This is a genomic window from Serratia sp. DD3 (genome assembly GCF_000496755.2).
The window spans coordinates 173,015-230,685 of sequence record NZ_AYKS02000047.1; the positions used below are offsets into that span (position 1 = coordinate 173,015).

35 protein-coding genes and 8 pseudogenes (1 of these 43 cut by a window edge) are annotated in these 57,671 nt (G+C 46.7%); 28 read left to right on the top strand and 15 right to left on the bottom strand.

Annotated features, from left to right (window positions below):
* Positions 1-196 precede the first annotated feature (196 nt).
* The 3 genes from IO95_RS08355 (at position 197) to IO95_RS08365 (ending at position 9,343) form a co-directional block, all read left to right on the top strand.
* Positions 197-6,211: an alpha-2-macroglobulin gene (locus tag IO95_RS08355; RefSeq protein WP_023491884.1), complete on the top strand. Its 6,015-nt coding sequence runs from the start codon at positions 197-199 to the stop codon at positions 6,209-6,211.
* Positions 6,212-6,268: 57 nt separating this feature from the next.
* The gene (gene pbpC / locus IO95_RS08360) at positions 6,269-8,638 is read left to right on the top strand and encodes a penicillin-binding protein 1C (protein ID WP_023491885.1); all 2,370 of its coding nucleotides are present in this window, start codon (positions 6,269-6,271) and stop codon (positions 8,636-8,638) included.
* A 510-nt stretch (positions 8,639-9,148) separates the two neighbouring features.
* Positions 9,149-9,343: a hypothetical protein gene (locus tag IO95_RS08365; RefSeq protein WP_235186751.1), complete on the top strand. Its 195-nt coding sequence runs from the start codon at positions 9,149-9,151 to the stop codon at positions 9,341-9,343.
* 453 nt (positions 9,344-9,796) lie between these two features.
* On the opposite strand, the pseudogene IO95_RS08370 reads toward IO95_RS08365, so the two are convergent.
* Positions 9,797-10,837 (bottom strand): annotated as a pseudogene (locus tag IO95_RS08370) (IS630 family transposase).
* A gap of 838 nt (positions 10,838-11,675) precedes the next feature.
* Here IO95_RS08370 and IO95_RS08375 point away from each other — a divergent pair.
* Together IO95_RS08375 and IO95_RS08385 are read left to right on the top strand one after the other, a co-directional pair.
* On the top strand, positions 11,676-13,124 hold the full coding sequence (locus IO95_RS08375) for a radical SAM protein (RefSeq protein WP_037384771.1): 1,449 nt from the start codon (positions 11,676-11,678) through the stop codon (positions 13,122-13,124).
* 717 nt (positions 13,125-13,841) lie between these two features.
* Positions 13,842-17,099, top strand: coding sequence for a P-loop NTPase fold protein (locus IO95_RS08385; RefSeq protein WP_023492439.1), 3,258 nt, complete (start codon positions 13,842-13,844; stop codon positions 17,097-17,099).
* A gap of 182 nt (positions 17,100-17,281) precedes the next feature.
* Here the strand turns inward: IO95_RS08385 and IO95_RS23980 are convergent, their stop codons facing one another.
* Complete coding sequence (locus tag IO95_RS23980; protein ID WP_072011655.1) at positions 17,282-17,737, bottom strand: tyrosine-type recombinase/integrase; 456 nt, start codon at positions 17,735-17,737, stop codon at positions 17,282-17,284.
* 69 nt (positions 17,738-17,806) lie between these two features.
* Here IO95_RS23980 and IO95_RS08395 point away from each other — a divergent pair, with 69 nt between their 5' ends.
* The 5 genes and pseudogenes from IO95_RS08395 (at position 17,807) to IO95_RS08415 (ending at position 21,917) form a co-directional block, all read left to right on the top strand.
* Positions 17,807-18,088, top strand: a complete 282-nt coding sequence (locus IO95_RS08395) for a hypothetical protein (RefSeq protein ID WP_023492905.1) — start codon at positions 17,807-17,809, stop codon at positions 18,086-18,088.
* Positions 18,082-18,417 carry an IS66 family insertion sequence element accessory protein TnpB gene (tnpB, locus tag IO95_RS08400; protein WP_023492906.1) on the top strand — a complete coding sequence of 112 codons (336 nt, stop codon included), beginning with the start codon at positions 18,082-18,084 and terminating at the stop codon, positions 18,415-18,417. Before IO95_RS08395 ends, tnpB begins: the two co-directional genes overlap by 7 nt.
* Before the next feature lie 54 nt (positions 18,418-18,471).
* Positions 18,472-19,965, top strand: a complete 1,494-nt coding sequence (locus IO95_RS08405) for an IS66 family transposase (RefSeq protein ID WP_051791153.1) — start codon at positions 18,472-18,474, stop codon at positions 19,963-19,965.
* Positions 19,966-20,027: 62 nt separating this feature from the next.
* A pseudogene (locus tag IO95_RS08410) lies at positions 20,028-20,654 on the top strand (phospholipase D-like domain-containing protein); the annotation flags it as partial.
* A 282-nt stretch (positions 20,655-20,936) separates the two neighbouring features.
* Complete coding sequence (locus tag IO95_RS08415) at positions 20,937-21,917, top strand: toll/interleukin-1 receptor domain-containing protein (protein WP_023492581.1); 981 nt, start codon at positions 20,937-20,939, stop codon at positions 21,915-21,917.
* Between the two features lie 254 nt (positions 21,918-22,171).
* On the opposite strand, the gene IO95_RS08420 is transcribed toward IO95_RS08415, so the two are convergent.
* Complete coding sequence (locus IO95_RS08420) at positions 22,172-22,669, bottom strand: hypothetical protein (RefSeq protein WP_037384781.1); 498 nt, start codon at positions 22,667-22,669, stop codon at positions 22,172-22,174.
* 9 nt (positions 22,670-22,678) lie between these two features.
* Here IO95_RS08420 and IO95_RS23985 point away from each other — a divergent pair.
* The 3 genes and pseudogenes from IO95_RS23985 to IO95_RS08430 all read left to right on the top strand — a co-directional run.
* A pseudogene (locus IO95_RS23985) lies at positions 22,679-22,825 on the top strand (TA system toxin CbtA family protein); the annotation flags it as partial.
* Entirely contained in the window at positions 22,822-23,187 is a 366-nt protein-coding gene (locus tag IO95_RS26310) for a DUF5983 family protein (protein ID WP_037384783.1), read from the top strand. The pseudogene IO95_RS23985 and the gene IO95_RS26310, both read left to right, overlap by 4 nt.
* A gap of 83 nt (positions 23,188-23,270) precedes the next feature.
* Positions 23,271-24,122, top strand: a pseudogene (locus IO95_RS08430) (DUF4942 domain-containing protein).
* A gap of 157 nt (positions 24,123-24,279) precedes the next feature.
* Here IO95_RS08430 and IO95_RS25115 read toward each other — a convergent pair.
* From IO95_RS25115 to IO95_RS08460, 7 genes and pseudogenes are all read right to left on the bottom strand, one after another.
* Positions 24,280-24,408, bottom strand: a pseudogene (locus tag IO95_RS25115) (IS630 family transposase); the annotation flags it as partial.
* Between the two features lie 62 nt (positions 24,409-24,470).
* Positions 24,471-25,118, bottom strand: coding sequence for a metal-binding protein ZinT (gene zinT, locus IO95_RS08440; protein ID WP_037384785.1), 648 nt, complete (start codon positions 25,116-25,118; stop codon positions 24,471-24,473).
* Positions 25,119-25,322: 204 nt separating this feature from the next.
* Positions 25,323-26,546 carry a zinc metallochaperone GTPase ZigA gene (gene zigA, locus IO95_RS08445; RefSeq protein WP_023492827.1) on the bottom strand — a complete coding sequence of 408 codons (1,224 nt, stop codon included), beginning with the start codon at positions 26,544-26,546 and terminating at the stop codon, positions 25,323-25,325.
* A gap of 266 nt (positions 26,547-26,812) precedes the next feature.
* Positions 26,813-27,033: pseudogene (locus IO95_RS23995) on the bottom strand (transposase); the annotation flags it as partial.
* Positions 27,034-27,328: 295 nt separating this feature from the next.
* Positions 27,329-28,045, bottom strand: a complete 717-nt coding sequence (locus tag IO95_RS08450; protein WP_037384788.1) for a hypothetical protein — start codon at positions 28,043-28,045, stop codon at positions 27,329-27,331.
* Between the two features lie 240 nt (positions 28,046-28,285).
* Positions 28,286-30,280, bottom strand: a complete 1,995-nt coding sequence (locus IO95_RS08455; RefSeq protein ID WP_369794339.1) for a TonB-dependent receptor domain-containing protein — start codon at positions 30,278-30,280, stop codon at positions 28,286-28,288.
* A gap of 290 nt (positions 30,281-30,570) precedes the next feature.
* Positions 30,571-31,059 carry a DUF2946 domain-containing protein gene (locus IO95_RS08460; RefSeq protein WP_152554915.1) on the bottom strand — a complete coding sequence of 163 codons (489 nt, stop codon included), beginning with the start codon at positions 31,057-31,059 and terminating at the stop codon, positions 30,571-30,573.
* A 270-nt stretch (positions 31,060-31,329) separates the two neighbouring features.
* On the opposite strand from IO95_RS08460, the gene IO95_RS08465 reads away from it, so the two are divergent.
* Entirely contained in the window at positions 31,330-32,346 is a 1,017-nt protein-coding gene (locus tag IO95_RS08465) for a nickel/cobalt transporter (RefSeq protein WP_037384791.1), read from the top strand.
* Between the two features lie 63 nt (positions 32,347-32,409).
* Here the strand turns inward: IO95_RS08465 and IO95_RS26440 are convergent.
* A pseudogene (locus IO95_RS26440) lies at positions 32,410-32,571 on the bottom strand (transposase domain-containing protein); the annotation flags it as partial.
* Between the two features lie 414 nt (positions 32,572-32,985).
* On the opposite strand from IO95_RS26440, the gene IO95_RS08475 reads away from it, so the two are divergent.
* The 3 genes from IO95_RS08475 (at position 32,986) to IO95_RS08485 (ending at position 35,017) form a co-directional block, all read left to right on the top strand.
* Positions 32,986-33,234, top strand: a complete 249-nt coding sequence (locus IO95_RS08475; RefSeq protein WP_023492664.1) for an AbrB/MazE/SpoVT family DNA-binding domain-containing protein — start codon at positions 32,986-32,988, stop codon at positions 33,232-33,234.
* Positions 33,235-33,567, top strand: coding sequence for an endoribonuclease MazF (gene mazF, locus IO95_RS08480; protein ID WP_023492663.1), 333 nt, complete (start codon positions 33,235-33,237; stop codon positions 33,565-33,567). It begins immediately after the preceding gene.
* Between the two features lie 415 nt (positions 33,568-33,982).
* Positions 33,983-35,017 carry a virulence RhuM family protein gene (locus IO95_RS08485; RefSeq protein ID WP_023492662.1) on the top strand — a complete coding sequence of 345 codons (1,035 nt, stop codon included), beginning with the start codon at positions 33,983-33,985 and terminating at the stop codon, positions 35,015-35,017.
* A gap of 442 nt (positions 35,018-35,459) precedes the next feature.
* Here IO95_RS08485 and IO95_RS08490 read toward each other — a convergent pair whose 3' ends face one another.
* Positions 35,460-35,927, bottom strand: a complete 468-nt coding sequence (locus IO95_RS08490; protein WP_023492661.1) for a DUF6795 domain-containing protein — start codon at positions 35,925-35,927, stop codon at positions 35,460-35,462.
* Positions 35,928-35,992: 65 nt separating this feature from the next.
* Here IO95_RS08490 and IO95_RS26445 point away from each other — a divergent pair, with 65 nt between their 5' ends.
* The 6 genes from IO95_RS26445 (at position 35,993) to IO95_RS08520 (ending at position 50,018) form a co-directional block, all read left to right on the top strand.
* Entirely contained in the window at positions 35,993-36,172 is a 180-nt protein-coding gene (locus IO95_RS26445; protein ID WP_037384798.1) for a hypothetical protein, read from the top strand.
* Positions 36,173-36,325: 153 nt separating this feature from the next.
* Complete coding sequence (locus tag IO95_RS08500; RefSeq protein WP_037384801.1) at positions 36,326-45,682, top strand: autotransporter outer membrane beta-barrel domain-containing protein; 9,357 nt, start codon at positions 36,326-36,328, stop codon at positions 45,680-45,682.
* Between the two features lie 491 nt (positions 45,683-46,173).
* Positions 46,174-47,106: an ABC transporter substrate-binding protein gene (locus IO95_RS08505; protein ID WP_023491190.1), complete on the top strand. Its 933-nt coding sequence runs from the start codon at positions 46,174-46,176 to the stop codon at positions 47,104-47,106.
* Between the two features lie 46 nt (positions 47,107-47,152).
* A complete protein-coding gene (locus tag IO95_RS08510; RefSeq protein ID WP_023491191.1) occupies positions 47,153-48,313 on the top strand; it encodes an ABC transporter permease in 1,161 nt (386 codons plus the stop codon).
* Entirely contained in the window at positions 48,310-49,245 is a 936-nt protein-coding gene (locus tag IO95_RS08515; protein ID WP_037384803.1) for an ABC transporter ATP-binding protein, read from the top strand. Before IO95_RS08510 ends, IO95_RS08515 begins: the two co-directional genes overlap by 4 nt.
* The gene (locus IO95_RS08520; RefSeq protein ID WP_023491890.1) at positions 49,242-50,018 is read left to right on the top strand and encodes an ABC transporter permease; all 777 of its coding nucleotides are present in this window, start codon (positions 49,242-49,244) and stop codon (positions 50,016-50,018) included. Before IO95_RS08515 ends, IO95_RS08520 begins: the two co-directional genes overlap by 4 nt.
* 129 nt (positions 50,019-50,147) lie before the next feature.
* Here the strand turns inward: IO95_RS08520 and IO95_RS08525 are convergent, their stop codons facing one another.
* Complete coding sequence (locus IO95_RS08525) at positions 50,148-51,593, bottom strand: DASS family sodium-coupled anion symporter (protein ID WP_037384806.1); 1,446 nt, start codon at positions 51,591-51,593, stop codon at positions 50,148-50,150.
* Between the two features lie 574 nt (positions 51,594-52,167).
* On the opposite strand from IO95_RS08525, the gene IO95_RS08530 reads away from it, so the two are divergent.
* The 5 genes and pseudogenes from IO95_RS08530 (at position 52,168) to IO95_RS08545 (ending at position 56,036) form a co-directional block, all read left to right on the top strand.
* Positions 52,168-52,707 (top strand): DUF2058 domain-containing protein, encoded by a 540-nt coding sequence (locus IO95_RS08530; protein WP_023492844.1) that lies wholly within the window; start codon positions 52,168-52,170, stop codon positions 52,705-52,707.
* Between the two features lie 594 nt (positions 52,708-53,301).
* Positions 53,302-53,478: a hypothetical protein gene (locus IO95_RS25560; protein ID WP_023492934.1), complete on the top strand. Its 177-nt coding sequence runs from the start codon at positions 53,302-53,304 to the stop codon at positions 53,476-53,478.
* A gap of 138 nt (positions 53,479-53,616) precedes the next feature.
* The gene (locus tag IO95_RS08535; RefSeq protein WP_023492933.1) at positions 53,617-55,122 is read left to right on the top strand and encodes an anti-phage dCTP deaminase; all 1,506 of its coding nucleotides are present in this window, start codon (positions 53,617-53,619) and stop codon (positions 55,120-55,122) included.
* 362 nt (positions 55,123-55,484) lie between these two features.
* A pseudogene (locus tag IO95_RS08540) lies at positions 55,485-55,740 on the top strand (type II toxin-antitoxin system RelB/DinJ family antitoxin).
* A 38-nt stretch (positions 55,741-55,778) separates the two neighbouring features.
* Positions 55,779-56,036: an antitoxin gene (locus tag IO95_RS08545; protein ID WP_037384810.1), complete on the top strand. Its 258-nt coding sequence runs from the start codon at positions 55,779-55,781 to the stop codon at positions 56,034-56,036.
* A 124-nt stretch (positions 56,037-56,160) separates the two neighbouring features.
* On the opposite strand, the gene phnX is transcribed toward IO95_RS08545, so the two are convergent.
* A complete protein-coding gene (gene phnX / locus IO95_RS08550) occupies positions 56,161-56,970 on the bottom strand; it encodes a phosphonoacetaldehyde hydrolase (protein ID WP_023492341.1) in 810 nt (269 codons plus the stop codon).
* A protein-coding gene (locus IO95_RS08555; protein ID WP_023492342.1) for an aspartate aminotransferase family protein crosses the window boundary here: on the bottom strand, positions 56,963-57,671 show its 3' portion. Its footprint extends 686 nt past the window's final position; 709 of the gene's 1,395 nt are visible here — the last part of the coding sequence; the start codon falls outside the window, past its right edge; the stop codon is at positions 56,963-56,965. Before IO95_RS08555 ends, phnX begins: the two co-directional genes overlap by 8 nt.

Sequence of the window (57,671 nt, forward strand, 5' to 3'; positions counted from 1 at the left end):
GCACGCAATTTATGCGATATTAATGTTATTGAGTCTCCATCTTTCAATAAAAATGATGGATAATCCATCGCTTAGCAGTGTCGCTATGAGTGGTCAGGGAAAGAGCGTTATGAACAAAAAAGACCTTTTCCCTCGCTTGAAGTGCGATGGGTAATAACATAACCGCAGGTATCAAGGATTCTAAGGTGCTGAGATAATGGATTTACTAAAGTTTCTCCTCCGTTTGCCTTTTACGTTGATAAAAGGCGTGTTTCGCTTGTTGGCGATAATCCTTGGCCTGTTGGGGCGGTTGTTCAAGCCGTTGGTGGGTAACCTGGCCTGGAGTGCACCTGGCTGGTGGACGGTATTTTCAGGTTGGGTTAAACGTGTTTTTTTGCGCCTGGAAACTGGGGTGGATAAACATCCGGGAACAATCAGCCTGATACTACTGGTTTTATTATGTATCGCCGGTGGGGGTTACTACGGTTGGCACTGGTGGCAAAACCGGCCGCAGCCCATAGAGCCAGCCCCAATGGTCTATCAGGAAACCAGTGTCAGGGTTTCCGACCCTCAACCGATCAACTTTACGGTGCAGAAAGCCGCACCACAGCAAGTAACGCTCACCTTTAAAAACTCAGCGGCTCCGTTAACTGATGCCGGTAAAGTGATCGATAAAGGGGTGAAAATCACGCCCGCTATTGAAGGGCAGTGGAAATGGGACAATGCCTGGACATTGGTTTTTACCTCCCAAAAACCATTACCAATGGGGGGCAGCTACGAAATCAAACTTGACCCATCGGTGCTGTTGGCACCACAAATCAAGCTGGCTAATACGCGTTATACCTTTAATGTCCCTGCCTTTGATTATCAACTTGGTCAAGCAGAGTACTATCAGGATCCGCAAGATCCGCAAAAGCGTAGTGCAATCTTTAACGTCAAATTCAATGCCCCCGTCGATGTGGCCAGCTTTGAGAAACAGATAGCCATGGGGTTGGTTGAAGCTAACACCAAGTCTGAAAAACCGCTCAATTTCTCCGTGATCTACGATGAGAAGAAACTCAATGCCTGGATCCATTCGCAGCCTTTGATGGCACTGGATCATGGTGGCAAGGTGCATCTGGTATTAGGGTCAGGCATCAAGTCAGTGGTAGCGGCCAATAGTATTACAAAAACCAAGGAAAACTGGGTTGCTATCCCGACACTGTATAGTCTTGCGGTGAAAGAAGTCAGTGCTCAAGTGGTGAATAGTGATAATACCAATAGCCAGCGTGCGTTGGTGGTTGCCTTTAGCGATGCCGTAAAAGACCAGGATGTTGGGCAAGCGGTTAAAGCCTGGTTACTGCCACAACATCACCCTGATGATTCCGAGGCCAGTCAAGATCCTGACGATTTTTACCATTGGTCTGAGGTCGGCGACATTGATAAGCGCATTCTGGCGCAATCGACAGCATTGGTTTTGACCTTGAATGAGGCGGAAGAGGTTTATCAACCGCAGTTTAGCTTCAAATTCGATGCTCCAGCTCACCGCTTTATGTTGATAGAGGTCACGAACCTGATGACCTCATCCGGTGGTTACAAAATGCCGGACAGGGTTTATCGCATTGTAGAGGTGCCGGATTACCCTAAGACCTTGCAGTTTATGTCCCAAGGTTCGCTGTTATCGGTTAATGGCGATAAACAAATCAGCGTAGCAGCGCGTAATGTGCAAGGTTTACGTCTGGATATTAAACGAGTGATCCCAAGTCAATTACAGCACATTGTCTCGTTTAAGAGCAGTGAGTACTCTTCGGCGCAGTTCAACCAGCTTAATGATGAATACTTTACTGAACATTTCAATTATCAAACCGTTATCAACAATGATAAACCGGGTGAAGTGAGTTATCAGGGGGTCGATCTTTCTCGTTACCTCTCCACCAATTCTGATTCTCACCGTGGGGTGTTCTTGCTGACCCTTTCCGAATGGCAACCAGAGAAGAAAAAAGCGCAGACGGCGGAAGAGGGGAGTGAACAGGATCAACTGGCCGGGGATGACTTGCCGAGTTCAGAGGTTCGGGCACCTGCCGCAGGGGATTCACGCTTTGTGGTGGTGACAGATCTGGGGATTATTGCCAAGCGTTCGCAAGATAAAACCCGTGATGTATTTGTGCAATCCATCAACACTGGGGCACCGGTCAGTCATGCTGAGGTCTCGGTGATTGCCAAGAACGGTGTCACCTTGCTGAGTCAGGTGACTGATGCCAATGGGCATGTCCGTTTCCCAGCATTGGATGTGTATACCAATGAACGCCAACCAGTGATGTTCCTGGTGGAAAAAGAGGGGGATGTGTCGTTTTTACCCACCAGCAGTAATAATGACCGTGGGTTGGACTTTTCCCGTTTTGATATCGAGGGTGAAGAAACACCGGTTGATCCGCGTACGTTGAGCAGCTATCTCTTCTCTGATCGCGGTGTGTACCGGCCAGGGGATACGTTCAATATCGGTTTAATTACCCGAGCGGCAGACTGGAACATTGCCCTGACCGGGGTACCGGTACGGGCCGAGATCCGTGATCCGCGCGATAAACTGATGATGACCGTGCCATTAACCCTGAGCAGCAGTGGTTTCAATGAACTCAGCTATACCACCGATGAAAATGCGCCAACGGGCGAGTGGAATGTTTACTTATATCTGGTTGGTAAAAATAACGAGGCTTCCACTTTCTTGGGTCACACCTTGGTCAATGTGAAAGAGTTTGAGCCTGACCAGTTAAAGGTGAAGCTGACATTAACGCCGAATCGCCAGCAAGGCTGGGTTAAGCCTGCTGAATTACAGGCCAACATTGATGTGCAGAATCTGTTTGGTACCCCGGCCCAGGATCGGCGTGTTACCTCCAAGCTGACCCTGCGGCCAATGTATCCGCGTTTTGATCAGTTCCCAGATTATACCTTCTATGAAAACCGCCAGAATAACGATGGTTTTGAAACCCAGTTGGAAGACCAGACTACCAACGAGCAAGGGGTAGCCACCATCCCATTGGGCTTGAAATCTTATGCGGATGCCACTTATCAACTGCAATTGCTGTCAGAAGCCTTTGTGGCTGGCGGTGGGCGTTCAGTGACTGCCACAGCGCGGGTATTGGTTTCACCGTATGATTATCTGGTCGGTGTGAAAGCTGACGGAGATTTGGGCTATATCAACCGGGGAGCCGCACGCCATCTGAACGTGATTGCCGTTGATCCTGCGCTGAAGCAAGTGGCGCTGCCTGACCTGAAATTAGTGTTGATTGAACAGAGATATATCTCCGTACTGACCAAACAGAACTCCGGTGTTTATAAATATCAGTCGAAGATGAAGGAGGTCCAGCTTTCAGAGCAACCACTGGCGTTGACGGAGCAGGGCAACGATATCACTTTGGCGACCGAGGCACCGGGTGATTTTGTGCTGGTGATTGAGGATGCACAAGGTAAGGTACTTAACCGTATCGCCTACAGTGTGGCGGGGAATGCCAATCTTAGCCGCTCATTGGATCGCAATGCGGAGCTGAAGCTGAAATTGAACCTGGGGGAATATAAACCGGGTGAAGAAGTTGAAGTTTCGATCAACGCACCTTATACCGGTAGTGGCTTGATTACGATTGAAAAAGACCGTGTTTATGCCTGGCAGTGGTTCCATACGGACACCACCAGTTCGGTGCAGAAAATATCTGTGCCGGCCGAGATGGAAGGTAACGGTTATATCAACGTGCAGTTTGTACGTGATGTGAATTCCAGTGAAATCTTTATGAGCCCGCTGAGTTATGGCGTTATGCCATTTAAAATCAGCACCAGTGGCCGTAAGAACAGCCTGCAAGTGTTGGCACCGGAGGTGATTAAACCGGGCGAAGACCTGACCATGACGGTAAAAACTGATGGTCCACAACAGGTAGCCCTGTTCGCTGTTGATGAAGGGATTTTGCAGGTAGCGCGTTATCGCCTGAAAGATCCATTGGAGTTCTTCTTCCGCAAGCGGCAACTGAGTGTTGAAAGCTCTCAGATCCTTGATTTGATCCTGCCGGAATTCAGCAAATTGATGTCGCTGTCGGCGGCTCCTGGTGGTGATGGGGGGGAAGGATTAGATCTCAACCTGAATCCGTTCAAACGTAAACGTGACAAGCCGGTGGCTTATTGGTCTGGTATTACCGAGGTAAATGGCGAGAAACAGTTCCATTACCCGGTACCGGATTACTTTAATGGCAAAATCCGCGTGATGGCGATTTCGGTTACGCCAAGTAAAATCGGTAATACGCAAACGTCCACTACTGTGCGTGATAATTTCATTATGACGCCGAATGTCCCTTCGATGGTGGCACCAGGGGACGAGTTTGATGTCAGCGTCGGGGTGAGCAATAACCTTGAGGGGGGCAATGGCACGCCAGTGGCGATTACGGTGCATTTGACACCGCCACCGCAATTGGAGGTAGTAGGTAATGCTGAGCAGAGCCTTTCTTTGGCAGCCAAGCGTGAGGGGGTAATCAACTTCCGCCTGCGAGCCAAAGCGGCATTGGGGGATGCCCCGTTGACGTTTGAAGCCCGCTATGGCGATAAAACCAGCCGTCGCACTATCAGCACATCAGTCCGCCCAGCGATGCCATACCGTACACAATCGGTGATGGGGCGGATGAATGGCAGTAGCCAGAATATTGATCACTTGCGGCAGATGTTTGATGCTTATGCACAGCGTAGTGCAGCGGTATCCCATTCACCATTGGTATTGAGCCATGGTTTGGCACAGTATTTGGCGGATTATCCTTATTACTGCTCTGAACAGATCGTCAGCCGCTCGATCCCATTGATCATGCAGAGCCAACATCCGGAAATGCAGAGCGGCCTGAGCCATGCTGAAGTCAGCCAACAATTGAAAAACCTGCTGGGTGTATTGCGTTCCCGTCAGAATGACCGGGGCGCCATTGGTGTTTGGCGTTCTTCACCAGAGACTGACCCATTTGTTACACCTTATGTGGTGCAGTATCTATTGGAAGCCAAAGCAGCGGGTTATGCATTGCCAGAAGGGATGCTGGAAGATGCTAATGGTGCATTACGTGAGTTGGCCGCCAGCGGTGATAGCGACCTTTATCACTTGCGTCTGCGTACCTGGGCGATTTATCTGCTGACTTTGCAGGGCGAACTCACTACCAACTCGTTGGCATCGGTACAGGCAACATTGCAGAAAATGTATCCAGATAGCTGGAAAACAGATTTGAGTGCCTTGTATCTGGCCTCCTCTTATCGGCTGTTAAAAATGGATGATGTTGCCAATACCTTGTTACAGCCAAGTTGGAAGCAATTGAGTAAGGCTTACGACAAAGGGTGGTGGACGCAGAATTATTTCGATCCGCTGGTGCAGGATGCTACACGCCTCTACCTTATTACCCGGCATTTCCCAGAAAAAATTTCTGAGATACCGCCGCAGGTACTGGAAAATATGGTCAAGGCGTTGCGAGAAGATCGCTATACCACTTATTCTTCGGCAATGAGTATCCTGGCGTTGGAAAGTTATTCTGCTCAGTTAGCAGCACAGGCAGCTTCTTCAACGGAGACATTAACCATCACCCAGACTGGTAAATCAGGGGCGGTGGATCCGCAAGTGATTTCCTCGGTCGTCGGGCTGTTTGCTAAAGGGCAGTTTAGCGCTGATGCTCAGGCTATCCGCTTCGCCAATGCCAGCGAGGCCCCAGCCTGGTATGTGGTCACTCAGGCCGGCTATGACCTTGCTGCTCCGCAGAAAGCCATTACGCGCGGTTTAGAAATCACCCGTGATTACACCGATGAACAAGGCAAACCGGTTACTCAGGTGACCTTGGGGCAGAAGATTAACGTCCATCTGAAAGTCCGGGCAAACTCGAAACAAGGGCAGAATAACCTGGCAATTGTTGACCTGTTACCCGGTGGATTTGAAGTAGTACAACAAACCGCTCCAGAGCCTGCCGGCGATGAAGGTGAAGAGAGCGAGAGTACGCAAGGCGGCTGGCAGTCGCCGTTGGCAGCCACGGGTTCAACTTGGGCACCTGATTACAGCGATATCCGTGAAGATCGGGTGATTATCTATGGTAGTGCGACGACGGATATCCAAGAGTTTATCTACCAGATTAAAGCGACGAACACCGGTAGCTTTGTCATCCCACCTGCTTATGGTGAAGCGATGTATGACCGTGAAGTACAGGCAATGTCTGTTGGGAGCGGTAAACTGGTGGTAGTGCCTGCGGGAAGTGAGTGACAACCTGAGCCCCGTGGTTAACACCCACCTCGGGGCTCAGCTTTGTATTGAGAATTGATGAAAATCTTCCCTGTTTCTTTTACTGCGGTTAAACGCTGGCTGCAGAATATTTTAATGGCGGTATTTTTGCTGGCGCTGGTGATCTTGGCAGCCAGGTTATGGCCTCATCCGCCACTTTCGCAGGGGCTCCCCCTCTCTGCAGTTTATTATGACCGCCATGGCACACTAATGCGCATCACCTTAGCCAATGATGATCGTTATCGCCTATGGACACCGTTAGAAAAGATATCACCGTTGGTGGTGAGGGGGATTTTGTTACACGAGGATCGCTGGTTTTATTACAACCCCGGTTTTAACCCAGTCAGTCTGTTGCGCGGTTTTTGGCGCAGCTATGTGGCGGGTGGCAAAATGCAAGGTGGGTCGACGATCACCATGCAGTTAGCACGAATGCATTGGCACTTGAATACCCGTACCCCAACAGGAAAATTGATGCAGGTGCTGCGTGCTATCCAATTGGAACTCTATTATTCCAAGGACGATATTCTTGAAGCCTACCTGAATTACGCCCCTTATGGGCGCAATATTGAGAGCATTGGTGCGGCGAGCCTGATTTATTTCGCCAAGACACCAGAAGATCTTACGCTGCCGGAAGCGTTGACACTGGCGGTGTTACCACAATCCCCCAGTTACCGTATTGACCCTAAGACCGGGGTGCTGGGGGCGGCGTTGACCCAGGCACGTAATCGCCTGTTTCAGCGCTGGCAAGGGATTTATGTGACTGACAGCAGCCAGAAAGCCTGGTTCCAGTTGCCTTTGGCACTGCGCCAACCGGAGCAAATGCCCTACATTGCGCCACACTTTATTGAGCAATTGCAGCAGCAGACACAACGGCTGGTGCAGTTAGATACTCGTGTGGAGACAACGCTAGATGCCGGGCTGCAACAGCTGATTGAAAAACAGGTGAATGCATTTATTAACCGTAATCAAAGCCGAGGCATACATAATGCTGCGGTATTACTGGTTGATAGCCGTGATATGGGGGTGCGTGCGCTGGTAGGATCTGCTGATTATTATAACCGAGGGATCCAGGGGCAGGTGAACGGTACCAATGCCAAGCGCTCCCCCGGTTCTACACTGAAGCCCTTCATTTATGCGTTAGGCATGGAGCAGGGGGTATTGCACCCCATGACCATTTTAAAGGATGTATCATCTTCTTTTGGTGCCTATGCGCCAGAGAATTTTGATCGGCGTTTTCTGGGGCCGGTGACGGCAACTGATGCTCTGAATTTCAGCCGTAATATTCCGGCGGTGTATGTGGCTTCGCAACTACGCCAGCCAACGTTTTATCAGTTCTTAAGTTTGTCCGGCATCGCCAATCTGGCCAGTGAGAACCATTATGGACTCTCATTGGTGCTGGGGGGCGGTGAAGTCACGGCACAAGAACTGGCTAAGTTGTACGCCATACTGGCTAATCGAGGTTTGCTGCGTCCATTACGTATGCAGCCAAGTGATGCTTCCCCCCAGCAGCCGATACGGTTACTGAGTGAAGAAGCCAGCTTTATGACGTTGGATATGTTACGCCAGCATCGCCGGCCAGGGGATACCTTGGCACAGCGCTCATCCGCTTTACCGGTCTATTGGAAAACCGGTACCTCCTGGGGGTTCCGCGATGCCTGGAGTGTCGGTATTTTCGGGCCTTATGTGCTGGTGGTGTGGGAAGGCAATTTTGACAGCAAAGGAAATAACGTCTTTGTCGGCGTTGATGCGGCGGCTCCGCTGTTTTTCAACATTATCGACAGTATTAATGCCAGTTACCCGGGGATTGAGGAACCCAAGCATCGGTTCCCGAAGCAGTTGAAACGGCAGGATATTTGCTTGGCTAGTGGTAACCTGCCTACTGAGTGGTGTCAGCAGAAAGGCAAAACCTGGTTTATTCCTGGCAAGTCGCCTATTAAGGTGGATACGGTCTATCGCCCGGTGGTGGTGGAGATTGAAAGTGGTGAAGTAGCTTGCCCACCGTATGATAAATCGCAAACGCGTCTTGAAGTTTTTGAATTCTGGCCTTCGGATTTGGCCAATGTTTTTGCGCAGGCAGGTTTGCCCAAACGGACTCCGCCAGTAAACCATTGCCAAGATGGCACACCGCTGGTGAGTGGTAACCCACCGCGCATAACGTCGCCACTTAAAAATACCACTTATACCCTGAGGCAATCGCAACAGGGGCGTGACAAAATCGCCTTCAATGCCGTGACAGATGCGGACAGTAAAACGGTATACTGGTTTGTCGACGATATTTATCTTGGCAGCAGTAATAGTAAACAAGCCATTGATTGGCGGCCAATCAATAACGGCCAGTATCGTATCAGAGCCGTAGACGACCATGGTCGTGCCGATAGCCGCCTGATTACGATTGAACGGGTTAACTGACATGTTTTAGTGAGCAGGGGTAGCAGCCAGGTAGCTTGAGTGGTGCCAAGTAATCCGTATTATGGCTTCAAGCGGTTTGTTGAAGCAGCGATAAAAACAAGCCAGTAACAGGCATTATAGAAAAGTGTATATATGATTGTTTTATATCAAAATAATCATGTCTATGATTTGTATTATTTTTTTAAGAAAATAAGTTAAAAGTTAAACTTTGGCCTATATTTAATTAAGTACCTGATTTTCATTAGGTTATTAATCATTACAAGTTTAGCAGCTACCAGCAGATGATCCTAGCTAACCCTCACTCATTTGAGATTGCCAGTACCATCATACTTGGATACCATCAGCGCTGACTCTGCTCCTAACTCATGTCTCGTTAGCCGCTTAGTGTAAACTGTCCGACTTTATGGGATTAGCTTATTAGGGGCTTTTATTTTCTCAGAAGAGACTGCTGGCGGTGCAGCCTTGTGCAAGACGTCTTACCGTATAGCCGTCCCTCTATTGAGGCGTTTAATGATGAACAGCAAAAACTATGAGAGCCACCGTAAAGCAATAGTTAGCAAGGGCATCCCGTCCGAACTGCTGGCGCGTATTACTGATTCTGATATTCAGGTGATCAATACATTTCTAACTCGTATTAGAAAACTTGAATTGACGCCACAGGAAAAAAACTGGGTTAACAACACGGTTAATGCAAAAGGGTTGTAAATAGGGCTAGGTTGACCGTATTTCCGCTGACAGCGATCACAGTTGTTTTCAAACCTAATGGCTACAATGTCAAGTTCTTGTTGGACGGGATTCTGGGGCACTGGATGAAACTACTGCTGGGCCTGCGGTGTATGTGGTCGCGCTCATGCCTTAACATAGAAAGTTTCAATGAGGTATTAGCAGAGATTGGCCCGTGATAGCGCCTGTAAGCCACTTAGCCGTGTTAAACCTGCTGGTTGATGGGTGTTAGCAGTACAATGCAGATCAACACTACTCGGTTGCATAAATTCAAATATAACTGGGTTATTAGCAAAAGTGATTGATTTAAGTCCCCAATTCAGCAGAAGTACTTACTGAAAAGACATGGCCTTTGCGTGAGGTAGGCCAAATGTTGGATATTCGTCGCTGGATGCCACATTATTATACAACACAACATGTACTAAATACCTGCGCCTAATACCGCTCCACTTTTGTTAAGCCAGGTTTATTGCCAGGGAACGGTGAGGCGGCTTTCATAAACTGACCCACATTTTTCAGCAATTGCCACATTGTCCGGCAACGGTGATTACGTGTGACTGTCTCATGTAAAGCCAGCCACAGAAGCTCTATTCTGTTTACCCATGGTGAGTATACTGGCTGATAAATAACAATAAACTTCGGGTTCCGTCGCAACCAGTTCAATGTTTCTTTACTCTTGTGAATGATGTAATTATCGACAATCAGCGTAATGGTTTTGGCACTTCGATATGTGCTTCTCAGCTTGCATAACAGGCTAATGAATAAACTCGAGTTTTTATGTGTCCCACTGACATAATCAACCCTACCGGTTCCGGCATGAAGGGCTCCTGCGAGATAATGTTTTTCATTCTTGCCCGGTGTTGCGATGCGTTTCTGTTGACCCTTTTTCTGCCAGTCGGCACCTATTTTAGGATTCAGGTCGATGTCCACCTCATCTTCATAAAAAACGGGATGCTCTGGACTGTTATTGTTCAATGCGGTTTCGATAGTCGCCAGTTTTTCCTCTTTATGAGGATCTCGTATGTGCAACGTTGGGGCCGCTCTACGCCATACAATACCGGCTCTTGGCAACCAGCGCCGAAGTGAGCCAGGATGTAACGTTGAGTTAAATAATTTATTAATTTCAATCGTTAACATCTCTGTATTCCATCGAGAACGCAGATAGCCAAAGTCCTAGGGAGAACGCTGAACGAGCAAATCAAGCATTTTCAACATCGCCTCTGTGGGCCATTTTCTGGGTCGTCCAGGTGAAAGACTTTCCAATCCTTCATAGCCGCATAATGTGAACAAATTCACCCACCGCCCGACAGAGGAACGGGCGGCACATAAGGTCTTAGCTACGTAAGTCAGTGTGTTGCCACGGTGTAACATCAACATGGCGATAAGGCGTCTGGCATAATTTTTATCTGGCGTTTTCTGGACAATTTTTTGCATCTGGCGTCGTTCATGTCGGGGTATGGATGCTATGATCGGCATAACTCAGTCCGGTTGTGAGGATTTGTGATGTTTGGCGATTGATCAGATCGCTCAAACCGGATTGAGTTCCCTTCAGTGATCTACTATTTGGCGCAGGTATTTAGGTTGTTGAGTATGTGGCTCTATCGTGACATACAATTGCGGTATGGAAAGGATTTGTCTTGTATCAGTACTTGGCTAGCATAAGAGACAGTTGCACATATGGGTCGATTACTTGGGTAACCTATTTTGTAGCAACGCTTAAGTGAACCACATGAACACTTCAATAAAACGAAACATTAGATGCATTTTTAAGCATTTAAATTGCCATATTTTGATCCAAAACAATGTATCTCCCATCGTACTTGTCGACAATGAAATGTCAAAAATCGTAGGTCTACAAAAAGGAGATTTATTGAATGATTTACAAAAAACCTGAAGTGCTAGCACAAAGCACTACTCAAATGGCTGAATGTCGTCCAAATAATAAGCCTAGCGGAAGACCTTGTAATCCACCAAAACCAAGTGGACGCTAATTAGTTACTTGTAATCTTCATCTCTACAGGTAAACTGATATATTTGGCATTTTTAAGAAAAAGCCTCTTGATATTAACCGGTTAGACTTCTAATACCAAGAGGCCTCCTCGACCTGAACGAGTGAAAAAGCTTAAATCACAAAAAATAGAGGATATAAATGTCATATGATCTTTATTATTAAAGCTTAAAAAAACGATCCCTTTTAACAATTGCGTTTATATATTTTTCTAGCAACTTCTTTATGTATAGTGTATGGCTGATAATTTACTTATCCAATGGTATTCCCTAACCGTCGTCTCATTACGTATTAAGGTATATTGATATGTTTTTAAAGAAAAAATCCAATATTATATTCAGAGAATATGATTCATTTGGTTATATAACAGATAACAGAAATTTTGGATATAAAAAAACGAATGCCAATGAGCGTTATATTGGAGATAAGATCCTGTCAAAAAGTGGAGCGATTTTTTTCTCTGTTTTAAATATAAAACCTCAACCATTTGACGAAATAGTTGAAAAAATAATAAATAAATTTACAGGTGCTGATGCTGATATAATAAAAAATGACTCTGAGGAATTTTATTCCATGCTGGAAATTGATGGATTTATTGTATCAGGAAAAACCCCACATGAATGTGAAGAAAAAGATAAAGGATTTTCTTATAAAGATGTAGAGCAAGAAAAAGTAGGAAAAATTCTTTCACCGACTATTGCTTATCCAGAGAAATCTACTCAGAATTTTTTAGAAGAACACTTCGGTGGTAAACCTCAGCTTACAAGCTTACATATAGAAATTACGAGCAAATGTAATGAAAGATGCATCCACTGTTATATTCCTCATGAATATAAAATAAACAATATCTCACCTGTACTATTCTATGACATATTAGAACAATGTAAAAAAATGAAGGTGTTACATTTGACATTAAGTGGTGGGGAGCCAATGTTGCACAAAAATTTTTGTGATTTTTTAAAAGCATGCCGAGAAGGTGAATTTTCAGTAAACATCCTTAGCAATTTGACTTTTCTTAATAGTGAAATACTTAAAGAAATGAAATCAAACCCACTCTTGGGCGTGCAAGTATCGTTGTATTCTATGAATCCTGACATCCATGATGAAATTACCAAAAGAAAAGGCAGCTTCGAAAAAACAAAAAGGGCAATTTTAAATCTAATTGAAAATGACATTCCCCTACAAATAAGCTGCCCTATAATGAAGCAGAATAAAAATTATTATAATGATGTTGTGGAGTGGGCTGATAAATATAATATTCATGCGGGGAGTGATTATGTCATTATAGCTAAATATAACAATTCAATAAACAATCTTAATTGTCGATTATCAATTAATGAAGTAAAAGAGGTGATTAGTTATAAACTTAAACACAATCCAGATTATATTAAAAAAACAGAAGCAGAAAATAATATTATGGAAAGCGATTCTGTCTGTAGTGTTTGTAATTCTTCTATTTGTATAGCGGATAATGGAAATGTATATCCTTGCGCTGGCTGGCAGAATTATATTGTAGGCAATGTGAAGGATGATACCCTTAGCGATATTTGGTATAAATCAGATAAAATTAGATATCTAAGGGGAATAAGAAAGCATGACTTCCCGAAATGTGTTCAATGTTCAGATAAAGATTATTGTACCATGTGTATGGTTAGAAATGCGAATGAAAATCCGCATGGAGATCCATTGTCAATTAATGAGTATTATTGTGATATTGCAAAAGCAAATAAAGAAATAGCCCTTAATAAAAAGTGAATACATTATGCACTAACGTTACTAAAATTATCATCGGTCTTTTGAATATGGTATGTGATGGGTATTGAATTAGCTTTCTCTGCATTAGCAAACTTTAAATCGGCAGCGCACTGGTATATATCAAGCTTACTTTGGTGTTCCACCGTTCTGACATTCTCAGCTTGTTGAGATCTATATTGGGCAAGGGGTTAACTGTCCGGGGCGAGGACTAGCAATCCGCAACGCAGTGCGCCAAACATACTTGGTCAATCCCAATAAAATCACCCATAAGGACCGCTGCCGCATCCTCAGCCACATGTTCCAGGGCATTGAAAGCTTGGCAACGTATGAGACGATCTTGTTGAATCGGGGTGTATGTGGCTCAAGTGAACATGATGGGATTGTCAGCAGTGAGCCAGTGGTGTGGGTACACCCTTATCTCAAATTAAAGCTGAAGCATCAGAGTATCCCTGAGGCATATTCGGGCAAACCCAAGAAGCGAGCCAAGCCAATTACTCGTTTTTGACGTTGAGTTGTACTGTACCTCTCTCTACGAGAGAATCTGCTTGGATTTAGCAGGAGATAGTGTGTCACGCTCTTCAAGCAGAGAAAATTGGTTCTGCTTGATGGTCTGTTTTTTATATAGAGTTGCTGGAAAAAATGGAATCATGTGGATACACTCGTTTTTTCACCATAATACAATGAAAACTGATGCATCCCTTGACCTCTGGAGTTGCAATGGAATTGAAATTACAGAAAGAATCGCCCTCTGATAACGATTTATTTGAAGGTCAACAACATCATAATGTTGCTCTGAAAATGTCAGAGGTTATTATTAATGAGGATATCAAGATCATCGGCCTTGAGGGGTGTCTTGGTTCCGGAAAGTCGACCATAATTCATTTTATTAAAAAAAACCTTAAGGAAAGTAATTTTCGATTTATTGAGTTTGATGCGGAGATTTATCACTTTGGCACGACAAAGAAAGCACTGATCGATTTGATTTATCGTGGCTTAAAAGAAACCCCTGGGGTCGATAAAAAAGAACTCCAAGATCATCGGGACAGTGCGTTGGGAAACACCCTACGCTATACTCGGCACCAAAAAAGCAAAATCAGTTTCTGGACCATCGCCTTTTTGCTTTCCAGTATATTGTCCATTCAATCATTACGATACTTCCTCAATGATATCAATAAATTGTTCACTGGTTCTACTATGAGCTTTTGGTTGTTTTTGATCGAGGTAGTTTGCCTGTTATCCCCCTTTATGGTGCTCGGTGCGTTCAAACTCTGTGGTAAACGCTCAGAAGATTTTACGGTCAGCGATATTCTGAAAAAAAATAGTGAAGATACTATCACTGAAAAAATGCTGATAAGTCGTGAGGTCGGCACTCTTGAACTCTACACTGCATTAAATGGTTTTATACAATGTCTGCCGACTGACGTACGCTTCATTCTGATAATTGATAACCTTGATCGTATTAATTCCGGCAAGGTTAAAGAATTATGGAGTGACATGGAGCTTATTTCTGCCACAGCTGGAGAAAAACTGAAGATCGTTCTGCCGTATTCAGCTGAACATGTATCGAAATCATTGTCAGAGGATAGTGGGGAAGGGCGGGAATTCATTTCCAAACGTATCCCGGTTAACTTTTTGGTACCACCAATCCTTTCAGCTGGCTGGCGACATGGTTTTGCAACGCTATGGTCCGAGACGCTTGCTGATCCAGTGCCAGAGGCTTGCTATGAGGTCGCCGAGCTTCTGGAGCGTTTTCTGCCACAAAATCACAAGCAGATCACCCCGCGTTTCATGAAAAAAATGATTAACGACATCAAGATCACTTCCCTCACATTGCCTGCACAAGCCAATCACCACGTACTGATCGCGTTCTATCTGCTATTAGTGCGGTATGCTGGTCATCCTTTCACAAACCTGATGCTCGATTACCAAGAAGGAACACTGAATGAGCTTAAGGGCCTGCATGGGTTGAGCGACACTTTCTGCGCAAAGATGCTTAAAACCCAGGCGCAGTTTGCTCGCCTTTACCACTACGATCATTCGCAATGGCGTGAATACCTCCTGTGCATCCACTATCAGACGCATGCCGCATTGGCTAAAAGTGAACTACTGGATGAGCCCTTGAGAGCAGCATTGAATAATACTGACTTGGCGGCATTCATGGCTCTATACGGTATTTTTGGCTTTGAGAATGCTTGGCGACGCCAGTTGCACGGAACTGATCCGGTTCAATGGTGCCTATTACTTGCAGATGTAGAACCTGAAATGCAAGCCAAAATAGCGCCAATTATGCAAGAAGTCATCATTTTGCTTGACCAAACTTACGCGCGACACGTGCGTGAACAATATCATCCCAAATTTGTGCAAGCTTTGTGTATTCTGCAGGAGAAGGGGTTAGTGAAGGGGCATGAAGACTTTATTGCCCGTCAGTCATCACAATTGATGGATGAGCTAAACCGTTACAATGAAGCTACCAATCTAGACGATGAGTCGTTTAATTTAGAGCTATTTGAAGAAGTGGATCGGTATGCGGTATTGACGGGGAAAAATTATCTTAAATATCTGTCTAAACCTCTATCTGGACCTCTCTATTACTGTTTCCTGTTCGGGTACGAAGAGGATTTTTCTGCACTGGAAATAATCGACTTATCTTTGAACTTCTCTCAGACTGCTCTGGCTATCCAAGCCTATCTGTCGGATGACAGTGAGGGAGACATTTTTGCACCGGGTATCATTCGACATGTGAAAATTAACAATAAGCCGCTGAACAGCCTAATAGCTTCGCCAGAGCCGATTCAAAGCGCTAAAAATATGGAGATGTTCATATCTGGCAACGAGATAAAAAGCCGTGCTGCTTTTCGTCAACTAGTCCTGAACAATACATGGCATACGACTTCTTATATCTCGTTATACGCACATCAAGTTTATCTGCTGGAACATTACCCTTCTGAAGTGGCAGCCCATGCACTGACACATATGATTGCCATCGGAAGTTTTACGAGTTATGACAGTTATATGCCTTTTACTAAGTCGTCAGACTTTATGCCAGTATTCGGCAATTATTTGCTTTATTTACAGTCATTCGAGCGCCTCATACCAGCCCTTGAGGTGCCAGAGCTTGCGGTATTAGTCATACCTGCATTAACCTCGCTTATGGAAAATTCGCGCGTGTACGCCCTGTCTCATTGGCAGTACGTCACACAGAGCTTCCCCCTGATAGTCAATGCAGTAGGAAGTCCACTGGCGTTATCCTTCTTGGCACCTTGGGAAAGTCATGTGGTTGCTTCCATTGTAAAAAATGGATTAACGGACCTAGCTCCTGCGTTCCTGCAAGCCATGTGGGCATGGGAGGGGCTACAGAACACTAAGGATGCACTTTATCAAGGGTTGTTTAAACTCATAGGTGAAAAAGATATCCTGCTTGACGCCATGGAAACCTTGCATCCAAATTACCAGGCAGTTTTGCAACACCTGCTTACTTATCAGATATCTTATCCCGGCACCGTCGATATTCTCGCTTTTCACGACTGGTACGTCGATACCGACTTAGCCACTTTGCTGAAACCGTCACATGTGCGTGCGCTGTTCAATCTGTTAACCGTGGAACAGCAAGATGAAACGATAAAGGCGCTAATTGATGTGCTCCTCACCCGTGATGTCGATGTGAAACGGCATATTGTCTTGTTGCAGGATTTTGGTGACCGACTGATATATGAAGAAAATGGCGTACGAGGTTCACGCCGTACCGTGGCTCGTCTTTTCTCATATGCTCCGCAATACCCAGCCGTCGCTAACTGGCTCGACAGTCAGACGTTCCATTTCAGCAAATGGTCGCCTGAAGATAGCCTCAGCGCTGTCACTGGTATTGTTGAGCACAGAGAACACTTTCCCAAGCTGTTAACTACACGCTATGTAAGCAAGCGCCTCAATGAAATCGATGAAGCGATCAGCGAGCATACAGACGAGCATGCCGAGTAGAAAGCAACTAAACGTTAGATAGAAACGGGCGGATTGTGTTCAGAGTGAATATTTGCAAGGATTGTCAATTGCTCCTGGTGAGATCAGGAGCAACTATTGACCAAGACATACATGTGATTGAGTTTAGCCGGTATCAGCAAAGGAAAAAGTGATTCAGGTACGCTAGTGCATGAGCTAGACACTCACGCCTTCAACGTATCAAGATAATCTGCCCATTTTTGCAACCAGATCTTACATTCTTTATCGTAGCTATAGAGATCGTAGGTACCTTCGATACCCTTGCGGGAGTGGCCTAAAACGGCCTCTGCAAACTCACTGGGGCATACAAGACGGGCCAAGCCAGTACGCACGGTTCGACGTAGGTCGTGTGGCGTCCAGCGAGGTATATCAAGCATTTTCCCCAACTTGCGTAATCGATCCGTCCCTTCGTTCAAAAAATGCTGCGTGATCGGCTTAGCACTACCACGGGAAGCAAACAAGTGATGAGTCAGTGAAGAAGAGAGGTGCGATTCAAGAAAGATAATTGCCTGACTCGATAACTGAACATGTCGTTCAATACCTGTTTTCGTTTCTCTCAGGTGGATGGTACCCTTTTGAAGATCAACATTGTCCCACGTCAGTAGTAAACATCCGGGCAACTCACCTTGCTGCAGCTAATAACCCCTTTCATTATTCTCGATATTGAATAACAAGCCTGAGAATAGACCATGCAATACAGTAAAGAGGAAAAACAGCAGCATCTTGATAACTGGAGAAACAGTGGACTCTCCCAATCCGCTTACTGCCGTGAAAATAGCGTGAAGTTAGCCACTTTTCATTATTGGAAAATGCAGGCTGATAAAGCGGTTAAAAGCCCGGTGACTCCTTTTATTCCCACAACCGTGAAAGCGTCATCGGGCATCATCTCGGTTAATACACCTGGCGGGTTATCTATTTCCTGCCAACTGCACCAGTTGCCCCAAGTTCTTCAGGCACTCCAGACATGTTGATCCCTGAACACGTCTGGATTGCTCGCCAGCCCGTAGATATGCGGTGTGGGGTGGATAAGTTAACCCAATATGTTGCCGAACATCTCGGTCAGACCTGGCAAAGTGAAGCCGCGTTTATTTTCTGTAATAAAGCACGCACTCGCATCAAGTTGTTGCGCTGGGATAAGCACGGGGTCTGGTTGGCGGTACGTCGATTACATCGCGGTCATTTTGTCTGGCCTCGAGAAGGTGACACCACCTGGACACTGACCACCGAGCAATTTTCGTGGTTGATAAAAGGCATTGACTGGCAACAGGTCGAAGGCCAAATTTTGACGAAGTGGCAATAAAAATAACCACATAATCATTTGATTTAAATGATGATATTTAATCAATGTGGTAATATGATTGCCATGATGACATTGCCGTCCGACCTGACTAATGACCAATTACGCACGCTGGTGATAAAACTCCAGCGTGAGAATACTCGTCTGGCTGAGTTGCTGGCTCAGGCACGTCAAGCCCGGTTTGGACGCAAGGCAGAAAACTTCTCACCCGCTCAGCTCAGCCTGTTGGATGAGGACAGTGAAACTGATATTAGTGCGCTGGAAGCTGAACTGGAAAAAACCTTGCCCGCAGCACCACTGGCTACGGTAAATAAACCCAAGCGCCAGGCATTACCCGCTCACTTGCCACGTGAAGAAATCAGGCTAGAGCCGGAGAGCGCAAACTGCCCACAGTGCGGTGATCCACTGCGTTTTCTCCGTGATGAAATCAACGAGACACTGGATTATATTCCGGCACAATTTATTGTCAGAAAAACGGTGCGTCCACAATACAGTTGCCCGTGCTGCCAGACGGTACACAGTGCCGAGTTACCGGCGCAGGTGATTGATAAAGGTCAGGCTGCCCCCGGTTTATTGGCACATATCACCATCAATAAATGTGTTGACCATCTTCCGCTGTATCGGCAAAGCCAAATCTTCGCTCGCGATGGAATAACACTACCAATCAGTACATTGTCTGACTGGATGGGTAAAGTGGGTGTTGCACTCAAACCCCTTGTCGAACGGTTGCATGCGTTACTCTGTGAGCAGAAGGTATTGCACGCTGATGAAACGCCACTCACCCTGCTGGCAGGTAAAAAAGGCACCACACAGCGTGGTTATCTCTGGGCGTATGCTTCTCCGGCAGCGGCAGAGCAGCGTATGGTGATGTTTGATTGCCAACCTGGACGCAATGGGGGCTATGCACAGACTTTTTTGACCGGTTTTACCGGTACGTTGGTTGTTGATGACTATGCTGGCTATAAAGCACTCTTTGCTTCTGGCGCAATAAAAGAAGCCGGGTGCCTTGCCCACGTCAGACGTAAGTTCTTTGAGCAATACAAAGTTAACCATCACCCACTGGCCAAACGCGTACTGGACGGCATCCGCGAGTTGTACAAGTTAGAGCGGTTGATAAAAACGCGAACAACCCAAAATCGGCAACGATGGCGAAACCGTTATGCCAAACCGCATCTGGCTACGCTGCATGCCCTGTTATTAGCACAACAACATCAAGTTCCTGGTAACTCGGGGATCCACAAAGCTATCCTGCATGCCTTGAAACGCTGGCCAGCCTTGCTCTGTTATCTGGATGATGGCGCGATCCCCATTGACAACAACCATATTGAAAACTGCATCCGTCCTGTGGCATTGGGTAGAAAAAATTGGCTCTTTGCAGGTTCACTGCTGGCCGGGCAGCGCATGGCCGGTATCATGAGTCTGCTACAAACCGCCAAACTCAATGGTATAGAACCCTTTACCTGGTTGAGCTTCGTTCTTACTCATATACCGACATGGAAAAATAGCCAACTGGACGAGCTGCTACCCTTCGCAAAAAACACCTTCGCCTAATTAGTACGAACAGAATAACCAATAAGGTTATTTACGCAAGGTGAGACCACCGGATGCTTACACTGGTCTTCGGCGATATGGATCTGTTTGAGATCCAACCCGGCTCTTCGCCGCGAGGATTGTTGGCAAAATACCTGTTTGCTTCAGACAACAACGCATTGCACTTTGAGTATCAGGAACGTAAAGATTTAAGCGGGGCACAGACACAAATCTCGACACTGCACGGTGTAGCACAGCATGATGCGTTTCTGAACCAGACCTTCGGCACTATTGGGAAGAACATTACCATCGTCTCTCCTTGGTTGACCTGGCAAAAGCTGGAACAAACAGGCTTTCTGACGTCGATGATCCAAGCGCGCTCGCGCGGCATTGATATCACCGTGGTTACGGACAAGAATTACAATACTGAACACGCCGATTACGAAAAGCGCAAAGAGAAGCAGCAGCGTCTTCACGCTGCGCTGGAAAAACTGAACGAGATAGGCATCGCGACGAAGCTGGTCAATCGTGTTCACAGTAAAATTATTATAGGGGACGAGGGGCTATTGTGTGTCGGGTCGTTTAACTGGTTCAGCGCCGCGCGAGAGGAGAAGTATCAACGGTACGATACGTCGATGGTGTACCGTGGCGAGAGCTTAAAAAGTGAAATCAAAACGATTTATACCAGCTTGGAACAGCGTCAGTTGTAAGATTGAAGCTAGTAATTTTGGACGGTATCGGTGTTCGGCGTACCAAAGTTAAAGCCAATGCGATGAATCACCATATTCATTGGAACCCGGTGCCAAGTAGTAGGGTTAGACTCTTGGTTACAAACGGGGAGATTACGCTTCTGCTTGGCTATGTTGTAACGCTTTGCAGATGAAAGGTTGATTTCAGGGGTAATCACTTACAGTAAACGGGGATTACTCTTTCACGTTTATGGCGTAAAATGACGGTATTTACGTTTTTATCTATCGGGGTTTCTTGCATCTATGACTACTCTCGTTTTCTCCTATTCCCATGCGGATGAAGCATTACGCAATGAGCTTGAAAAACATCTGTCGCCCTTGAAGCGGATGGGAAAGATCACCACGTGGCATGATCGCCGCATCGTTCCAGGGCAGGAGTTTGAACACCAGATTGACCAGTATTTTTCCGAGGCTGATATTATTCTGCTGCTGATCAGTAGCGATTTCATCGCGTCTGATTACTGCTATCAGGTTGAGATGGCTAACGCGCTAGAGCGTCATCAGCGGGGCGAGGCAGTAGTCATCCCGGTGATATTAAGAGATTGCGCCTGGCATCGGTTGCCATTTGGTAGCATTATGGCGGCGACAATCGACGGTAAGCCCATAACTAAATTTGCCAGCCACGATGAAGGTTATGTTCAGGTTGTTGATGCGGTATCTCGTGCCATTGCAGAAATGGAGACGAAAAAGCCTCAGCAGAGTGTAAATGTTCATTCTCCTGCTTCAATCCACCCAGGTCTTCAGGCGACAAATACTATATTTACGCCGCGATCTAGCAACCTTTCTCTTTCAAAGAGTTTTACCGATCTCGATAAAGATCGGGCCTGCCGTGAGGGTTTCGAATATGTTGCCCGTTTTTTCGAAAATTCATTGGCCGAACTCAAAAAGCGCCATGCGGGGTTAGAAGTTGATTTTTACCAACGTGACGCTGATTCCTTCAATTGTGCTGTTTATATAAATGGTAGCAAAGTTGGTCAGTGTGGTATTTGGCGCGGCAGTCGAAATATGGGATTGGGTGATATTTGCTACAGTCAGAATGGCGTGAGCCACAATAGTTGTAATGAAAGTCTGAGAGTTGCTGATAATGGGCAAATTCTTGGTTTCCGTCCAATGATGGGTTTTTTGGGTTCTAGGGGCTCGCAGGATTCACTGCTTACCAATGAAGGAATGGCTGAGCATCTCTGGGATATGTTTTTTAACTCAATTCAGCAGCGTTCCCGCTAAACACTCACTTACCAGACGTTGGTACAGGGTAGGGATTGCAGGAACTTTGAAGTCACGTATTCAGAATGTAGCGTTTGTGATGGGTGACTGTTGTCATAGCCACAAGCAAAAGCACTGCTAACAAAAATTTTTGTACTTTATGCTGCTGAAAATGCTCGTAGACCTGATTAAACAAATCTGCCACATCTATTGTGAACTGCACCACATCTCCACCAGCATCCTTGCCGTAGTGGCGCAGTTCACCCGGTAACGCGTTACGCTTTTTTGCGCATCTTATCGACCCATTCGTTCATCATTTCTGCTTCGTAGAGAGAGGTTTCCGTCCAATCACTCTGTGAGCGTAAATAATAGACATAGGGCTGTGTGTCGAATGCGTGTTGCCCTTCAGGCAACGCCAATGGGAAGAATTGATCCACATAGGTCATGCATATCAACCACCATTCCAACTGCTTAAGCATATCGTTATCGCCTTGTTGCACGAAAAGGCAGCCAGGATACTGATACTCGGTTTGCACACGGGTATTTGCATGGTAACAGCCATCACCTTTTGTCACCGTGTTTTGCCAGTATTCACCGATGTGTTTCGCCAGTATCGGCCCGGTGTCAGGATCTTCGGTAGGGAAGAAAAACGTGCCATGCAGGTAATAGCCTTTTTGATGGCCATATTCAAGATACCAATATGCCCCCACGCAATGCTCAAATTCCGGTATGCTGCGCAATTCGCTTAAAAGTTGTTGGCGATCCTGCAGCATCCGTTCCAGTGGAGTATCCGCGAACAATCACCGTTTATTACGCCTATCGATATTCTCCGGGCCAGACAGGCAACGGGGTTGATGAAACGCCGGGGTTACAAGGCCATCACCCATATCACCAATGGTAAAAATCAACGACAGGTGACACATCCGTGAAAATCGACCTGAATATTGAAGCCGACAGTATCCTCGTACTGGGATTGAACATGGGGAGGATAGCCGTTGATGTTGATAGTATCGAGCTGGCTGAATTGATGAAGGCGGTCAATAACCACGGTTATTCGCTGCAGAAAACCAGTGGATCCGAATACGCCAGTGTGACTTCGCCTTGCTCATTACCCCTTGCAGAAGGGCTACAAATCCTCATTGACTGGTTGCAGGACAATATTGATTGTCACTCAACGCTCATCTTCGATAACGATGAAAAGATGACCGACTCCAGCAAACTGTTGCCTTGTGTGGAACAGGCCTTGAACATGGTTCTCAACCTTCAGTCCATGGCAAATCAGTCAACGTAATAACCGCCATAACGTATTCCCCCTAAACAAGCATCAACGCTACCCACTGGGTGGCGTTTTGCTTAAATAAAGGAAACTAAATCATGTCAGCATTCACCCACACTGAACCAGAAGTGTTAACCGGCCATACCGAAGTTATCTGTTCCACCAGCATTGAACGTATCGTTACTGGTCGTAATGCCGCGCTGGAACAGATCAAAGCCCTTATTCACCAGCTTGAGAGTATCTAGGCCATCACCAGCAGTATTGGCGGTGGAGTGGCAAGAGATTGGGCCATGCGACAAGACTTCCGCTGCGGTTGCTGGCTTATGGAAAAAGCAGAAACGGCCATGAAAGTGATCACCCGCAATCTTGATCGCGTTATATGGCGGGATCTGATGAAGCGCTCCGGCATGCTGAGTTTGATGGACGCTCAAGCCCGTGACCAGTGGTACAGAAACCTAGAGGGGGATACTATTCCTGCCATCAGCGAAGCCAGCATACTCAGTACCTTTGAGCACCTGCATCAGAACAAAGATGAAGTATTCGAGCGAGGGGTGATCAACGTCTTCAAATCGCTCTCCTGGGATTACAAAAGCAACCATCCCTGCAAATTTGGCAAGAAAGTGATCGTCAACGGTTTGGTAAGTTACAACCAATGGGGGTTTACGCTGAACCACAGTTACCGGCGGGACCAATTAGCGGATCTTGAACGAATGTTGTTCCTGTTGGAGGGCAAAGCGATACCGGATAATCGGAGGGATGTCACCGCTCGGCTGTATGATCATATCAGTGCCCACCGACTGAGGGCGGAGGTTTATGAAGATGAGTATTTTACAATCAAATATTTCATGAAGGGGTCAGCGCATCTGACATTTAGAAAGCCTGAGTTGATGGACAAGATGAACGATATTATTGCCAAACATTACCCTGGCGTGCTGCCGGAACGGGTATAAGCCAACGGTACATGTGAGATTGCATTGGCTGTAACTTTATCTAAGGGTGCCCTCTGGTAGGGCACTATTAAATCTGGCTGCCGGTTAAGTTCCAAAAGCAAACGCTTATAAAGGGAAATACGCGATCATTGCAGGGATTATACCCGATTAACTTGAACATCACAGAACTCCAGCCTTCAGAAGCAAGAGGGACAGCTTTTATGCGATCACAAACGAGCTTATCCTTACTGGAATCATGTAGGCGTTCGAGTTCGATTTTCTGTTCTGCGGTGATAAATATCATCATGGCAAAAAGCCATGATCCTCGTAGCGAACAAAATCAAGCATTTTCAATGATCAAGGGGTAAATTAATGGGCCAGCATTTCATGGACAATTTGTTCTTTACTTAAGGAATATGGATAATAAGTAGGCCAGTTATTCATCTCTTTCAGTAAAATATCCTGAGACTTATCACCAGTATAAATATGAAAGTGCTGAGATTTTCGTGGTCCGATAATATGGTCGCTAAATTGAACATATTTAGGTGCTTTGGACTGACTGTCTTGGCATTCAAACAGATAACGCACGCCCTTTTTACCAGAAGGGTAATTCAATATTTTAAATCCTGAGTATGCGTACTTACATGAATTAACGGCATCACCCTTATGAAAATCAATGACATTGTTCTCGATGCCTATCATATCAACATCTGTCGCATAGCCCTCTTTATAATAAGCTTTGTACTCTTCCTGCGTTTTATCGCCTTTTTTCGCTTTTTGAGCTAAAACAGGATCTAAATCCCCATTTAGTAAATAAGAATTTAACGACTGCCAAACGCCATCCCAATCGCTCAGCTTTCTGTCTTTTACTTCTTTATCCTCAAAAATACCTTCACTGGCTTTTTGTTCCACTTCGGTTAGCGGTATTCCATGACTATGGGCGTTGGCAAATGATGGAATGCCAGTCAGTAATATTGCTAAGCCGAGTAGGTGGGTAGGGATAATATTCGGTGTCATCAATTACTCCTGATTAGTTAATTATAATGTATCCTTCATACTTCAAGTTGCTTGGGTGTTGGCTGCATTACTTGGCCCACAAAGTGCGGGGCTGCTGCAAGCAGATTTGTCACTTACCCTGCTGGTCAGCGCTTGCCGCCTACAAACAACGCGAATTATTTCAAGTATATACCTTTGATATCCGGTTGAGTTGGATACGTAATATCACTCTTCATACCAAGGCTCGATAGGGTCTGGATAGGTGCGCCACTTCTCGGGCCCTTCCGCCATTTCCTGGTCCGTGAGTAGCGCGGCATCAAGTCGGATGCGTAATACGTTTTCATTCATTTCCATCCCGATAAAAACCAGCTCCTGACGAGCATCTCCTACGTTATCAACCCAATGGGAGGCGATAAAGTTGCGGGATTCTGTATCCGTTGGCCACTCCTCTTGCGGAACGCTTACCCACCACATTCCCCCAAGCCCCTGATGTGCTACACCCCCTGCCTGTGACCATGTACCGGCATATTCCGGGCGGCTGGCGAGCCAGAAATATCCTTTTGACCTGATGACACCGGCCAACTCATTTTCCATGATCTGCCAGAATCGGGTGGGGTGAAAGGGACGACGAGCCCGGAATACAAAGCTGGATATACCGTATTCCTCAGTTTCAGGCAGATGTTCACCACGTAATTCTTTCAACCAACCGGGGGCCTGTGCCGCCTTATCGAAATCAAACAGACCCGTGTTAAGTACCTGATCCAGTGGAACCACGCTATATTGCGCGTTGATGATTTTTGCCACGGGATTAAGAGAGCGGATAATGGCGACGAGTCGCTCTTTCTGAGCCTGATCTATCAGATCGGTTTTGTTGAGGATAAGCACGTCACAGAACTCAATTTGCTCAATAAGCAGGTCTACAACGCAGCGTTCGTCCTCTTCCCCTAAAGATTCACCGCGTGATTGAATACTGTCTTCAGATTCATAATCGTTTAAAAAATTCCAGGCATCTACAACCGTTACCATGGTGTCCAGTTTGGCAACCTGCGACAGACTTTCTCCATCATCACCGGCAAAGGTAAAGGTTTCAGCAATCGGTAAAGGTTCCGAAATCCCGGTTGATTCGATCACCAACTGGTCGAAACGCCCCTCTTTGGCCATCCGGTTCACTTCCAGTAACAGATCTTCGCGTAGCGTGCAGCAGATGCAGCCGTTGGTCATCTCTACAAGCTTTTCTTCTGTCCGGGAAAGTTCTGCACCACCATTTCTGACCAAGGCCGCATCGATGTTCACTTCAGACATATCGTTAACGATAACTGCAATGCGCCTGCCTTCACGGTTATTTAAGATATGATTGAGCAGCGTGGTCTTTCCTGCTCCCAAGAAGCCAGATAAAACGGTAACGGGTAGTCGGCTATCTTTTTTCATCTCTACTGAAACGTCTGACATCGCTTACGGTTCTCCTACCATATTATTGACAGATTTTAACCAGCCCATCTGTCACGTCTGCTGGTTGAGATAAATCTCCCCAGACGTTTGAGAAGCATCAATTTTTGCTTTATTTGTTATGTTATAACGTTATAAATGTAATTACCAGTTCGACAGTGACAATTTATCCGGGGCCTTGGGTTGTCAACGCCAAGATTTATGACCAGTACTGTGCACACGATTATCGTGCCATCCAGCGCCAGTTAGGCATGAAGACGAAGGGTAGTCGGTGATGATGAAGATTCGACTGTTGCCGGAAGGCGGCGTGATATACGGCCTTCATCCTGCCAAAGCCGTAGCCATTTGAAGATAACGTTATCATTGACGCCGTTTTCACGGGCAATCTGAGCAACGCAAGCTCCGGGACGGGAAGCCAGTTCAACCATACGGAGCTTGAAGTCATTCGAATAATTCTTACGGGGATCTTTCGCCAGGATTGGGATCCCATACTTAGATGTCCGTCTGTACAGATGGACGTCTAAGTTACCAGTACTGGCTTAATGACTACGCACGGCGCTGGGTTTACGCTTACGCATTCTGAGAATGCATATCCAACTGATTTTAAATGGAATATTTAAAAAACCTGAACCATTCACCAAATGACATTGTAAACAAAAAGATACGGTGTGGCGTATAAGAACCGCCGTATTAAGAGGCGCATTTGACGCGTTTCGATGATCATACTGGTCGACTGAGGCTTTCTTTCCAACATGTCTTCCATCAAGAAGACATGTTGGATTGTATTAACGTCGTAATACCCCCTTGATATTGCGTTTTATAGCAAGAAAGGTCAGGAGCATCCCCGAAAGTGTAAAAAATAGCGCTACGATGGCCGATATGCGCAACAAAATGCCATTAAAGCTCTCACCGTCACGGTAATCCATTATATGCAAACGCCAGAAAAAATCGTAAAGAGCCCAGAAGTTATTACGTGCCGATAAATATTCCCCCGTCCTGCCATCGAAATAGAGGCGAGTACCATAGTCATCATCGAACTGGACTTGCCAGACCCCCTTCTTTCCGTACATCTCATCAACAATACCTAAGCGGTATTCTGTGCTATCAAGGCGCTTTATCCGCTGAATTTTCCCCTCCCCCTGGTGCAGTGTTTTTGCAAATTGTGAAACCTGTTCCTCTGTTACTTGCGGGAAAGATTGGCCATCAATGGTCATGGTGAGAACATTTCCTGATGCTTGCTGAAGTCGATAAGCAGGACCAATGGCGCTGACGAAAGTTGTGATGTTAGTTATATCTTCACTGCCTAAGGTTGATAGATGCTTTTGCCAGCCTGTAGGGAGTATCACCGTTGGCTTGACCAAAACGTTCCCACTTTTAGTGATTTCATTAAAAGGAATAACGGAGAAAACAACCCCACCTAGTATCCATAAAAAAAGCTGAATGAACATAAGGTAAGAAAGATAGCGATGAAGTTTTAAAGCGAATTTTTTCCAGTTTTTCATGATGATATAGTTATTAGTGTTAAGGTTGAACTGAACATACTAGTCGCGCTAGAACCATTTTTTAAGTGAGCAGTCGAGACGCTAAAAAATAAAATATGACGTAATAACAAGGCATTATCCCCATGAGAATATGAAGGACTGACTATCAACGATATTCGAAGCAATCCAAAACTAAAAACCCATTGATTATCAAAAAAATTGATCGCCTTGGCGGCGACCGCCAAGGCGAGATCACAAGGGTTAGAACTTCACGTTAACTTTTGCCCACAAGGTGCGCCCCGGTTCATTAACAGACGTATTCGCGGAATAGCCGAAACTGCTGTTTCCAGCAAGGTTCAGGTGTTCGCTGTAATCCTTGTTGAACAGGTTATCGACACCCGTGCTGACTTTGACGTACTGATTGACTTTGTACGCCGCATTCGCAGAAAAGACCGCAAAACCCGGGCTGGCGGCAAAATCCTTGCCAACGACATTTCCTTCATTCTCGGCGATCCGGTTCTGGCTGCTGACCAGACGCAACAAACCGGCACTGCTCCAGTCCCCTTTTTCCCATGACAGCCCTAGGCGGGCTTCCAGCGGTGGGATTTGTGGCAATGGTCTGCTGTCACGGGTATTTTCAGCCCACGAATAAGCAAGGCTGGTCTCGGTTTTCCAACTGTCCGTCAGTTTATAACTGAAGCCAGTCTCTCCCCCCGTAATACGGGCATTAACGTTATCGGCTTCGCTAACGCGCGCATTGTTGGGATCATAACGGAACAGAATAAAGTCGTTAACATGCCCAACGTAGGCGGACACCCACCCGTTCAGTTTCTTGGTGCTGTACTGTGCACCTATATCCAACTGAGTGGTTTTCTCCGCTTTTACACTATTAAAGGAGCTGGTATTGCCACCAGGCCCATAGGTTGGAGAGAACAGTTCCCAATAATCAGGGAAACGCTCGGTATAACCCACACCGGCATACAGCATCAGTGGCATGTCTGCCAGCGAGTGTTCTATGCGGGCAAACCCGGCATGTAACACATCGTTACGTCCTGCAAGGCCGGTGTCGGTAAAGTTATCTACCAACACACGATCCAGACGCGCACCGCTAACGACTTTATCCTGATCGGTGGCTGTCCAGGTCAACTCACTAAAAACGCCATAATTACGGAAGCGAGCATCTTTCACCCAGCTATCGCTTTCTTTATTACGGTGCGTGTTCTGTTGCATGTCTGCGCCGCTTTCAAGTTTGATATCGCTCCACAGCCAAGTTCCCATCATGCGGCCACCGACGGTCCGGCGATCAAGTTGCATAGCCATGGGCATGCTCATATTCATGCTCGAACTGCTCGCCGTGTTCATTGAGGATGACATGTCCATAGCCGATGACGTCCCCATGCTCATTGATGAACTGTCGTGCATGGCGCCCATGGACGAACCCATGCCGCCCATTAACATACTGCCGGGTGATCTCAACGAAAAATTGTCCATGATATGGTCGGCATAATTGTAATAAGTGCTGGCTTCAAATTTGTCGAACATGTCCCCGATGTTGGACTTTTCAAAGCGCATCCCTAGGCTTTCGCGTTTGAATTGCGAACCATCCATACTGCGCCCGGCATAACGCGCTTCGCCATCGCCTTGCCCTGCGGTCAGCTCCAGCCAGGTGTCTTTATCCGGCGTCCACCCCAGTGCCATATCCGCGTTCCACTTATCCCACTGAGAAGGAACTCGCTGGTTGTTACCATCCTTGTAGTCGTCAGAACGTGATTTGTTGCCGATCAGGCGCAGGTAACCTTGCTCATTCCCCAGACTGAGATCCGCATTTTGATCCCAACGATTATTTGATGCCCCGAGCAGGCTGGCATCCCCCTGAATACCGGCTTTCTCAAAAGAAGGTCGCTCACGTTCGAAATGCACGGTTCCTGCAGAGTTACCCGGCCCCCAAAGCACCGTTTGTGGCCCCTTGGTCAGCGTCAGCAGATCAAAACTTTCCGGTGAAATATAGGAGCTCGGTGCATCCATACGCGCGGGACAGGCTCCGAGCATTTCACTGCCGTTGGTCAAAAGGCGCAAACGCGAACCGAACATACCGCGAAAAACCGGATCGCCATTGGTTCCGCCGTTACGGATTTGAGAAAACCCCGGAATGGTTTTCAGATAATCAGACCCGTCACTGGCCGGAACCGGCTGGCGCGGTGTTTTAGGTGAAGTCACGATCGTCAGTGGAGAAATGGCTGGTGCAGTAACCACCATTACCGATGCATCATCTGGGGTAGCCGCGCTATTCTGATGTCCTTCATGGCCGTCTTCAGCCTGAACAAACGCGGGTAAGGTGAACATCAAGGCCATCATCGTTGCCAGCGGTGATAAAGAGAATCGAGTATTTTTCATGGTTAAAGCCTGTTTTTATCGGCCTGCCTTTCCCAAGCAGGCACTCGCTGACCACCATATGGAATGGCCAACATAGAGCGTCGCAAAACGGTGAGCCTGTATCCGGCTCTGTTTCGCGATCGGTAAATTATTGTCTTGCTGAACGGCAAAACTTAATGCAGTGAAAACAGGCTAGGCGGTGCTCGGGGCTGGTATTCGGAGTAACAAGCGGACAGTAACGGAGCAACAATGACAGGCAAAAACGGTGCCTGTGAAACAAGCCGTATCAGCCAGATAAAAGGAATGAAAACAGTCTGAATCAGCGGTAAGTGAATGAGGAGCTGACAATAGCCGCAGGCGATGTCCTCCATCGGTGAACTGCCCGGCTTTGAAGCCAGGTGGTGGGACATGCTCTGGGAGACAGCGCAGGCACTGTCCAAAGAAGCATGGAGCTCATGCTCCATACCTGGCATGGCGTGATGCATGGCCGCCATATCAGGCATATTATTGTGTGTGCTGGCGATCGCTGCCGAACAAGGCTGACTGGCACGCTGGTGATCCAGCGATTTCGAAATCACTGGAGCCACGAACAACATCAGTATTGCCAGCAACGCCAGATAAATGGGGGACTGGCGGCGAGAAAGTGAAAAAAGCGATAGCACCCGAACAACCGCACTTTAAAAAAATGTTGCGCTATAGTACCGAATGAGAAAGGGGATTGTTACAAAAACTCTATTCATCTATCAAAATAAAGAAGTTGATCATGGTTCAATACGAAATCCCATCTCCAATCCTACACAAATCCGAAGGATCACCAGATGCTGTATCTGACACTAAAAGTGGCAGAAAACCAAGGTGCCCTATGCGCAACTTGTAGATCCTGTCGTTCAGGTTATGCTTTACAAGATAACATAACGCAAACTTGACAAGTCATGAGAACACAATCGGTAAACATAACGCTGAAAAGCACTATTGGCATCGGAATGGTAGGAATACTACTCGTTGTATCGTTGTGTTTAGTTATTCATCACTGGGCTGATTTCGTGCAGTTTTGCATCAATATGCAGATTTACATGCACCGTTCTCTGATAACTTACCTTTTGCAACAACGGGAACATCAATACCGCGGTGGAGTGATGCTGGCATTGGGTAGTTTTGCCTATGGATTTCTTCACTCGATTGGGCCAGGACACGGTAAGTTTGTCATCACTACCTATCTGGCCACTCATCGACAACAGTTGCCGCGTAGTCTTTTGATTACTCTACTCGGTAGCCTGTTGCAAGGCTTGATGGCTATCCTATTCGTTCTGATATTAGCGATTACCCTCAATTTTTCAATGGGCGATCTTAGCCTTAGTCGCTATTGGGTAGAGAAAGGGAGCGCTGTGTTCATAGCCTGTTTTGGTCTGATACTTTTATGCCGTGCCAGCGGAATGCAGTCGCATAGATCATCTACGAAAAGACCATCGGCATTCCGTATATTACAGGGATCATCCGTATTACCCTCTGCTATAGCCTCACGAGGATACAGTCACAATGGACAGTGCGATTGCGGACATCGGCATTTACCTAGTGTCAGTGAACTGACGGGTGACTGGCGCCATACTCTTTGGGTAATTGCCGCCATCGGTATACGCCCTTGTAGTGGTGCAATTATGATCCTGGTTTTTGCCAATGCAGTTGGCATATTTACCTGGGGAGTGATTTCCGCCATGAGTATGGCGTTGGGCACCGCGCTCTCGATTATGATCTTGGCAACACTTGTGCACCATCTGCGGGAGCGTTTCATTATTAATACCAGTAGTGCCGTCTTGAATGCTTATCTTCCGCAGGTTGCACGAGTAGTCATGATGACGGGGGGGATCATTCTACTGTTGTTTGCGTTGGTCTTATTCAACTCCGTGATCCCAGTCAGCTTCAATGGTGATTTTATTTCTGCAGGTTGCTAAGAGTGCATGTGTACCATTGCTAACTGGTAGCGATGCCAGTTCACTCTCATCGGCAAGGGTCAGCAGTTGGGTAAACACCTGTATCAGGTAGTCAAAGGGAACAAGCCCATTGGCTTTTGCCGTTTCAACAAGACTATACGACCGCGAACCGCTGCGCGTGTTTGACAGCATCCAATTTTTTCTGCCAATGACAAATGGCTTGATGGCACGCTCCAGCCGTTTATCTTGTGGTGTGCTGTCGAGTGCCAATCGTTTTTTGGCATTGAAAAAAGCACTGCGTGTGATGTTGTGTCGTTTGCAGAACTTAGATTGATTGAGCCCGGAGCGTTGCTGTGCGTTGAATAATTCACACTACACCTCGGGAGTTCAAGGGTTCTTCTTTGCCATATTGCCTCTCATCTTCTGTGAATTTGAAAGACAAGAGCATGATATCTCATCGCATTAAACGGAAGGTGTGGTACTAGCCACGCTTACAGATGAACGATATTTTCGCCAAACATTAACCGCATATCCAAACCCACTGACATCCCCAACCGTACTCTCGGCAGTTCAGAAACTCCTGATGTATTAATTATTACAGTTGTAGATACATTGTGTATCCTATACAGTGTATATACTTGCTTAAGAGAGGTAATGAAAATGGCTACTGTAACGTTAAAGAAATGGGGTAACAGCCCATCAATCAGGATACCGGCCAGCATCATGCAAGCGGCAGCATTGCATGTTGAAGACAAACTTGATTTGAAAATAAACGAGGAGGGGCAGATCGTTTTGATCCCGGTAAAAACGCAAGAATATTCCCTCGAGTCGCTGTTATCCGGCATCACACCAGAGAACCTTCACGAAAAGGTAACTTTCGGTGTACCCGTTGGAAAGGAATTACTCTAAATGGTTTCACGCTTTGTTCCCACTTGCGGGGATCTGATCTGGATTGATTTTGATCCAGTAGAAGGCCACGAACAGGGAGGTTACCGCCCAGCCGTTGTGCTTAGCCCTTTTTCCTATAATAATCCCGTTGGCCTGCTGCTTTGTGTTCCCTGCACCACGAAGGTTAAAGGTTACCCCTTTGAGGTAGAATTATCGGGCAGCCGCGAAAGCGTAGCCCTTGCTGACCAAGTGACCTGTGTTGACTGGAGAGCGAGGAAGATAACTAAAAAAGGCACAGTGACGCCTGCTGAACTGGCAGAGATTAGAGCTAAAGCCAAGGCGCTAATCGGATGATGGATACGCGCCGGAAGATAACTGATGCTTGATATGGGGCCGTGTTTTGGAACCACCCTGAACCACATTTAATACTCTGACAGGAGAAAACAGTATCGAACCTATTCCCTTTTTGATGCCAAACCATCCGGGTGCCCTATTGGTGGCCCCTTGAATTATCGAAAAATAATATCTTTAAATAACATAGGCCTTATTGGTTTATTCCGAGTCCGCATCGATATTCTGTATTTATGTTTCCCATCGCTCCCAAATATAGTGTAAAGCTCCCACCAACGTCCGCTTTGCACTACTGCTGCCATGCGCAACCGATGATAAAAATGTGTACTCTTATCCAGGCACGCAATGAGCTTCAACGTGGATCTCTGGCATACTACGCGGATACAGCATTGTAAGTCGGATCAAAGCGGAGGGCGGCATGACAGATAAACACTTAACCCAATCCCCTGCAGGTGAATTTGTTATGTTCGCCAGCGATGACGGTGAAGTACGCGTTGAATGCCGCTTTGAACAAGAAACACTATGGCTACCTCAAGCGACTATTGCGAACCTTTACCAGGTCACTCCCCAAGCCATCACACAACACATTAAAGCGATCTACGAAGGTGAACTTGAGCAAAACGCAACCTGTAAGTCTTACTTACAAGTTCAACAGGAAGGGAGCCGTCAGGTAAATCGTAATATGCTTCACTACAGCCTGCCCGTCATTCTTGCTGTTGGCTACCGCGTTCGTTCACCTAGAGGTACCCAATTCCGCCAGTGGGCAACCCAAACGCTCCAGGAATACCTGATCAAAGGTTTTGTGATGGACGATGAGCGGCTGAAAAATCCGCCCGTGGGTTCCTCTGCCGTGCCTGACTATTTTGACGAGATGTTGGAACGCATCCGCGATATTCGTGCCAGCGAGCGGCGGGTTTATTTGCGGGTTCGGGAGATTTTTGCGTTAGCCGCCGACTACCAACCTTCACTCAAAGAAACAACGCTGTTTTTTCAAACCATCCAGAACAAACTGCATTTTGCCTGTACCGGTCATACTGCTGCCGAACTGATCCACCAACGTGCTGATGCCAGCCAGCCCCATATGGGCTTGAGTAGCTATAAAGGTGAAGAGGTGCGTAAAAGCGATGTGACGGTGGCGAAAAACTACCTCAATCAAGACGAAGTCAGCGAACTTAACCGCGTGGTCAACATGTGGCTGGATTTTGCCGAAGATCAGGCCAGGCGTCGCCAGCAGGTGTTCCTGCGTGACTGGCAGGAAAAGCTGGATCAGTTCCTGCAATTTAATGACCGCGAGGTTCTACAAGGAACAGGCACGGTAAGTAAGAAAACGGCAGATGAAAAAGCGCAGGCTGAATACGTCCAGTTTGCTGAGCAGCAACGCCGCTTAAAAGAAGTTGAGGGGGAAAAGGATATCGCCGGTTTACTGCGGTGGAAAACCGATACCAAAAAATAGCTTCAATGCCCCCAGTTTCCACAAGCAAAATTTTTTGGGGGCATTATAGGGGGCACCAACCAAAATCCAACACGATAAAATTAAGTAAATTCAATAGCACTAGCGATCAAATGCGACTCCTGTGATCTCCGCCAAATATTCACCGCCCCCGTTAAATCAAAAAATCTCAATAAAAAAATCATTACGATATTTCCACCGAAAGATCGGGATACCATCCCCCTAAATAGATGTTCCTAATACCGCTACACTTGATCTTTTTGGTAGCTGGGAGTGATCAGGAACGCCGGCACGCAGTAAACCTCTCCCTGGGGGCTTGTATCGCGCGTCCATGCGCGCCAAGGTCGACTAACTTGCCTCACTCCCACCTGTCGCACTATTACGCGTAGTTATTTAGATTTCACCCGCATCTCGGCTGTTCCTAAGCAACCGCATCACCTGGTAATTACGGGTCGTTAACGGGAATGGGTTCGCAGAATAGAGTGCTTTCCTGGCTTCGACTCTTCTCGCCTGCTGGTGATAGTTCGCAGTTCAGTTTCACTCGGTCGTTTCTTGAATAGCCCGAGAAAACCCCGCCAAGGCGCTGACTGGTGTAAATGCTAATTTCTTGTCCCTGATGGTCAGTTGTTGTCAGCGACCAGTGACTCAGGCGGTCTTGTGGCCCTACGGGAATAAACACATGCCAATTACCCTTTGGTGCCATTGAAAAATGCCCGTTGCTGTCGGTTTGTGCCGTGGCGATTTGGCGGTCGAATTCAGTTAACGAAACCGCTACCCCGGCCAGTGGCTTTCCAGCGTTAGTCAACGTGCCCTCAATCTGCGGGGTGGGGTAATCATGGTAAACGCAGCCGCTGAGCAACCATGGCAGAGCAAAGATGGCCAGGCTTGTGATGCGGAATGTGGTAACTGACATGGCGCGAATCCTTTTGCGTTCTGATATTTTCCTGTTGCGTGGTAGCAGTATACGCGGGCGACACAATGCACGAAGCAGACTCATGCGGCGATGGAAAAGTGCCCGTTGAGTACCGTTTTGAACAAGAAACGCTGTGGCTTCCCCAAGCGACTATGGCGAACCTTTACGATTTTCTGCAGGATACGCTTAATGAACAAGTCTATCTGACCAGCTCGTTATTCATTAAAAACATAGCGTTAATTTAATATTCAGCATCTCTCCTCTTGGTTGAAATATAAAAAAAAGAGTCTACGCTTTAATAGAGATTTTCTTTTATTTGCGTTATGCCTCGTTTTAATGCCACATGGTGATTTTTTTAAAAACAATGGGTTGCCAGAATATCAGTAGAGGGATTAAACATGAATAAGTCCTACAGAGTCATATGGAGTGCAGCATTACAGGTTTGGGTTGTTGTCAGTGAGCTTACCAAGAGTCAACAGAAAACAGCCAACCACAGTAGTTGCTCTCATCAAAGTAATAAAAAAAGGACTCAATCTAATAACTTATTCAGAAATAGCGCTATCGCGTTATCACTTTTTTCCTCTCTGGCCATCTATCAAAACGCCTATGCCATCACAGCGATTCAATGCTCGGCAGATCCGAATTGCGTTGAGGTAGGTACCGTTTTGGCATTAACGAATGCAATCAATAATAGTGCGACAAATGCGCCAACGACAGTACTTATCACCGCTCCCTTGGTCATTCCTTCATCTATTCCTGTTTTGTTAAATAATACTAATAATCGACATAACCTGGTTATTGATGGTGGGGGAAATAATTTTACCTTTAATGCAGCTGAGGCATTCACTGGTGCGGCAACGGATTCTGGCAATCTGACTTTTCAAAATTTTGGTAATATTAGCTCCAATAATGGCGGTCCTATATTTTACTCGGTCACTAATACCACAACAGCCGTTACAGTGAGTCTTGATAATTTTGGAACTATACCAAATGGCAAAATAGTTTCTCTTGGTGATGATAGTGGGACATCTTTGCCTGCCAATAATAACAGTGTGTTGCGACTGGTTAATTTTAATGGAAGTATCACTTATGCTGCTTTTATCCAGTTGGCTTTAGCGACTACGGTGGAATTCACCGGCACAAGTACTGTTGCTGGGTTGGGTAGTGGTGGATATCCAGCCATATTTTGGGGTATGGGTAATGCGGCTAATAGTTTGATGCATTTTTATGGGACTTCCAACGTAACAGCCACAGGCCGTGTTTTTACTAATGGACCTGCTGACAAAGGAGGAACAGGAAAAACCTACAGTTACCAGATTGATGATGGTGCCATTGTTAATATGGCATTTTCTGCGCAAAACCCATTAGGGGTGGCTAATAACGGTGTGCAGATAGGCTCTTATAATACTGGAGCAGGGACATTTGGTACCGGTGCTACTCTTATTATGAATAATCTGGCGGGGGATGTGATCAGTAATGCATCCAGCACTGTCGGTTCCAAGATTGATAATGGCCCTACCTCTCCGGGTGATGTGATTTATAACCTAGGGGCGGGATCCAGTCTTATTGTCGCCTCAGGCGCTAGCAACAACGGTATTTATGTCAGCAAAACGGGTGCGGGTGGAACGGGTAATATCTATATCCGTTCTAATGGACTGATTTCTTCGGATGGTACTGGTGTTGGTGCCCCTAGCGCAGGTACTGGGATTAATGTCAGTGAAACCGCAACAGGCTCAGCGGGCAATGTTGTGGTTATGAATGACAGTGCGGGCAATATTGTCAAAGCCACGGGCATCAACGTGACGGATAATGCTTCTGCGGGCACCGTGAATATCACCAATGCGGGCACGATCACCAGTAATATTTCGGGCATCACCCTCACGTCAACACTGGCCGCTGGTAAAACCATGAATGTGATTGGCACGGGGGGTATTATTAATGCTATCGCGGGCAACGGTATTACGCTCAGTGATGCCAATACCATCCTCAATCTAACCGGCGGTACTATTGCGACCACCAATGCCGCTAACGGCATTAATTTCTCTTCCACTACAGGTGCTCGAACCCATTCTATTGACGGAACAACCTTTAATATCAATGGCACAGGACAAGCGATTGTTAAAGCGAGTGGTGCCGCGACAGTAAATCTCAGCAATACCACGATTAATAACAACGGTGCTGGCCCTGTGTTCACGTTCGCGGGGGGGGCGGGGGGTTATAATTTTAACGCCGGAACCAACATCATCAATCTTACGGATCCTGCCAGTATTGGTTTTCGCACAACCGCAGCACTGGATTTAACCAATTTTTATCTCACCATTGATTCAATCGCGGGTGGCAGTAAAGGTATCTCCACCACAGGCACGCTTGCTGGTTCGGAAAGCGTAATTGTCGGCCCTAATACCTCTCTTATTGGAATCACTGCCATCAGTTACGATAATGGCGCTCTAGCGCAAACCTTAACCAATAATGGCCTTGTCAGTGGTAGCGTTGCAATGGGGGGAATCGGTAACACCATTACCAATAATGGAACATTAGCAGCCCTCACCAGTGGCGCGGGTAATGATGTGTTAACGCTTAACACGGGTTCAGTAAGCAATGATGTGATTGATTTAGGTAATGGTATTAATACCGTTAATATTTATCAAGGCGCTACCGTTGCGGATATTCAAACCGGGACAGACAATGATCTTTTCAATATTTATAATTCAAGCCTCGTGAGTCCAATAGAACTGGGGTTACTGAATGCAGGCACGGGAATTAACACGCTGAGTTTAATTAATTCTGTTATTGCATTGGCTCCCACCACGTCATTACAAAATTTCTCTGCGATTAACTTGGATACTGCCTCTCAGCTAATCTTGAGTGATACTAATAATGTCACTTCCGGCACCATTAATTTGTCAGGCATTGGTACAAATCAACTGGTATTTGGCGCTGATTATAATGGTGATTTCAGCGCTGTGATTGGCGGGGTTGGTAATACTGAGTTATTAAATGGTGCTAACGTAACCTTAACCGGTGCTAATACTTTTGTGGGTACATGGAATGTTGAACTCGGTAGCACATTAAATGCGAGTGACTACAGTGTTCTTTCGCCGGGCAACCAGTTAGGTAGTGCTGCTATTGAGTTAAATGGTGTTTTGAATTTAACCAACGCTGGCACCTTCAATAATGCACTGACAGGTAACGGTATCCTTAATATTGATAATGCGGGTACAGGTTTTAGTGCGGGTGCTGGCGTAGGTAACGCCTTTGCTGGAACCGCCAATATTTCGAATACCATTTTGGATTTAACACCCATTAATAGTGCCGTATTACAGAATGCAACATTAAGTGATAACTCGGGCAGTGTGATTACCATGTCCGCCGGTAATTACAATATTGGTAATTTAAACTTTGGTGGCGGGGCGCTGCGTTTTACCACCGGCGCTCTTATTACTACGAACACATTAAGTACCACGGGTAATTCTACCATTCAAGCTGACCCACAATTGTTAACCTCAGGCAACCTGTTAGACCTCGATACTGGGGTATTAATGGATCTGGTAAGTAGCCAAAATTCACTGACTCCAGCCCAGTTGGCTAATTTTACCCTGACGGACCTTAGCGGTGCGACTCTTGCTCCAGGCAGAGATGTCGCTTATTTCCAAGGGGGTAATAATGTTGCTTTAAATACCTTCAGTTTTTCTTTGGTCAGTAATCTGGGATTAAGTATTTATGAACAATTATCTGTATCGCAAATTTTGGACGGGCAAACCCTCACATTAACGTCAGCAGGAGCCACTGACACAGGGCTAAGCGCGCAACTCACAGGTACAGGTAACTTAGCTATTGATGCCACTGGTGGCCCCATTACCTTGAATAATGGTGCGAATAATTATCAAGGTACTACTAGCGTAGATTCAGGCACATTGAATGTTGGCGCTGATGGTGCATTGGGCAATACGTCATCATTAATCACATTAGCAGGCACGATCGTTAACCTCGGCGGTTTCACGCAAACAGTAGGCTCTTTGACGAATGCAGGCATCCTTGATCTTGTTGGTGGTACGTTAACTCTTACTAACGGCGGTACTTCATCCAGCGTTAACGGATTAGTAGGCACAGGTAACTTAAATGTTCAAAATGGTCTTTTTACCGTTTCAGCGGCGAATAATGGCTACACGGCACAAACGAACATTAATACAGGCGCTGCTGTTACCTTAAGTGCCGCGGACGCTTTGGGCTCAGGGGGGATTAGTGTTGCTGGCACCTTGAATCTCAATGCCGCTGACGCTAACTTCGATAATGTGTTGTCAGGCGCGGGCGCTGTTAATGCCAACGCTGCCATTACGTTGGCCGCTGATAACACCGGATTTACTGGTTTCTATAATGTGACTTCACCCGGTAGCCTGACCGCCATTCAAGCTAACAATTTAGGTACGAGTACTGTTGATTTGCTCAATAGTGGCGCTCAACTGATCTTGAATGGCTTTAATGATTCATTAACGGCGGCACTTGTGGGCGTAACGGGCTCATCCGTGGAGGTTATCAATAGCGCCAATACGGTATTAAGCACCGATAACTCAGGTTTTGCAGGATTATTTAATATTGACGGCACCAGCACCCTGACTGCCAGCGACAGCATGCATTTAGGTGGAAGTTCAGTAGCCATTGCCAGTGGCGGGCAGCTGATTTTTGATGGTTACAATAGTGGCATTTTATCAACGCTGAATAACACGTTAACTGGCGCAGGGAATTGGATATTAACCAATAGTAGTATCGATTTGTCGGATAATACGACCCGCGTTTCTGGCCTCACTGGCGACATCGTTCTTAATAACGGGGCGGTGTTAACCATGAATCAGGTTACGACCTTGGATGCTGGAACAGCGCTCAATCTTGCTAATAGCAACAGCGTGCTCAATATTAACACCACGGGTGCCTTCACACTTGGCAATGAATTGCTCGGTACAGGTACGGTTAACGTCAATACCGCCAATGGCGCTTTTGATTTTGCTAATACCGTTGGTACGGGTTTTGCTGGCACAGTGACTTTACAAGATACTCAATTCTCTTTGGCTGATACCAACGCAGCTACTTTAGCTGGAGCTTCACTAACCCTTAACTCGGGCAGTGTAACTACAGTGGGCGTGCCTAGTGTATCCAGTAATCCCAGCATACAGAATCTGGAAATCAACAATGACGCTGTTCTGACCTTTACCGCTGGCGCGCCCTTAGCCGAAGCAGAAAGTGTGTTAAATGTAAGTACATTTACGGCTAATGGTGGCGCTATTAATCTCAATACCGGGCTCGGATGGGATAACGTCAATCCTGTACCGACAGGCCTTTCCATTCTCGATCAAAACCGCGGTGTGGTGGGCTCTAAGCTAATCAATGCTACTAGTCCTTCGGTAGGTGCAGGTAACCTCACCTTACAGATCAATGGGGTTGCCATTGATTCGAGTACTGCGGTGACGGCGAACATTACTCAGGGAGCAGATACCGTTGCCATCGCAACCTATAACTACGCCTTGACGGACAGTGACACTTCCGGTGCCGCAGGGCTTTATCTGAATTACGGCTTAACCGAGTTGAATTTAGTATTCAATGGCGCCAATGCCTTGAAAGTTGCCACAGGCACTGACCCTACGTCTAATCGGGAACTCACAGCTTTGATTACCGGCACGGGTGACATCTTTTTTGATGCCACTAACGGCCCTTTAACGGTTTCCAATAACGACAATGATTATTCGGGAGCGACAACCATCAGTGCTGGCAACCTGATCTCTGGCGCTGATAATGTGCTTGGTGGCACGTCAACCTTGACCGTGAATACCGGGGCTACCTGGAATCTTGATAGGCACAGTCAAAATCTTAAAGTATTGGCGAATTCGGGAACCATTGACCTCGCACAAGGTGTGCTGAACATAAGCAATGGCGGTACTTCCGATTCCGTGGGTGGATTAACGGGTGCCGGTACCCTGAATGTCACCGGAGGCACACTGACCTTATCTGCTGATAATAATACGTTATCCGCCGCGACCAATATTGCTTCTGGGGCCACAGTCACACTCAACAGTACGGGTAATCTTGGCGTCAGCAGCCTGGTGGATGTAGGGGGTACCTTAAATTTCAACGGTGCGAATACCTTTGCCAATCAGTTTAGAGGTGCTGGCGTCATCAATACTAACGCCGCGGTGCAATTGTCTGGCGCGAGTACTTTTTCAGGTACTCATAACGTTAATGCTGACGGTGCATTGACGGTAACGGCTGCCAATAATTTGGGTGATGCGGCGGCTACAGTGAACTTGCTGACGAACACTTCACAGCTAATTTTCAGCGGAGTGACAGATACGGTTGCCAACATGTTGACCGGAGTGACTGATTCCACCGTGTTGATTAATAACTCGGCCAATATGGCGCTCTCTGGTAATAACAGCGGGTTAAATGGCCTGATCAATATTGTCGGTACCAGCACCTTGAGTGTCAGTGACAACCAAAATCTGGGGGCGAGTGCGGTTGATATCGAAACGGGTAGCACCTTAATCTTTAATCAATTAACCGGCACATTAAATAATGTTCTCAGTGGTGCAGGGACGTGGGCGTTATCAGGCAGTAACGTGGATTTAATTAATACTAATGCCAATACTTTCCTCGGCACGGTCAGTATCAACAACAGCTCAACACTCAATATCGATAGCGCTAACTTGCTTAATACTGCCACCATCGTCGATATCGTGACGGGCAGCGACACCTTGAATATCAACAATAATGGTAATTTTATTTTTGATAATCAGCTAATTGGTACAGGCGTGATGAATGTTACCACGAACAATAACCAATTTAGTTTTGGTGCGAATATCGGCAATGGCTTTACGGGTACGGTCAACCTGTTCAATACCCAGTTCCTGCTTTCTGGTGATAACACCACAGGCAATACCAGCACTACGCTGAACTTAGATACAGGCAGCACCACCACGGTGGGAACAGGAACGCAATCCATCGGCGCGTTAACCTTTAATGGGGGCACCCTGATTTATGACCAAATCATTGAAAACAATGGGCAATTGACTGCAGCTGGCACCATCAATGCAACCTCAATTAATACCACAGGTGGCGGTACGGTGAGCGTGGCATTACCGGCAAATGTGCAGCCTGATATTACCGGTCTTGGCGTATTAAGCCTGGATACCGGGGCGATCGTAGTGGGTTTAATCCAAGGTACTGCAACTGGAACGGGTCAAGAGTTGACCTTAACTGATGGCACCAATACACCCATTACCTCCACTTATAAGCAAGGAATTCTCAATCCCAATAGCACCACAGTTGCAGCAACAGGCACCTTTGGTTTTGGTTTGACCACGGGAGAAGCGCTGGATGGGTTGTATATGAATTATGGCTTGTCTGTCTTGGATCTTTTGACAACGACTAACGACGCTTTAGTACTGACAGGAGCTTTGGCGGATAACGGCACGGCGGCTAATGAACTCACTGCACAAATTATCGGTACGGGTGATTTGGCGGTGAACTCGCCTAACGATGGTTCCATCGTCGTGTTGTCTAATGACACCAACAGCTACACAGGCGCTACCTTGGTGCGTTCAGGTATTTTACAGCTAGGGTCTAATTCCGCGCTGGGTAATACCGGCAACTTAAGTATTAGCAATGGCGCAACAGTTGATTTAAGTACCTACACACAAAGTGTCGGCACACTGAACACAGAAGCCAACGCGCTGCTGGATATGGGCGAAGGTACTCTAACCGTTGGCAATGGCGGATTAAGTAACGGCATGTTGACTGGCAAGGGTGGCTTAGTACTCACGGGTGGAATATTAACACTGACGAGCAACAGCCCTGATTATCGCGGTATCACCGATATTAACGCAGGTGCTACAGCGTTATTGAAAGAAACCAAAGCGCTGGGTATTGGTGCGATTATTGTCGATGGCACTTTAAATCTCGATGATGCCGTTGGTGGTTTATATAACCCGCTATCCGGTTCTGGCAATACGCTACTGACCAATAACTCTGATGTTCTGTTAATGAATGATAACAGTAATTATAGCGGTACTTTCACGCTGGAATCAGACAATGCGATGACGGCAACCGAAGCTAAAAACTTTGGTGCGGCGTCGGTGAACAATAACGGCAATCTCATACTGAGCAATACGAGCTACTGGAATTTGACTACGCCGATTAGCGGCACGGGCGTGGTGACCAAGCAAGGTAACGGCATGGTATATATCGGTAGCAGCACTGTGACTGCCAATGCCACCGTGGTGCAGGCAGGGTCTTTGATCATTGGCACTGAGCCAGCTCTCATGAGCGCAGTCTTACCTGCGGCAAGTGGCCCGGTGGTATTAAATAGCGATGTCTTTGTACAGACCTATGGCACCTTCGGTGGTGATGGCACCGTAACTGGTAACCTTACCAATGAGGGGAATGTTCTGGTAGGCCGCAGTGCTAATGGCGTTGATTACGGCACCCTCACCGTTAATGGTGATTATATTGGTCAAGGCGGTAACCTGACCTTTGATAGCGTCCTGGCCGGCGATAACTCACCCACCGATAAACTAGTGATAGCGGGCGACACGTCGGGAACGGGGACCGTGGCGGTGAATAATATCGGCGGTCAAGGGGCACAAAACACGAACGGCATTGAAATCATCAGTGTTGGCGGCACCTCTGCCGCTACCTTTACCCTCAATGGCCGTGCGGTAGCTGGAGCTTTGGAATATTTCCTCTATCAAGGCACGACGGCTGACCCGACCAATGGCAACTGGTATCTGCGCTCGAACTATGTCCAACCGACTTATCGTCCAGAAGCGGGAGGCTATATCGCCAATATTGCGGCGGCCAATACTCTGTTTAACAGCCGCCTGGAAGACATGAGCGCCAGCAGTACCGCCAATGGCACGGACGATATGGATACCAGCCTGTGGTTACGTCAATCTATCTCACGCAACAAATTCAAGGATGCCAGCGGGCAGCTCTCCAATACCAGCAGTCGCTTTGTGACCCAGTTGGGTGGCGAAGTGTGGGATGGCCAGTTGACGGGTAAGGATTACGTGGGTGTAGGCGTGATGGCCGGTTATGCACGCTCTACCGGTACCACCGACGCCACGTCACTGACCTATAAGGCGGATAACAGCCTGACGGGTTACAGTATCGGTGTCTACGGCACCTGGTATCAGAATGCCGTCAAACATAACAGCCCTTATGTCCACACTTGGCTGCAGTACGAGTGGTTTGAAGGTTCAGTGAACGGTGATCTGCTCTCCAGTGAAAAATACCACCTGCGTGGTGTGAGCATGTCGGTGGAGGGGGGCTATCCGTTCCAGGTCTATCAGGTGGCTGACAACAGTGGCTATATCACGCCGCAAGCCCAGCTCACTCTCAACGGTGCGAAGATGAGTGATCTCACCGAGGACAACGGCACGTTGGTACAGCAGAGTGGACAGAATAATCTGCAAACGCGTTTGGGTGCCAAGTTCTCTAACGATACGCAATTAGGAGCGGATAAAGCGCATCCACAGATCCTGACCAGCTATCTGGAACTGAACTGGATCCACAACACCCGTCTGGCGGGTGTGACGATGGATGGCATGGAGATGCAACAGACTGGCAGCCGTCATCTGGTTGAAGTGAAACTCGGTGTCGAAGGTAAGGTCAACAACAACCTGAGTGTCTGGGGTAGCCTGACCAACCAGATTGGGCAACAGAGTTATGATGACAAAGCGGCGATGCTGGGGGTGAGGTATAAATTCTAAGGGCTTGATCTGTTTTCTTTAATGTCTTGATGTGATGGCAGGTGTGCGGGGAACCGCACACCTGTTATGACCTGATGAGGTGATACAGCAACCCATCCAGCACATGGGGAGACTCCCTGACCCGGCTGATCATTTTGGTATAAAATGGGCTGTATTAGTCTGATATATCCGTCATACTTGCCAGTTGCATGTGTGTCGGCTTTCCTCGCTCAGAAAGTATTATCTGCCAAATGACGCAGGATGATACGCAAGATAGTACATCTTACACGCCAACCAGGAATATCCTGACACTGAAGGCCAGAGATGTTGATGCTTTGAGGATGTAGGTTCAGAGATAAAACAATAAGGTCGCCCTGCTGTGAGCATACCGGGTATTCTGTCCAAAGGTACTGGTCGACGGAAACATTTATAGTGCGATGGACGCGCGCTTCTCAAGATTTTTCAATCGTTCTGGCCAAATAGCTGGACAATACACAACAAGAGGAAAAAGTATGGTAATCGCCCCTTCACGTGGTCGTGTCTTTGCTCTGGCGCTGGGTTTGCTTGCCGCGAGCGTTGGTATGGCGCAAGCAGCCGATACGGTGCGCGTTGGCTCTAAAATTGATACCGAAGGCTCATTGCTCGGTAACATCATCGTACAGGTGCTGGAATCTAACGGCATTAAAACCACCAATAAGTTACAGCTTGGCACCACCAAAGTGTTGCGCGGCGCGATCACTGCCGGTGAAATTGACATCTATCCGGAATACACCGGCAACGGTGCGTTTTTCTTTTCTGATGAAAAAGACCCTGCATGGAGAAATGCTCAGGCCGGTTTTGAGAAAGTGAAAAAGCTGGATTATGACAAGAACAAAATTGTCTGGTTGGATGCCGCGCCGGCCAATAACACCTGGACCATTGCTATCCGTCAGGACCTGGCGGATGCCAATCATCTGAAAACAATGGCCGATCTGGGCAAGTGGATCAACGCTGGCGGCAAGTTCAAGCTGGCGGCGTCAGCTGAATTCATCGAGCGTTCGGATGCCCTACCCGCGTTCCAGGATGCCTACGGCTTTAAGCTGAACCAGGATCAGTTGCTGTCGTTGGCCGGTGGTGATACTGCGGTGACCATCAAGGCGGCGGCGGAGCAAACCTCCGGTGTGAACGCGGCGATGGCCTACGGGACCGACGGCCCGGTAGCAGCGCTGGGGCTGCAAACGCTGGAAGATCCAAAGGGAGTGCAGCCGATTTACGCGCCAGCACCGATTATTCGTGAAGCAACGCTTAAACAGCATGCCAACATCGCTGAATTACTAAAACCGGTATTCGCTTCACTGGACGGTCCGACGCTGCAAAAACTCAATGCGCAGATCGCGGTGGAAGGTCAGGACGCCAAACAGGTTGCGGCGGCTTACCTTAAAGAGAAAGGTTTGGTGAAGGGATAACATCTCTGGCCCCCAATGGGGGCCGACATGGAGCCGGAGAGTTTCTTTGATTATTGCCGTAAAAAACCGCGTATTACTGACACTGTTTATTCTGTTGCTGCTGGCTGCATTTGGGCTGCCGTTTCTCAGTTATGCCCCCAATCGCCTGTTATCGGGCACGAGTATTTCCCTGATGTCCCTATTGCACGGTCCGCCGCTGTGGCTGTTGGCGCCCCTGTTGCTACTGGCGGCTCTCAGCCTATTGGCACCGCTCAGGCGCAATGCGTTATTAACCGTGCTGGCGGCTTCGACGCTGCTGACGCTCACACTGTGGATAAGCGGCCATGCCGCCCTGCAGTTGGCACAACAAGGTTCCAAACTGGCGCGCACTTCCTTGGGGAGCGGTTGTTGGCTGATGCTAGCGCTGAGCCTGCTGATGGCTGCCGACGCCATCACTCGCATTACCTCCTCGCATTTATGGCGCATGCTCAGCAACCTGTTGGTGATATTGCCTGCACTGGTGCTGTTGTTCAGCCATCAGTTGGATCAACTCTCATTGTTGAAAGAGTATTACAATCGGCAAGATGTGTTTGATGCCGCGCTGTTACAGCACCTGACTATCCTATTGGCGACGCTGGTGCCGACATTATTGATTGGTGTGCCGCTCGGGGTGTTGTGTTTTCGCTCTGCACGCTGGCAGAGGCCTATATTCTCCACACTGAATATTATCCAGACAGTTCCGTCGATTGCCTTGTTTGGCCTGTTGATCGCGCCTTTGGCGGGTTTGGCGAAAGCATTTCCTTGGCTGGCAGAACATGGCGTCAGTGGCATTGGTATGGCACCGGCAATTTTTGCGTTGGTGCTGTACGCCCTGTTGCCGCTGGTACGCAGTGTTGTCGCTGGGTTGCAAACTGTGCCAGCCAGCGTGATCGAATCCGCCTGTGGCATGGGGATGACGCGTGGGCAGGTTTTCTTCTGCGTACAGTTACCGCTGGCGTTGCCGTTGTTCCTGACCGGCGTGCGTATTCTTGCGGTGCAGACCGTCGGCATGGCGGTGGTCGCGGCGCTGATTGGTGCCGGAGGTTTTGGCGCTATTGTGTTCCAGGGCCTGCTCAGTAGCGCACTGGATTTGGTGCTGCTGGGGGTTATTCCGGTGATCGTGATGGCGGTAATCGTCGATTCACTGTTCAAGTTTATGGTTTCAATTTTGGAAGTGTCACGCCGATGATTCAGTTTAATCAGGTCAGCAAGATTTTTCAGGGTAAGCCCGCGGTGGACGATCTTACATTGCAGATTGCCAAGGGTGAATTTGCCGTACTGATCGGCACCTCTGGTTCAGGCAAGTCCACAACGTTAAAAATGATCAACCGACTGATCGAACACGATCAGGGAAAAATTTTCTTTGCCGGTGAAGAGATTCAGAAATTTAAACCGCAGGATCTGCGCCGCCGAATGGGTTATGCGATCCAGTCGGTTGGTCTGTTTCCGCATTGGACAGTGGAGGAAAATATTGCCACGGTGCCACAACTGCTGAAATGGCCACGCGCACGAATTCGCGATCGGGTGACTGAATTACTGGAGCTGTTACATCTGGAAGCGGATTTGTTCCGTCATCGTTATCCGTACCAGCTTTCCGGTGGGCAGCAGCAGCGGGTTGGGGTTGCACGCGCATTGGCTGCTGACCCAGAGGTGTTGTTGATGGATGAACCCTTTGGTGCACTTGATCCGGTGACACGTGCGGCGTTGCAAACTGAGATTTCACGTATTCATCATCTCTCCGGGCGCACCATTGTGTTAGTGACGCATGACATTGACGAAGCATTGGCCCTGGCGGACCGTATCGTGTTGCTCGACCAGGGCCGCATCGTGCAGCAGGGCACACCGCTGGAGCTATTAACCGTACCGGCCAACGATTTTGTGCGTGATTTCTTTGGCCGCAGCGATCGCGGTATCAAACTCTTGTCGTTAAGCACCGTGGCTAAGCGGGTACGCCCTGGCCATGCGGAAGGGGAACCCATCACCGCCGCCATGAGTCTGCGCGAAGCACTGTCGGTGTTTGTGGCCCGGGGCTGTGAATGCTTACCGGTGATTGGCGAACAAGGCGAGGCGCTTGGCGTGTTGTATTTCAGTGATTTGATTAGCCAAAAGGCATTGTCATGAACCTGTCATCGGTCTTGCGCTGGCTACGCGATCCACTGCCCTGGACCTTTGCCCTGCTGCTGGCATTGGTGTTTGGCATGAATCATCTACAGGGTCTGTTTGCCGCCTGGTTCCCGGATCTGGATCGGCCTGTATATCAGCAAGACAGTTTTATCTCACTGGTATGGGCACACCTGTTGTTAGTGGCGGTCTCCAGCATGATTGCTGTGGTGATTGGTGTGGCCGCTGGGGTTGGCGTGACACGCCGTGCAGGTAAAGAGTTCCGTTCGCTGGTGGAGACCGTTGTGGCGGTTGGCCAGACCTTTCCGCCGATTGCGGTGTTAGCGGTCGCGGTACCGGTTATGGGGTTTAGCGAAAAACCGGCAATTATTGCGCTGGTACTGTACGGTTTGTTGCCAATCCTGCAGGGTACGTTGGCGGGCATTGAATCGGTACCCAGTGCCATCCGCGAAATTGCGCAAGGAGTCGGGATGAGTGCTAGGCAGATCCTGTGGCGTGTTGAACTCCCCCTGGCGGCTTCGGTGATTGTTGCCGGTATCCGCACTTCGGTGATCATTAATATCGGCACGGCGGCGATCGCCTCCACCGTTGGCACTAAAACGCTTGGTTCGCCGATTATTATTGGCCTTAGCGGCTTTAATACTGCCTATGTGATCCAGGGTGCCGTGGTGGTAGCCCTGTTGGCGATCATCACCGATATGCTGTTTGAGCGCTGGGTGCGGCATCTCACCGCCTGGAGTCAACAGACTCTAACGGTTTCTGCTGCCGAGTAAGGAAAACATGATGCAGGTATCTTTGCCAATGTACGCAGGGTTCCACCAGGTGCTGGTACGGTCAGTAAGGTCAACAGACAGGCTCCCCCTCATTCAAGGAGGAGAAGCCATAGATTATCAATAATCTCGTTAGTAAAGGCCCAAGAACTTCCACCATGCCAGACCGACAGTTAACAACACCAGCTGATTGACCACGCTACAGACAAACCCGGTACTCCACCAGGTGGCGGTGGGAACATAGCCAGGGGCAAATAAAATGGGCCCGCGTGCATGGGTGTATTGTGTCAAAGAGCATGAGAAGCTACTGGAAAATGCCAACATCAGAGCCATTGGCATACTTGGGATCCCCAGTTGGATACCTAATGTGAGGAAAACTGAGTATAGCGCGACAATTTGCGCATTCCCGCTAGCAAAGAAATAGTGCGCATACAGATACACTGCATTCAATACTACCAATAGCACTATCCAATTACTGTTACCTGCCAGGCCGCTCACTTCCTGGCCGACCGTGTTGCCAAACCATGACATAAAGCCCAAGTCTTTCAATTGATCTGCCATCATTAATAGTGCAGCAAACCAAATCAACGTATCCCAAGCCCCTTTTTCGGAAATCACATCTTTCCAGCTTAATACACCACTCAGTAACAGCAGAGATAAACCAATAAATGCCCCAGTGGTTGGGTCGATGTTTAACACTTTGTAAAAAATCCACAGAACAAGCAGCACAACAACCGTGCCTGCCATCATCCACTCTGGTTTTGACATTCCCCCCATTTCTGCCAGCTGTTGTTTTGCCAACTTTGGAGCATCAGGCGTGTGTTTGATTTCGGGTCTGGCAGTAAAAAAGTAGATAACCAGCGGGATAAGGATAAAAGAAACCAGGCAAGGGACCACCGCAGCCACTAACCAACCGGTCCAGGTCAAAGTAATATTTTCATTCGCGGCTAGTTTTACAATCAATAAGTTACCGGTAAAGGCTGTCATAAACATGGCGGAAGTAACATCGTTGATATTCCCCATGCAAGTCACCAGAAAAGTGCCTATTTTTTTACGTGAAGCATCATCTGGCCGGGATTCAAAGCTACGTGCCAATGAGTCTGCGACGGGATAAAGAACCCCACCACAACGAGCCGTATTACTCGGCATAGCAGGAGCCAGAATCAAGTCAGCTAATGCCAAACCATAAGCTAAGCCTAAGGTTCTTTTCCCTAACAGGGTAATCAGTATCAGGGAAATTCTACGCCCCAGGCCGGTTTTAATGAATCCTCGCGCGATAAGAAACGCCACAACAATCAACCAGATTGTTGAGTTATTCATATTTCTTAAGCCGGTTTTAATCGCATCGGCGGCGGTGGCATCTCCACCGGCATTGAGGACAACATAAACGGTGATCGCAATGATGCCAACAGCACCAATCGGTAGCACATTAATAACAATGCTGATGATCGTAGCAACAAATAATACCAGAGAATGCCAGGCGGCCAACTTCAGCCCTTCAGGTGGCGCGATATTCCAGAATATTAATGCCAGAACGATGATGATAGTTAAAGGCAACCATTTAACATTACTTACCATAATAACACTCCTATTTGTTACAATAGCGCAGCATTTGTTTTTTTACTCAGTTAATAACCTAGCAAGTATGACTTGCGGCAGGAAATAATATAAAAATATATATGGTTCTATTTTTTGATTTTATTATTTTATACCCGTCATATATCAAGGCTCTTAACAAAGAGAATAAACCGGAGGGCGATCTTATGCTTTCTTCTCATCTCTGCTGTCAGATAGCAACTTGTCCAGAATATCACTTTTCGATCACCAGCTGGGCCAGTTCACCATTCTGGTTGTGCATTGCAGTGATGGCATCGGTCAGTTGAGGGAAGCCAGGGTTCGGTAAAGCAAAAGGTAAATGCTTTGCTTGCCCTGGTGCGGAAAGCGTTGCTGCATGTAGGTGACGTGGTCAAGCTGTGGTCAAATCCGTTCCTGACCAGCTTGCGCTTCCCTCGCCACCTAACTCCATTCGTCAGAGCCCCGCTCCTTGGGGTAAACCGTAGGCACTGTTCAAAACGCCATGCGTTTTGTCCTGCAACTTCATTGAGCTTGGGTATATAATCGCACAAATTATTCAACGAATTTGGAAACCAAGATGACAAAGCTCACCTTACAAGAGCAGTTGCTAAAAGCGGGATTAGTGACCAGCAAAAAAGTGGCCAAAGTTCAAAGAACGGCTAAAAAGTCACGAGTTCAAGCTCGTGAGGCAAGAGAAGCGGTAGAAGAAAACAAAAAAGCACAACTTGAGCGTGATAAACAGCTTAGCGAACAACAAAAACAAGCTGCGTTGTCGAAAGAATATAAAGCTCAGGTGAAGCAACTGATTGAAATGAACAGAATCGTTATTTCAAAAGGCGATATTGATTTCAACTTCACAGATAATAATTTGATTAAAAAAGTGGCAGTGGATAAGCCAACCCAAGCTCAGTTGATCAATGGCCGCCTCGCCATTGCTCGTTTGGTGGTTGATAGCAGTGGTGGCAGTGAATACGCCATCATCCCCGCCAGCGTCGCTGATAAAATTGCGCAACGAGATGCCAACAGTATTGTATTAAACAGTGCGCTGAGTCAGGAAGAGCAAGATGAAGACGATCCGTATGCCGATTTTAAAGTACCCGACGATTTAATGTGGTAATTAATTTTTCGGATGTGAATGGTGAAAAGCCCCAAGGGGCTTTTCATTAAGGTTTTATCTTCACTCAGGGCATATGGAAAAACGCACGCTGGTAGTTGCTAGTGCCGTTACTATCAGGCTGATTGGGTTGTGTTTTTTGCTTCGTGATTTTTTCATCTCTACTACACTAATTATTATCCAGTGTGAACTATCTAGTGTAGTAAGTACCAGTCAGCATAAAGTCTAGCGGTTCGACATAAGAAAAGTCGCGGGAAGCGAGTATGCATAGATATAATGCACTTGCTTAGTCTATCTCATCCAGGACTTGTATGGATTCAAGCCATTCATGCAAAAAAATCAACCATAGGGAAGCTTGTAATATATTGTTTTTATTATAAAAAATCTCACATAACATGACGAAATTTTTATATGAAAATCATGTATATAGTAGAGAATACAACAATCTATACTAAATATAGTATTACCCTAGAATTAAGCCTTACAAACTTGATAAAGTTTCATTTTTAGCGTATATGAACAGTATACTCATTGAAAAAAAATGAGATGTAAGTATAATCGCTCGGTTTTTATGTGACGAAATGTTAAGGAAAAATAATGATTTACTTATTAAAGATGACTGAACAACAAAAAAAAATAGTGGACCGAAATGAGTCTACTGATAACACTACATCTTTAAATAATGTTGAAAGTTTAGTTGAACGCAGAAAGGCCATTTCTCAAAGTAAAGCTAGAGAAAAAGTGTTGTTAGCATCGTCAAAAATCACTTGGTAATATATTAAAATTAGTAAATTTTTATTTTTATTTTTATTTTTATTTTTATAAAATGATTTATATCATTCACCTGATTGCAACCTTATCAATAGATGTTATATATAAACTCAATCAATTATTTATATCTGGAGTGAATACATGGCACATTCAGCTGAGAATATTATTCCTGTTCAATTGAAAGAAAGACATAATTCTGATAGCATTAATGATATCAAAGGACGGCGCTCCCAAGAGCTTATTATTGGCCTATGTGGAGCAATTGGCTCTGGAATAAAAACTCTTAAAGAGCAAGTCATTTTTTGCCTCAAACAAAATGGTTATCATGTAGAGCACATCAGGATAAGTGATTTAATATCTGAGTTCACGAAGGTTAGCACATCAAGGCTAAATAACTTCGAGCGATATAATAAATTGCAAGATCTTGGTGACACACTTAGAGAAGAAAATAAAAATTTCATTTGTGCTGAACTTGCAATCCTGCGGATTCAAGAATTGCGTGAAGAAGTATATGGTAAAGATACTCGAGAACTAACAAAAAACACAAAGAAAACAGCTTATATAATCGACCAAATAAAACATCCTTCAGAAGTAGAACTTCTAAATCAAGTATATAAAAATAATTTCTATCTTGTTGGATTATTACGAACTGTAGCCGAGCGTGTACAGAATTTAAAAGACGAAGGAATTAGTGAAGATAACGTCCAGAAAATTATAGAAAGGGATAGGAAATCCTCAGAAAAATTTGGCCAACAAGTAGAGGAAACTTTACAGTTAGCAGATTTTTTTATTAAAAACCTTGACACTGAGGTAATGAAAAAGTCGGTTCAACGTTTTATTGATTTAATACATAGCGCAAATAATCTTACCCCGACCAAAGATGAATCAGGAATGTATGCTGCATATTCGGCATCTTTGGGATCAGCATGTTTATCACGTCAAGTAGGTGCATCTATAATGGATGTGTCTGGAAGTATAATTGCTACAGGTAGAAATGATGTTCCAGAATACGGTGGCGGGCTTTATACATCAGAGAGTAAAAAAGATAGGCGGTGCTTTAATAAAAATGGTTGTCATAATGATAAACATAAAGCCCTTTTAAAAATGGAAATCACAAATATTTTAAAAAGATGTAAACAACAAGACGCTGAGCAACTTGCTGAAGAAATAATGAAAGAAACCAAAGCGAAGTATTTAATAGAGTACTCACGAGCTGTTCATGCAGAAATGGATGCTATTGTTTCTCTGGCTAGAAATACAAGCATGGGAACAACTGGGAATACTTTATATTGTACTACTTATCCTTGCCATGTCTGTGCTCGTCATATTGTCGCAGCAGGCTTGCTGCGTGTTGTATATATCGAACCATATGAAAAAAGCCTAGCCTTGCAGTTGCATGATGATACGATTTGTCAGTCAGATCAGACTCCATCACCTGATAAAGTTTTGTTTGAAAACTTTGAAGGTGTAGCTCCCAAGAGATATGCGAAATTTTTCGGCTACAATAGGAAAAGAAAAGATAGCCAAGGTAAGCCAATTACATATAGTGTTGAGGAATCTTATCATGTTGACACACAATATCTTGATAGCTATTCTGATTACGAGTCTAAAGTAATCAATAATGTCAAAGCTAAATTTGATTTGTAATTATATCTAGCGCTACTATTCTTTCGACATATAAGTTAATGGAAATTAATTCATGACAAGGATCATTAAAAAATTTAATAATGATCCTTGTTTTCAATTTATTAATCAAAGGGAATTATACCTCAATACATATATCATTCCAAATACGAATGAGTTAACTTGATTTTTATTAGTATTTAGGGCTGGATTCACTTTATAATCCTAGTAACATAATAGGTCATCGGGATTACCTGTTTTCCGCCTATAAGAAAATATAATTATTTCGGATGAAGTTATACATTTTTATTTAATTAATCACAATGATTGCACTACAAATGTAATGCATTATGGTGTGTTACATCTGTAATGGCAGAGGAATACAAATGAGCACCATACAAATCCGTGTAGATGAGGAATTATAAAGGAATGCATATTATGCGTCTTGAAAAACTTAATCTTTCCCCATCCGATGTATTACGGTTATTTCTGCGTTATGTCGCTGAGCATGAAAAGCTGCCGTTTGCTGAGGTGTCTGTGATAGTGGGCGAGCAAGATGAAGATGCCGATATTCTGGCGGTGGTTCGTGAACGCTTGAAAACTCCAACCAAACGGATAAGGGTAGATCTTGATGATATTTAATATTGAGTTTTACGCATGTGCATTAAAGGAGGCAAATTATACACACCACTCGTCTGAAAAAGGTTGCCGATTCAGTCATGCTGACGGTGCCACCAGCGCGGCTCAATGCCCTTTCGTTGGGCTCAGGTAGCGAAGTAGGCCTGATCATTGATAATGGCTGGCTGATTGTTGAACCGCTCAGGTCTCCGCAGGATGCTCTCACTGAACGGCTAGCGCAGTGTGACCCACCAGTTGAACTCAGTGCAGAAGAGCGTGAATGGATTGATGCACCTGCCGCTGGCGGTGAGGTAATCTGACATGGAAAGAGGTGAAATCCGACCTTACAGGTTCAATACCGAGGGAGACGCCATATAAGCGGCAATATGCTTATCTCCCTCTAACGCCAAAATCATCACTCCCTGATATTAATAAAAGCCTTGCTTAAGGCCGCTCACCTTTTTGCAAGCGACTATTGATATCGGCAATCACTGGTAAAATATCTGCCAAGGTGTCGATAACATAGTGTGCGCCTGCTTGTTGCAGCTTCGCCTTAGCTGGTTCTCGCCGGGCGGTGATCGCCTGTTCACTCATGGCCTGATATTCCTCCCAGGTGGCACCAAACTCATTGCCGGAAACCGCCAGCCCTACGGTCCACATACCGGCGTTGAGCCCTTCGGTAATACCCGGTACCGAATCATCCACCTTGATGCAACGATGCACGCCATCAATACCCAACTCAATCACGTTGGCAAGTGCCATCCAGGGGCCAGGGCGACCGCCTGCTTTCAGGTCGTCGCTTGCCACCCAATAATCTGGCGTATATCCCTGTTCTGCGGCAGCAGGGACCAGAGCCTCCATCACTTGGCGCGGGTAGCCAGAGCAAGAACCGATGCGCATCCCCTGTTGTTGCAACATCGCCAGCACCGGTAATACCCCAGCAATAGGCGTGGCAAAATTGGTCACTGCCTCAATTTGCAGCGGCATAAAGGTGCGATAGAGGTGCTCCACCTCTTGGTCACTCATCGGGTGACCAAAACGTTCCTGCCAGCGGCTATCTACCGATGGCAAACGCCCTAAAGCGGTAATATGAGCGCGTTTTGCTAGCCCCATCGGCTGACGGGCTTCATCCAGGCTCACCGGGAAATCATAGGCACGGGAGAAGGCTTCAACAAAGATGGAGGTTGGGGCAAAGGAACCGAAATCGACCACGGTGCCCGCCCAATCCAGGATCAGTGCTTGTACATCAGACATGGGAATACTCCTGTTCAACGGTGGTTTCAACCTGGCTCAATGCCAGATCAAGAATAGCAATGGCACGCGCAAGTTCGGCGCGGCTAATGGTGAGCGGTGGTGACAGTTGGATCACATTGCCCTGCGAGACTTTGAAACTGAGCCCAAGTGACAAGCAACGATAGAGCAGTTGTTCTGCCTCTTTGGTTGCTCGTTCACGGCTTTGGTGGTTACGCACCAGATCAAGCGCCCACAGCAGGCCGGTCCCCCGTACTTGACCGATCAGCGGGTGACGGTGAGCCAACTTGGCTAACTCATCCGCCATAAAGTCCCCATCGGCAACCACCTTGGCGAGAAGCTGTTCCTCGCGGATCACCTCAATGGTGGCCAAGGCCGCAGCACAACCGATGGGGCTTTTCTCATGGGTATAGTGACCCAGGGAAATCGCCGCCGCCTGATTGAAACGATCACGGGTGATCAAGGCAGCAAAGGGCACGATGCCCCCGCCTAATCCCTTCCCCAGGCAGATGATATCAGGCTCAATACCAAAGTGTTCGAAGCTGAACCAGTGCCCGGTGCGCCCCAGGGCGTTGGGGATCTCATCAACAATCAACAACACACCATGGCGATCGCAAATCTCGCGGATGCGTTGCCAATACGCCTTGGAGGGCACCTGTACATCGGTATTGCGGATAGGTTCGGCAATAAAGGCACCGATCCCG

What these genes read in the sequence shown, in the direction of transcription:
- IO95_RS08355 (WP_023491884.1), top strand. Translation starts at nt 197, where the DNA reads ATGGATTTACTAAAGTTTCTCCTCCGTTTGCCTTTTACGTTGATAAAA.
- pbpC (WP_023491885.1), top strand. Translation starts at nt 6,269, where the DNA reads ATGAAAATCTTCCCTGTTTCTTTTACTGCGGTTAAACGCTGGCTGCAG.
- IO95_RS08365 (WP_235186751.1), top strand. Translation starts at nt 9,149, where the DNA reads ATGATGAACAGCAAAAACTATGAGAGCCACCGTAAAGCAATAGTTAGC.
- IO95_RS08375 (WP_037384771.1), top strand. Translation starts at nt 11,676, where the DNA reads ATGTTTTTAAAGAAAAAATCCAATATTATATTCAGAGAATATGATTCA.
- IO95_RS08385 (WP_023492439.1), top strand. Translation starts at nt 13,842, where the DNA reads ATGGAATTGAAATTACAGAAAGAATCGCCCTCTGATAACGATTTATTT.
- IO95_RS08395 (WP_023492905.1), top strand. Translation starts at nt 17,807, where the DNA reads ATGCAATACAGTAAAGAGGAAAAACAGCAGCATCTTGATAACTGGAGA.
- tnpB (WP_023492906.1), top strand. Translation starts at nt 18,082, where the DNA reads ATGTTGATCCCTGAACACGTCTGGATTGCTCGCCAGCCCGTAGATATG.
- IO95_RS08405 (WP_051791153.1), top strand. Translation starts at nt 18,472, where the DNA reads ATGATTGCCATGATGACATTGCCGTCCGACCTGACTAATGACCAATTA.
- IO95_RS08415 (WP_023492581.1), top strand. Translation starts at nt 20,937, where the DNA reads ATGACTACTCTCGTTTTCTCCTATTCCCATGCGGATGAAGCATTACGC.
- IO95_RS08420 (WP_037384781.1), bottom strand. Translation starts at nt 22,669, where the DNA reads ATGCTGCAGGATCGCCAACAACTTTTAAGCGAATTGCGCAGCATACCG.
- zinT (WP_037384785.1), bottom strand. Translation starts at nt 25,118, where the DNA reads ATGACACCGAATATTATCCCTACCCACCTACTCGGCTTAGCAATATTA.
- zigA (WP_023492827.1), bottom strand. Translation starts at nt 26,546, where the DNA reads ATGTCAGACGTTTCAGTAGAGATGAAAAAAGATAGCCGACTACCCGTT.
- IO95_RS08450 (WP_037384788.1), bottom strand. Translation starts at nt 28,045, where the DNA reads ATGAAAAACTGGAAAAAATTCGCTTTAAAACTTCATCGCTATCTTTCT.
- IO95_RS08455 (WP_369794339.1), bottom strand. Translation starts at nt 30,280, where the DNA reads ATGGTGGTTACTGCACCAGCCATTTCTCCACTGACGATCGTGACTTCA.
- IO95_RS08465 (WP_037384791.1), top strand. Translation starts at nt 31,330, where the DNA reads ATGAGAACACAATCGGTAAACATAACGCTGAAAAGCACTATTGGCATC.
- IO95_RS08475 (WP_023492664.1), top strand. Translation starts at nt 32,986, where the DNA reads ATGGCTACTGTAACGTTAAAGAAATGGGGTAACAGCCCATCAATCAGG.
- mazF (WP_023492663.1), top strand. Translation starts at nt 33,235, where the DNA reads ATGGTTTCACGCTTTGTTCCCACTTGCGGGGATCTGATCTGGATTGAT.
- IO95_RS08485 (WP_023492662.1), top strand. Translation starts at nt 33,983, where the DNA reads ATGACAGATAAACACTTAACCCAATCCCCTGCAGGTGAATTTGTTATG.
- IO95_RS08490 (WP_023492661.1), bottom strand. Translation starts at nt 35,927, where the DNA reads ATGTCAGTTACCACATTCCGCATCACAAGCCTGGCCATCTTTGCTCTG.
- IO95_RS26445 (WP_037384798.1), top strand. Translation starts at nt 35,993, where the DNA reads ATGCACGAAGCAGACTCATGCGGCGATGGAAAAGTGCCCGTTGAGTAC.
- IO95_RS08500 (WP_037384801.1), top strand. Translation starts at nt 36,326, where the DNA reads ATGAATAAGTCCTACAGAGTCATATGGAGTGCAGCATTACAGGTTTGG.
- IO95_RS08505 (WP_023491190.1), top strand. Translation starts at nt 46,174, where the DNA reads ATGGTAATCGCCCCTTCACGTGGTCGTGTCTTTGCTCTGGCGCTGGGT.
- IO95_RS08515 (WP_037384803.1), top strand. Translation starts at nt 48,310, where the DNA reads ATGATTCAGTTTAATCAGGTCAGCAAGATTTTTCAGGGTAAGCCCGCG.
- IO95_RS08520 (WP_023491890.1), top strand. Translation starts at nt 49,242, where the DNA reads ATGAACCTGTCATCGGTCTTGCGCTGGCTACGCGATCCACTGCCCTGG.
- IO95_RS08525 (WP_037384806.1), bottom strand. Translation starts at nt 51,593, where the DNA reads ATGGTAAGTAATGTTAAATGGTTGCCTTTAACTATCATCATCGTTCTG.
- IO95_RS08530 (WP_023492844.1), top strand. Translation starts at nt 52,168, where the DNA reads ATGACAAAGCTCACCTTACAAGAGCAGTTGCTAAAAGCGGGATTAGTG.
- IO95_RS25560 (WP_023492934.1), top strand. Translation starts at nt 53,302, where the DNA reads ATGATTTACTTATTAAAGATGACTGAACAACAAAAAAAAATAGTGGAC.
- IO95_RS08535 (WP_023492933.1), top strand. Translation starts at nt 53,617, where the DNA reads ATGGCACATTCAGCTGAGAATATTATTCCTGTTCAATTGAAAGAAAGA.
- phnX (WP_023492341.1), bottom strand. Translation starts at nt 56,970, where the DNA reads ATGTCTGATGTACAAGCACTGATCCTGGATTGGGCGGGCACCGTGGTC.